The organism is Lentzea sp. NEAU-D7, from assembly GCF_026242055.1.
Classification (GTDB): Bacteria; Actinomycetota; Actinomycetes; order Mycobacteriales; family Pseudonocardiaceae; genus Lentzea.
The window spans coordinates 113,563-171,233 of record NZ_JAPJDL010000018.1; the positions used below are offsets into that span (position 1 = coordinate 113,563).

Sequence of the window (57,671 nt, forward strand, 5' to 3'; positions counted from 1 at the left end):
TTCTAACGAACCCGACAAGAGAAATCTAGTTGACACATAAATTAGTGTTTCCAGGTCAGGGAAGACGGCGCCAAGAAAATAGTAATACCGAGCCTTCGCCTGAGCGAGAGCTGATATGTACGCCGATCCGGTCAAGCGGAACGAGTGTGCCCTGCCGGTTCGCTTTCGGCAATTCCTCCCGCAGCTTCGGCGATCTCCGACAGCAACTCGACAACTTCGTTGGCGTAACTCCAGCAGGCTGTGGCTGAGACCTCGATCTGGCACCCATCTCGGCGAACGTCTCACCTTTACACAAGTGTCCAGCACCATCTACCGTCCTCGATTTAACTTGCGCCAGACCGACCCCCGCCGATTTCGGTAAGCGCGAACCATACCCCGACACGAAGGCAGGAGACTAACGTGACAACGGTTGCACGGCACGGTGGATCAACACATGAAAACCTGGGCGTAAAACAATCTTGGTAGACACTTTTCCTAGCAGGAACTTCGCCGCATCCAGGTTCAGGCCATCTATCACCAGTTGCGATCGGCATGACGCGCGCTAACGCATTTAAATCAGAATTAAAAGGACCATTGCCAGCGCTATTAGGCAGGATTGGTCGAGAACACCGGAATAACGTGAAATTCCTCACCGCACTACCTCTCAGGAGAGAAACATGTCCTGCCCAATCTGCCTTGATACACTCAGTGGAGTAGAATATTCCGCCGAGCAAACTAATGGCGATGTTACCCTGCCATGCAACAGTCAGCACGTTTTCCATGGGGGATGCCTATTCGATTCAGTCAATAGTCTGGCCAACATCCCGACCGATACCGGGTGGACCCTCGGCAACGAAACTATCTGGGTGCTCCTGCCTCCGAGGTGCCCACTATGCCGAGCACGGTTCAGCGCCGGACCGACCTGGCCGAGCCTCGCGGGCGCCGACCATTACCCAGACGACGGGTTCAAGTACACCGATAGCCAAGTACTGGGCGACTGGCACCCACCGCAACAGCAAGATGAGGACGATCATCGAATACCGGACGACGATGATACTTACGGCGATGGTTCTGGCGGCGATGACTCGGTAGATGATTCAAGCAGTGACTCAGACGAGCACCCCTGGGTCATCGGACAGTGGGTGTGCCCCGTGTGCAAAGTTCACGGCGACCACCTCGACTACTCCGCAGACTACTTCATGGATATCACCAAACTCACGAGTCCGCAGTGCTTCATCTGCAATGTCGAAATCCACAGTACTGACGTGGGCCATGTTGTGGTGTGTGACAACGAGACCTGCGGGGCGGTTTCCCACTGGCACGATCGCGACTAACAACAGAGCAACGCACTTTCGTGTCATGGCTTATCAGCGTCGCTGATCGCACGGGCTCCCCACGTTCACGCTCCGCAGGCACGCACACCCGGTGCCCTCCAGCTGGAGACGAGGCGGGGTTCGTGGACTGCGCCACTGGACGCGGTCCGGCTTCCCAGTGATATCGCCGCGGACGTGACCGCCGGCGCAGGTCCGTGACGTGGTGGGTCGGCTGAACGCAGCCGGGTAGTGGTGCCAGGTGGATCCGGAGATCCTGCTGGTCGCTGGCGCCGGCCATGACCGCCGCGCCTGGCGTACGTGCTGACCGGCCTGCCGATCATCGTGTTGGTCCGGATGCGTTCTGATCGGGTCCTGCACCGCCCGGTCCGGCCGCGCGGCCGCCGGGTACGAGCCCCGCACGAGTCCGACGCGGGTTTTGGAACCTGCGTCCACAACTCACCTGTCGAGCCGCTGTCCCCGAGATCCTCACGACCCGACCTGCCATGAGCGTACGTCTGCGCTGCACTTCACGCGCAATCAAGCGCGGGACCTTGAGTCATTCCTTGCTAAAATTGCTAGTGAAATACCAGAATCACCGCTTCAGCGTGGCTCGCATATAATAGCGAGCCACGCCGAATGCCCCCTCAGAACTTACAATTTGCCCATCACGCAGATCCTGTTCCAGTGCCATTACTTCAATCACTGCAAAGCTCAGGGACACACCACGCATTCAAGTGATCGCATCTTCAGGAGATCATCGAAACCCTAGCTCAAGGGTCCATAGTTATAAGTCTCGCTCAAGATGAATGACGATACACTATTGCTGGGAATGGTTTCATTAAGACTACCAGGAAGAGTGGTCACGCTTGCTTTTGAGCCTCCGTAGTTGATATTTTGGTACGTTGACAAAGTTAGCTGATAAAATGAGTACTCTACGCCACCTTCATTGCCGTAAGGCCCCGAAGTCCCTCGGATACCATTGGTCTTCCATGAATACGAACTAACCCTGTCATTCCATGATCCGCCACCTGAGCCGCTGAACGGGTAGCTTCTCAGATCTGGCAACTTCTCCTCCTTTGAGGAGAATCCAATTTCGAATCTGAAAAAGATACCAGAACCTGGCGTTGAGCCGTCATAAAGACAAACGTAGTCGTTGTAGGCGTCATTGCCGCCCGAGCAGGTCCCGCTGCCTTCATAGGAATAATAAGCATTAGCGGCCGGGGTAACGATCAAGCTGGCCAGCAGAAAGAATGCGGAAATGAGAGCAAAAACTCCCCTTTTGCGGGTTTTCCTCACTGCTTTCTCCTCTGGTTACGGAATCGGAAAAATTCCTAGAGATTGCCGGAGTCGTTCTCTACTCTAAGGTGTCGTGTCGTTGGAGTAACGCCTCTTAAGGCAGATCTTTGGGTCTATTTATAGGTGCGCTAGGGCGGGCTTTAGAATATTGGATCACCGGCGACGCCGAGTTCACAGAGGTCGACGACGCTGGCGCCGGAGTACTGCGCAGACAGCATCCCAGCCCTGCGCGTTCCAGCCACGGTGACGATTAGTCGATACCGAGCCATTTCGCTGCTCGATCAACAGCGAAATGAGAAACGTCCTCTCATGGCTCCCCTCTAGGTCAAGAGGCAGGATCTTGACGGCTCGACTGTCGAGGCAGCGTGGATCTTGACGTCGGTGATGAGTCGCTTGTAGACAGTGTTTGAGAGGCGTCGTTTGAGGCAGCGGATGGCTTCGCGTGGTGACTTGCTGTCGGCGAGTTTGCGGCGGTAGTAGGCCCGGCCCGGAGTGTCGTTGTGGAGCTGGACTATCGCCGTGATGTGCAGAACCCGGTTGATGCGCCGGTTGCCCGTACGGGACAGTCGATGGCGTTGGTGCTCACCGCTGGAGGCGTCGATGGGTGCGGTGCCGTTCCAACTGGCGAACCGTCCGCGGTCCGGGAAGCGACCTATGTCGCCGACATCACCCAGGATCCTGGCCGCGCTGGACGGACCGATCCCGTAAAGAGTGCGCAGACCGGTCCCGGTCGTGTCCAGGAGCTCGGTCAGCTGTGTGTCGGCCGCGGTCATCTTGCGATCGATCGTCGCCAGGTCTGTGATCAACTCTGCGGCGAGTCGCCGGCGGGTCCGGCCCACGACATCACGTGGGCGCACTGTGGCGAGCAGGGCGCGTGCCTGGTGGCGGACAGGAATTTCTTGGCACCGCCGGGAATCAGCTCGGTGAGCAGCTTGTGCAGCCGGTTGACGGTGTCGGTGCGGGCCCGACCGAGTTCGTCACATCGGTCGACCAGCAGCCGTAGAGCCACGGTGTGATCGTCAGGACTCACGCGGTGCAGTCCGGTGGTGCGCAACGCGACCAGGGCCACCGAGCGGGCATCAGTGGCGTCGGTCTTGCGACCGTGACCGGTGTCGAACACCCTGGCTCTGGCCGCGAGCTTGGCCGGGACGTCGAGAACCGGTTCACCGTCGGAGACCAAGCGCTGCGCGAGGTGCTTGCCCACGCCGTTACACCCTTCGACCGCCCACACCCGGTCGTATCGGCGACGGCCCTCCTCGAGCATCCGCCGCTAGCCGTTATCGTCAATGCCGAAACGTCGTTGACCGAGAGTGCGTTCCCTACCGTCGACGATTTCGATCGTGGCGGACCGCTTGTGCGGATCGACACCGATCATCACTGGGCTCTTGTCGTCTCCTTGCCAGCCGGGAACGGGAGGCGAGGAGGGCAACGCTACTTTGAGCTGAGCAAACCCCTCTTGAGCCACAACCCCGCCGCGATCTCCGACGAGACGCACACCATGAATGAGCCTGGCCGGGCACGATCGTGCCGCCAGTCAACAAGTAGCCGCTGAGCGGACGTCGCTGAACACGCTGACTTCAGAACTCGACCACTGGCTGCGCGCCGACGACGACACTTCTTGGCTTCTGGTGTGCACGGATCTCCACGACAGACCCGTCATGCAGGGGACTCTGCGCCTGGACCTCGATGATCGCGACATCCGCGGCTGGAGCCCGTCGCTCACACCCTCGCCCGCTCGATCAGGTCCAGCAGTATCTTGCGGGTCGAGCCCATGCCGTAGCGGTCCGCGTCGCTGGACATCTCGGCCACCTCGACGAGGGTGGGGACGATGTCGATGCCTGCGGCACGTGCCCGGTCAGCCAGGTCCCACAACCACAAGAGCACATCACGGGTATAGGTCGCCTGATCTGTGGCCGAGACCTTGACGAGTTGTGACCGGTAGCTCTGCAGCGCGGTCTCGTCGAACGGCAGCGTCGCCGCCCAGCGGAATGACCGTGTAGCGGTCGAAGATCGCGCGCACGGCGGCGCGGGTGGGTTCGTCGCCCCGCTCGTAGGGCCGAGCAGATCCGCCAGGACGGCTTCGGCTTCGTCGCCGACCCCGACCTCCTGGGCCGGTGGCATCCGGTCGGCGAGTTCGGCCGCCCAGTTCGGGTTGTTCAGGTGGACCGGGCGCAGTGCGGTAGGGATGTTCCAGATCCGGGCCGCGTCGGGCTGCATGGGGCAGCGCGAGGCGCAAAAGCCGCGTGAACCTGACAATCGGGCGGACTGCGCAGGTTGACGTGGCTTCCTCCCTGCAACCTGAACTTAACCACAGTCAAAGCAGAACTTTACCGATGAGCCTTCTCAAACTCCTCGATGATGTTCGTTGAGATTCGGCCCCGATCAGAAACTTCGTGACCGTTGGCCCTGGCCCACTCGCGAATGGCCCTAGTCTGCTCTTTAGTACGAGACTCGGCCACGACAGTTCGAGTTGTGCTCGCAGCCCTCTTTACACGACGGGCGCTGGCAACGAAGTCAGCGAGGGAATCACGCAACTTCGCCGCATTCTCCTGTTTGAGGTCGATCTCGCAGGAGACGCCGTCTAGGCCGAAGCTAACGGCTTCTACATCTCCAGCAGCGGTGCCATCGAGATCGTCGATGAGCTGAACGAGCACTTTCTGTGCCATGGGAAGTACTCCATCGGGTAGCGCGGCTCTCACGGTCAAACAGTGACCTTAGCAAGTTCGCTTGTACGGTGCCTGTCATGCGTTTCGGGGCAGCACCGAAGCTCGACAAAACGACGGAGCGATCACTAACCACGGTGCAGACCACGCCGCCGATCCATAGTCGCCAGCTCTGATCTATGGCGGTGTTCTTGCCGACGGCGTGCTCGAGGCCCTCGTGCGGTGCAGGTGACAGGCTGGTGTATGCCCCTCGGGCAGGCACGATCACCATCTCGTTGCCGTTATCGCGCCGACCTTGGCAGGTACGCCATCCCCTCCTTTGGGCAATACTTCTGGTGACCGCACCGGCGCTGTCCGCGGGAGTGCCAGACGCCGCGTCACGGTCCGTATATCGCCGCCGCCGACGACGTCATACATGTCGCACAGCAACCGAACCTTGTGCCGGCGGCTAGGAGCTTTCCTTGAAACTGCAGACATGCCACAGATCCGGTGATGTCGACTCGACCTGCAGGGGTTTTTGCGAGCCAACCCTGCGACTTGAGCACTCTATGCCACATCTCCTCCCAGCACCGTCTGCACTGGATCCGCGTCGGATGACGCCAGCGTCCGACGGTTACCCGCGTAGTCAACTCCAAGATCCACAGATACAGGACATCATGCGGGCCGGACGCTACCGAGCGATGTCATTTCGTCCTGCAGGCCCAGGCGTTCGCCGGTAGCAGGTTGGGAGTTAGCGTCCCACGTACTGCGCCGGATGATTTCGATAGGCCAGCTGCAGCGCATCGCGACGGTCTTGAGCACGGCACGGAAGTAGTCAGCGTTGCTGTTATTACGTCACCTCGAACGGATATTCCATTGCTCGCGGACATCCCACATAACCAGAAGAGTCCGCTCGACGAGGCTGGCATCCGCACCATTCCTGGCATCCGTATCACTTTCTTATAGCCTGGCGACTTACTCGGTTATGGATAGGCGTCCGCGCCGCGGTTCGAGCCCGCCAAACGACACACGACGGACTCCAACTTGCTGCGCCGTGCCGCTCGACCTGCATGCGAAAGAATTGCTTGGCCACGCCGGACAGACTCGCCATAGTCACTTTGCGATGCCGGCACCACCTCCATTTCGGACGGCTGCTGCCGCGTACGAACGGCTGCGCGACGACCACCCCGCCAGACCACAGCGCTACGACCATGCGCGACCGCCCACCGGGTCGACGCCGCATTTTTCTCTTCGATGAGAGGCAACATATGATACTTTTCTCAATAAATTGACTTATCGGGCAACTAGCAGCACATACCGACATGGCAGCCTATACCACCGAAGAGACATATGCTGCGCAGGTTACCGGAAGGTGTACCTCTTGAGGAAATTTTGAAGCCCCAAAAGAGAAAGATTTTCAACTTGCCTTGACAAGCCTTCGAGCAAGAGCAAAGAATCTGGCTGAAGAAATTAAGTCACTCAAGCAAACAGGAGTGGGCCACATCATGCTTAAGCTTGCCAGCAAAATTGGGGCACTATTCACCGTTGTCGCATTCGCTGCGATCAACGGTATCTTCACGACAGAAGCAAGTGCCGAATCATGCGCCGAAAATAAGCTCTGCCTATACGAGAACGAATATTCGGCCGGAAGATCACTTGGAGTCGACCAGGATATTTCCGACCTTCGCTTCAGTCTATACAGCTTCAACGACAAAGCTTCTTCGGCATCAAACGCCGACATCTACAATTGTTACAAACTTTATCAGCACATATCATACCAAGGAACCTGGGTTGTATTGCGACCCAGAGGTCAAGCCTATTCGCGCATTTCAAGACTTGACCGATTTAACCTAAACGATCAAGTTTCCTCGATCAAGAAGATTCCAGCGCTCCTGCCGGGCGGAATTAAGAATCCCGACTGTTACGCATCTCTTACAAGCCTTCCCCACTGGGTGGCCATTAACGAGATTTTTCCTTAAGCGACTTAGGTTTAGTTGGATGAGCGATAGCGACATCATCTACAAGGAGATGGAGCTGGTCGACTGCGACGCCGGGTATCACCAATGGAGAGGCCAGCAGAGTTCATTAGCGGTGCACTGCCTAATCTGGGAACCGCGCCTGCACCTTGGCGCGCCACGGGGTTGAGCTTCAGCACGTACTTCCCCCTTGACGTTGAGCACCTGCCTGGCTTCGGATAGGGCTTCGCGCGGTTCCCGGACCACGTCGGGTACCGACTTCGAAGGTTCGCCCGGCCATAGGGCGTTGGAGACCCGGTCGTTCGGCGCTTCCTGGCCGGGCGAGAGCAACGCGATCACGAGCACGACCCTGCGCTGATGCCTGATGACGACCATTGTTTCGTCCCGGCGCACTGCGAACTGCCCGAGCAAATCGATCCGCACTACCTCTCCTACGGTTAAGAACTGTTGTGCCGACAGGCACGATCAAATTCTGCTGCCGCGCCCGAAGCCTCAACCCATACTTCACCCATGCTCGCCGTCGGCTCGGACAGCCGTAGATGTGCCAAGCTCCGCTCCGAATCGGCCGGAAGATGCGGTCCAATCCCGTACCGGTCGGTGAATTTCCAGGAATCTCCAGGAGAAGAACCATGACGAACACCAGGGCGACCTGCTCCAACAGCAAGCGCCTCAAGCGGTCGTGGCCCCCGCGCGGCCTGCCAAGAAGGGGTTCCCGCAGGCCAGAGGTCACTCCGGCCAACCCCGACCGGCAGACGAACACCGTGGTAATCCGCCGATGTACGTCGCTGCGGCGCCGCCAGAGGAGGTAGACCGCATCCTTTAACAGCGCTATGCGGCTGTTCTGGAAGCAACACTCCATCTCGCAAATCCTTCATTCGATCGAGTGATATCTGCTGACATTTCACAGAGGTCGAAGTGCGAGCGATGCCTGATCAGGTGAGTTGATCGCTCTTCTCACACCGAAGGCCCGTTGGCCACACGGACAACGGGCCTTCGGCACGCCTGTACCTGAGTGCGAAACAGCTCCGAACGACCATGAGCCGCCCAAATCGAAACAGAATAATTCGATGTCACATCGAATTTTGCACGCTCGGCCAGTAACGTCTTCTGCCCTGCTGACGCTACTGCGGCGGTGCTGTGGGGTCGTCCCTGTAGTCCGCGTGCTGGTGGTGATCGTGGTGCTCGTCGACGTGATCGCCTTGGTGTCGAGCGACGTCTCGTCCCAGCGAGTCGTCGAACTCATCACGATCGGCGACGTGCTCGTCGCCTACTTCACCTCGAGCCTCGGCCGCCGCCGCGAAAGCGGCGGCAGACGTTAGCAGCTCGGCCAAGCACATCGCTGCCGCTGCCCAGCCCGTGGTCACCTGGAGCTTCGCCCCACACGGAGCTCATCTCCCTCGGCAACAATCGCGTCCGCATCGGCTTGGACGAACTTCGGTTCAGTTGGATGTCGCCTACCTGGTGGCGAGCGCCGATTAGCCCTGGGAGCATCGAGTGGGAGCAGATTGGGAGCAAGTTCGTTCGTTGAACGTGCTGGAACGGTCCTCAATGGACCTGAACGGACCCACGCCGAGCTGCGGAACTCTTGTTTCCGCAGCTCGGCGCGTTCTCGGCACTATAGTTCACACCGAAGAGGTCACTGGTTCGATCCCAGTATCGCCCACAGTGTGTTTTACCAGGTCAAAGGGTCTGCCAACGATCTTCGTTGGCAGACCCTTTGCGCTGCGCGGGAGCAATCGGGAGCAGAAGTCCTCCCCAACTCCCGAGATCTGCACGAAGCGTCACCGAGATTCGCGAATTCGCAGGTCAGCGTATCGCCGCTCAATTGGCTGCCGGTGACCTCTTCGCCTCACCTAGAAGATCATCAGGAGCCAGGGTCTCCTAACTCCGCATCTCCCTCTAGAGCACTGCATCAAGTCGATCGGGAACTGTCTCGGCAACGCTCATCCCACACCTCTTGCTCGGGCGACCCCTTGCCCGATCACGCAGTTCGATCGGTGACGGGTTCACGTTGCATTCGGTGAGCGTCAGGCTGGTTCTTGTCAACTCGTAAGAGTGGGTCAGGGGCACGTCGAGTTGAGGATCTCGTTGCTGACGCGCTTGGTGAAGCGTTGGGTCCTGGCCAGTTCCCGGGCGGCCACACCTTCGGCCTGTTCTGTGTCTATCGCGCGTTGCAGAGGCGTCAGCAGGTTCAGGACCAACCGTTCTGCAGCTGACTTGTCCCACATCACGTCGAGGATCCGCTTGCACTCGCGCTCAGCCGTGCGGGAGGTGTGCTGGATCGGAGCCCGGCCCAGCACCCGGAGCTTGATCGCGTTGATGATGTGAAAGCGGTAGGGAGCATAGGATTTCGGGATTCGGCCGTTGCGCAGCAACCAGTCCAGGCGGTAAAAGGCGGCGGCCGCCGTGTAGTAGACGACCGGCTGGTGGCCTTCGGCGAACAGGTGCCCGCTGCCGGAGGAGATCAGCGACCGGTACTGGCCGCGGCGGGTGGGCTCGCCCAGGAACATCGCCGTGTACGAGCGGATCAGCTGGGCACGGGTGATGATGCGGGTCTTCTCGACCCTGTGGTGTTCGTACTGCTTGGTCCTGCGTTCGTAGAAAAGCCTCCGCTCAGGATCGCGGCTGTGCGTGAAGTAGTCCTCCAGCAACCGGTGGAAGCTCTCGCGGATCGTCAGATCTTCCTCGCTGATGGTGGTCTGCCGGTTCGTGGCGCCAACGATGCCGTTGATGACGTCCTCGTCGTGCGAATGCACGATCCTGACGCTGACGTGCACGTTGTCGGTGAGCTCGTTCCGGTGTTCGAAGAGCACGTGGCAGGTTTGGCAGCCGTTCACAATTTCGAAGTCGTCCAAGTAGATGTCGTCACCCACCACGTGCAGACCATGCGTGACTATCGTGATGCCGTTGTTCAGCACGGCGAACCGCTCACGTCGTGATGGATCACGCAGGGTGTTCGCGATCTCCCGGTTCACGGGGTTGTCGTCACCGAGGTAGTCGCGGACGTTGCCGTGGAACAACGTTTTGCGCAGCCTGCCGGACTCGTCGGAGAGGATGTGCGACACCAGGTCCCTGGCGGACAACAGCCCGAGCAGCGCCTGCTGGACGTCCGGCACTTTCGGCATCGACACCTTGCGCGGCATCGGGAACTGGACCGCCACCTTCGTCGTCGCCCGACGATACAGCTGCCGGAGTTCGTCGCGGGTCACGCAGCGGAACTCGACTCGGTCGAAACGACCGAGGCTCCGCAGGCGCTCGCCGGCGGAGACCGCCTTGCTCGCCACCATGTCCGCGACTCGATCCCCGGTCGTGACGTAGTGGACGTGGAGCTCCGGCAGCGCGCCCGACAGCTTCGCGATGTTGCCGTACACCGCCTCCAGGCACTCGCGGAAGTTGGCGATGTCCCCGGACGCCGCGTAGGGCACGCTGCCGGTGCCGGTGATGTGGCTGAGGTTGTCGGCGAGGTCGGAGATCACCCGGCTGTCGAATGCTGCCGTGGTCTTCGCCTGGATCACGACGATCTGCACGTCCACGCGGCGAGACCTCTGGATGTGGGCCCGGACATCTGCCGCGTCCCTGAACAGGATGCTGTCGACGAGCACTCCGATCGCGTCGATGCCCAGATCGTTGCCGCCGCCCGTGCGGAACTCGTCCGGGTTGAACTCCTCCTCGTAGTAGGCGCTCAGCACGCAGTACGCGGCGAACGCCTCGAAAGCCTCGCTCTGGGTCAAGTCCGCGAGGGCGTAGTTCGTCTGGAACTCGTCGACCAGCTTGGCGATGATCGGGTCCATTGCGGTGACCTCTTCTCACGGAGCTCAGTCGGTGCGTGCCCGGACCAGGACTTCCTCGGGGGTGAGCGCACTCGACGGGTGGTGGCTCAGGCACATGGGCGACTTGACCTTCTGGAAAGGCTTGCCTTCGGCGACCGCGTAGAACTCGCCCGCGCTCAGCCGCGAGATGTCCGGCACGGTGCTGGACTTGGCGGAGGCCATCTCCTTGGCCGCCGCCACCTGCACCGGGCTGTTGATGAACCCGAAGTACTGCGTGGCGGCGTTGCCGACGATCTGGTTGTGTATCCCTTTCGGAGCCTGAGTGGCGAACACCAGTCCCAGGCCGTACTTCCGCGCCTGCGAGGCCAACGCGAGCGTGCTCGTCGTACAGGCGGTCATCACCCCGGACGGGGCGAGCGTCTGTGCTTCGTCCATGACGAACAACCCGCCGAGCGGGCGGTCGCCGGCCGGGTTCGCCTTGATCCAGGCGAACATGGCCATCTGGAGCTGGTTGACGAAGCCGCGGCGCTGGTCGTCGTTCTGCAATCCGATCATGCTGATCACCGAGATCCGGGCGCGCTTGCCTGGCGCCGGTGTGAGCAGCACACCGGGATCCAGCGGAGCGCCCGATCCTCCGAAGAGCGGATCGTTGATCATCGCGGCGAGCAGCGTCTGCGCCACGTCACCAGCGATCGCGGTGGCGTTCGCGAGCTGGGTCACCTCCTCCGGTAGGTCGGACAGGTAGTTCAGGAACGATTTCAGGCCCGAACCGCCGGCTCGAGCGAACGACGTCAACGCCTCGCGCAGCACAGCCTTCGTGCGCTCCGCCTTGGCCGTCGAACCGTCAGCCCGGGCACGCGGCGCGAGGGCCGCGACGGCGATGTCCAGCGCGAGGGCGAACTCGTCTGGGTCACCGAGGACGTCCGCGAAGTCCGGCAGCGGTTGGAAGCTGATGGGCCTACCCATCTCCCGGCGAGGTGTCCAGACCACGACGTCGGTGTTCGCGAGGTAATCGACTGCCTTTCCTGGATCCTCCGGCGCCCACCCGCTGGGCGGCTGAGGCCACGCGTCGCCCAGACGCGCCAGGTCGCTGTTGGGGTCGAGCACGATCGCCGACACACCCAGGAGGGCACACTCCTCGATGATGCGGCGGATGAGCACCGTCTTGCCCGAACCGGAGCCCGCGAAGATGACAGTGTGCTTGCGCAACGACTCCAGCGACACGTACACCGGCTCTCCGGTCTCCACACGGTCGCCGAGGGAGATCGACGCCGGCAGAGCGGGTGGGTGCTGTCGCGACAAGTCGGGGTCATCAGTCGGCCACTCGCCATGTGCCTGCGCGGCCACGTCGTCCGGTTCCGGTGCAGGCTGACCAGGGGAAGGCCGCGTCGGCTCGCCGGGAGTCCCGAACACCAGGCGGAACAGCGCCGTTCCGCTCGCCGGCTTCCGCAGGTGCAGCCACTCGTGCAGCTCGGCGCCTGGACGTTCGAGCATGAGCTCCAGCGCCGCGAACGTCCGCAGATCCTCCACGTCGACGCTCTCCACCAGCACACCACCGGCGGCGCGGAACTCCGCGAGCGCCCCCTTGGTGCTGGGAGATTCCATGGACCACGTGCCGGTGCGCAGGAGGTACGCGCGGCGCTTGCCCGTGTGGGGGTCGACCTCTGAGATCACCCGCAGTCGTTCGATCCGGTTCTTCGCCGCGCGGGTGTTGTCCGTCGAGATCCCGCGGAACGACCAGTGGACCGCGTCCTCGGTCGTGTCGTCGAGCACCAGTTTCAGCCTCGAGTGCAGAGCGGGGTTGCGCCCACCCCACACCTCGTCCACCTCGTAGTCGCGTCCCTGTTCCCCCAGCTCGTGCCGGTACGCGGTCAACGCCGCGCTGAGGAGCGCGGTCATCCGCTTGTCCTCGGTGTCCTTGTGGACGGCCGGGCCCGGATCGACTTCGGCGCGCAGCTTGGCGAACGACTCGTCAAGCGGGACGAGTCGTTCCTCACCGAGCCGGGAGGACTGCACGGCGGGAACCCCGTTCCGCCGCGCTGCCACGACCTGGTCGAGCGACAGCAGCTCCACCACCTGGTCTTTGTCCAAACAGGACGCGATGTGCTCGTTGATGCGCTTGAACAGCTCACGCGGGGTGTACTGGGTCGCGTCCGCGAACGCCTCCGGGCGGACGGGCCAGGTGGGGTGCGGCGGGGTGAATCCGCAGTCCTTGAACCGCGGCGCGAACCGCGCCGCGACCAGCGCCCGGCCCACCTCCGCCGTCGAGATGGTCCGAAGACGCAGCTCCTCGCGGAAGCGGTCGACCGCGGCACGGTGCGCGAACTTGCGGATGGCCTCCCAGGCCGGGAACTGGCACGCGACGATCAACAACGACCGGCGCGCCGCCTCGCGCAGCTCCATCAGGCCGGTGCCGATCTCGTCGAACAGTTCGTTGCGCGGCAGGACGAACGGCGACTCGTGCGTCGACTGCGTCGTGATGCCGGCCTGCGCGATGAGAGCGTCGATCTGGTCGATCGCGAGCAGGCTCGCTCCCGTCATGCCGAGCAGACTGGAAATCTCGCGGACCATCTCGTGCGGGTGCTTCGGATCGGGATGGATGCCCCACGCCGCGCGTTCACCGGGTACCAGCTCACTGCCCGATGTCAGGTACGCCTCGCCGATCTCCTGCACAACAGGGTCGACCGCCGCAAGCAGGATCAGCGCCCGCGCAGTGTGCCGCGACTGCCGGCCTTCCGCCGGATTCGCCTCGCGCAACGCGACCACGACCCGGTCAAGGGCCTCCTTCGTCACCGGCTTTTCGCCTATCACCTGACGACGCACCTCGTCGGGTAGCGCGAGAACGTCCGAGAAGCGGTGCAGGAACGTGGACAGCTGCGATTCCCCGGCGGCGTCCGGCTGGTACAGGCCGCTGCGGAACGAGTGGACGATGTTCTGCCAGAAGTTGTTCCCGTGCACGAGGCTGATCAGGAAGAAGTAGCCGCCACGGCGCTGGACCTCGACGCGCACGGCGCCCAGCAGGTGGGTCTTGCCGGCCCCCTGCTGCCCCGTCACCGCGATGCCGAGCGGGTTCGTCGTCGGGTCCACGTCGGCGTCGGTGAAGGCGCCGAGCACCGTGTTCACCACATCGGCGTTCAGTTGTTCCACGTGTGCCGGCGGCGGGGCCCACACAGCGGTGGGTGTCGGCGCCCAGTCGAACCTCAGGTTGTTCAGCGCACGCCGTTCGACGTCGTCCACGGCGGCCTCAGGAGGCCTTGACGGACAACAGGTGCTTCGCTTCTCCACCGAGCCGGACCGCCGCCGCGCGATCAGCCTCGGTCAGGGATTTCTGGTTCATCTCCGGGGTGAGGAACACCGACGGCAACTCGGCGACGCGGTGCACGGCCGCGTCGAACTCAGAAGTCTCCACGTCGGGCAGTGCACCGCGCAGCTCGGCGAGGCCCACCCAAGCTCCGGGATCGCTGACCAGACGGTGGTAGGCGGAGAGGATGCGTTCATCCACAGTGGACTCGGCCTCCGGCTCGGGCTCGGGTTCCTGCTCCGTGTACGTGTCGGCGAGTTCCAGCCCGTTTTTGACGAGGACCCGGTCCATCCACTGAAGGACGCCGTACAGCAGGCGGTCCTTTCGCTGCACCCCAGAAGGAGAAGCGTCCGCGAACTGCTCACGACAGCGTTTCCAGCCGACTTCGGTCAGGTCGTGAAGCCACCCGTTTCTGTGTGCTTTGGACTGCTCGGCCTCGATCAGTTTCTGGTCCACGAGGCTTTCTCGGACCGCCTTCTCGATGGTGAAGCCGTACAAATCCTGTATCTCGCGATTAGACGCACTCCGTCCGATCATCAACAGCGCTAGCAAAGCGGATTTTTCCGGAATGCTGAGCGGTGCTTTCGCCATCTGCGTGCCCCCCGGTGTCCGATGATGATCGCCAGTCGACCCTAGCGGCGTTGCCACGTCGGCGCACACATGTCGCCCGGCTGGACCAACCTCTTCGCAAGAGTTGAAACATTCTGGACACGATTCCAACCCACATCAAAATCGCTCAATTGTTCGAATTCCAGGTCACCTTTCCCGATTTTCTCCGATCACGTACTCATCAGCTCGTTTCGCGAGATGCAGCGCGAGCGGCACAGCGAGCGGTACGTAGTCGTCGACATACCTGAGCTGGTGTACCAGCGCAGCCCAGGTCCGCGGCTCCTCGGGCTCGCCCGTGGTCGTCATCCGGCTCGCGAGCACCGTGAGCTCGCGGATCTCCGGGTTCCAGCCGGCGACGGTGACACCGCTGGACGCCGCGCCATCGCGGTACTTCATCGCTTGGTTGGGTCTGGCGCCCTGGACCGGGACCTCCGTGATGCTGTGGAACACGCGGTTGCCCGCCCCGGCGTCGAAGGGATGCCAGACGCCACTCGCGTGGCCCGCGAACCTGGCGTCGTCGCGCGGCGCGTACCACTGCGGGACCTCGTCCCGCCCTCCGTTGTCGCGGATCACGACCACCCGCAGATCGGGACCGAACAACGCGGCGCGCTGGGCCGGCCAAGAGCCGAACCCGAGAGAGTCGGGCACCATCGAGCTGTTGAGGAGCCACGGCCACGAGTGACGCATGTTCCCCGCCTGCATCAGCAGCAGCGTCGGCGTCCCGCGAATCTGGAAGAGCAACGACCTGATCCGGCGCTCCGCGGCCGCCCGCTGTTCCGCCAGCGACAACCACGTGCCCCCGCCCTGCTCCGAATCGATGTCCCCGTGCAGGCTCAGCAGCAGCTCGCGGTACGACACCCAGCTCTTCCGGTGCTCGTCCCAGCCTTCGACCCGCTGCCCGTGTTCGGCCGGACGAATGCGCACCGCCACCAGGGCGCGCCGCGCGGTGCGAGCCGTGGTGTGGTTCTTCCGGATCATCCAAAGGCCCACGTACTGGAGGTCCGACGGGATCGCCGCGCCGAGGGTGTGGTCCGGTGGCAGCACCGCGCCGAGCTGGCGAAGACCGTCGAGGACCGAGGAGCGCGCCCTGTCCGCGAGCGCTGTCGTCTCTGTTGTGACGAACTGGCTGACCCGGCGTGCGTCCGCGCAGCCGAGGCGGATCGCACTCTTCGGGTCGCGGCCGGGACCGAACTTGTCCGCGTCGCGCAGCTCTACGAGAACGAGGCGGACCAGTGCGTCCGGGGACGGCGCGCCGAAGTGCCGGATGATCATCTCGCGGCGGTCGCGGGTCGCCGCCGAGACCGCGCGTGCGTGTGCCTTGCCCCACGAGCGGGACACCGGCAGATCCGCGACGATCTCCTCCCACGTGGCCACGTCCAGTCGCACCTCCAGTTCGGGGGTGCGCCAATGAGGCGCGGATGCCGGGTCGAGGTCTAGAACGTCGCACAGCGCAGCGACGAGGGCGTCACGGGTCCGATCGTTCTCGTAGCGGATGTCGATGCTCAACGGACCCCCGCCGAGCGCGGCCGCGCAGGCCTGCCGTCGTGCGCGGCCCTTCACCACCTTGCTCACCGCCTTCGCCTCGTCGTTCTTGTCGCGGCGCCACAGTTGTGGTTTGGCGAGCAGCGTCACCTTGGTCAGGTCCGTGGCACGGCGAAGGAGTCCGGTGAGCGATTCCTCGACCCATTCGTCGAAGTGGCGTCGCTCGACGGGCATGAGTCCCGACTTCGCGGCGTGCGCCCCCATCGAGGTCGAGTGGGCCACCCACACCGAGACACCGTTGCGGCCGAGTGCCCACTCGGTGGGGTTGTCGATCAGCTCCTCAGCGGTGGGCAGCGTGAACGCGGAGCTGTACTCCGGGAGCAGCGTCATCAGGCCGTCGCCACGCCACGCCGGTGCGCCGAGCCGGGGGTCGTGATGGACGCCGTTGGCGATCAGCCTCGGCACTCCGCCGTCGCGGATCGTCCACGGCAGGGGAACCTGCAAGCAGGCGGTCACCCCGCGCCGGGGGTCCAGCTTCACCGGTTCGCCGGTCACCCAGCGGCGGACGCCGTAGGTGACGTGCACCCTGGGCAGGTCCGAGAACGGCACGGTGTGCAGAGAGACCCGGATCAGCAGCGAATGCCGCCAGTCCCGGCCGCGGCTGACGTGCGACTGAGGCGGCCACGACACCAACTCGGTGCCCCGGGCCGAGGACACCACCCGGAACGACAGCTCTATCCCCTCGTGGTGGTAGGTGCGCGCGGCCAGCCGCGCCGCGACTGCTTCGGGCACCAGGTGGTACAGCCGGCGATGGGGGTTCGCCGTACCGCCCCTGGTCAGCGTGGCCTCGGTCAGGTCGACGGAGGTGGACGTCCAAGCCGGCACGGCGTCTTCGAGAGCGTCGAGCAGGGCATCCACCTCGTCGCCGTCAGCATCGCCGCGGCGAGACAGGATGCGGGTCAGCCAAGCGTTCGTGAGACGAATCATCGCGTCGTGCGGCACGTCGTCGGCCGCGTAGAGCCACGGCATCTGATCGTCGGTTGCCGCGCCCGGAGCGGCGAGCACGTCCGGCACCGCGGCCTGGAGCAGCGAGTTGAACTGTTTGATCGGTGCGGTCCACCGCGGATCCGTGCGGGTGAACTGCTTCGCATACCGCTGAATCACCTTCGCGCGCCACTCGCGAGCAAACGCAATGATTTTGAAGTCGTGCGACCACGGATCGCGGCCGAGGTCGTAGGCGGTGAGCCGAACCGTCGGCGTCATGTGCTGTGCAGACCTTCCGTCGCGTTCGCCAGGCATCTCCCGAGCGCCGTCCACAGCGGTCCGTAGAGCTCGCGCACGAGTTGCCGTTCGTGTGCGGGGATCGCCGGATCGGCCTTCGGGGAGCAGTAGCGGTCCAGCACCGAGTGCATGGAGACCAGCAGGCTCGTCTCCGCGGTGTCTTCTCGCCCGTGCGCCAGCTCCGGGGCGAATGCCGCGTCCACAAACACGACCCGCGCGGGTACCCCACCTCGCACCAGGCGGCCGATCACCTGCCAGATCACGACCAGCAGGTCCCAGGTGACCGACTCGCGGTCGTCGCCCAGGTCCCGCCACGTCATGCTGCGGGCCACCACCCGGCGCCACTGCGCGCGAGCCGCCGACCGGAACACCCTGCCCGCCTCGTCGAGCGAGCCGGCCGAAGCGGTCATGGCCCGGAAACGGCCGTCCCGGCGAACCCTGGACGCCCAGTCGTTCACCGCGTGGACGGCGAGTGTCAGGTCGTCGGGCCGCGGACTGGGGCGGACGAGGAAGAACACGGATCCGATCGCCGCGACCCTGTGCTCGTTGAGGATGTTGTGCCCGCGTTCGACCGCCAGCAGAGGAGCGACCAGGAGGTCCGCGCGCGTCATCGCGAGCGTGTCCACGTCGCCGCGCCGCAGCACCGGTGCCTGGTGTTCACCGGGCTCGGTGATCTCGTCGTCGTCCGCGACGAGCCGGAACACCTTCTCCCGCCACCGCTTCATGCCGTGCAGCAGGTCGGCGACCAACTCCGCCTCCTCGTAGCTGCCAACCAGCAGCAGGATGCGGCGGCGGTAGTCGTCGGCGATGTCCGCGAGCTCGTCCTCGAGGACGCTGGCATGCCCGTCCGGTGACTTGGCGAGCCGCGTGACGATGCCGCTCAACGCGCGTGGCCGGTCGTCGAGAGGTGTGCCCGAGACGCGCATGTGCGTTTTGCCGTTGCGCACGGGCGCGAAGCGGAAGTCGCTGTCCGAGGCGATCCGTTCGATCTCCGCCCTCTCCGGCGCGAGCAGTGCCCGCACCGGCACGTCCAGGTGGTACCGGCTCGACGACCCCGCCCAGCTGCTGCCGGACAGCAGCACGACGTGCGGCCCAGGCCGGTTGTCTGCCTCCGGCAGGTCCACCATGGCCTTGAGCAGGTCGCGGCCGACACCGATGCAGTGGAAGAACCGCAGCTCGCCGCTCACTACGCCGCCGTCGTCCCTGCCCTCGGGCAAGAACTGGAAGCCGATGACGTCACCCATCGGCGGTTCCGGGATCATCGGCCCGTAGTCGTCCGGTACCCGGAAGCCCAGTGCGGTGTCCAGGTTGAGAGCGGCCTCGACGCGCGGCCACATGACGGTCATCAGCGCCAGCTTCGGTTCGAGCGCCGAGAGCAGCAGGGTGAACTCGAACCGGATGGCCCACCGGTCCAGCCACTCGCGACTGGCGACGTCCCCGTTGACGCGGGTCAGCTCGGCAAGCGCGTCCCGCAGTTCCAGGCGGGTGCGCCGCAATGAAGTCGCGTGCAGCAGTTCGCTGGTCAACCGCACGAGGGACGGGTTCGCCGGCGGAAAGCTGCGACGTTCGCCGAACGGGTTGTCGCGAAAGCGGTCGAGTTCGCCGAGCAGCGCGTCACGGGCCGCCTCGAGCGTGTCTGGCCCGGGACCCACCGTGTGGGGATGGCGATCGGCCACGAGTCTGCGGTACAGGAGCCAAGCGCTGAAGTGGCCTTCTCGCAGCCACTGCCTCAGGTCGTGGTGACGCACCAGCAGGGCGTAGATCCGGTCCGTCGCCGCGCAGGCGGTGTTCACCGCCGCCGACCACGCCTGGACGTCGTTGTCCGACAGCGGGATGCGCGCGCGGTCGACGAGCTGGCCGATCTTGTGCGCGTGGACCTTGTCGAGCCACGACACGGCGCCACGTCCGACCAGCGTGTTCACCGGCGCGAACTGGGAGTCGAGCGTGATCTGCACCCGGTCGACCTCGTCCACGACGACAATATCGCTGCGCCGGCACGCCAGCTCCAGGAACCGGATGCGCTCGGCGTTCTGCGGCCAGGGCACGGCCGTGCTCACCAGGCTTTGCGGTGTCGCCACCCACACGTCCGCCGCGACGAGCTCGTGAGCCGAGTGGTGACGCGGGCACGTTGACCAGAACGGGCAGGCACGGCGGGCGTCGGCACCGGCCTTCACGCCCCTCGGGCGGAGCCTGGTGCAAGGGGCGTGGCGGTAGGCCGGCGGTGGCCGGTCGTCGCCGCAGAGAGCGGCGAGGGCGCACGACGTGCCCAGATGGTCGAAGCCGGCGTCAACGTGCCCGAGGACGCCGGGCACGCCACGCCCGGCGAGTCTGCGGTGCAGCCGCTCGGCGTGCCGAACCCGTGTCCCCGCACCGATGACCGGGGCGGCCCTGACACCATGGGTGCCGAACAGTTCGATCAACTTCAGTGCTTCCGCGACGTCACCTACGACGAGAGTGACGCGCAGCCCCAGTTCGGTGACCGCGTGGACGGTCAGAACGTCCCGCAAGGTGCTCTTACCCGCACCCACGATCCCGAGCAGGTGAGTGAGGCCGTCGAGGTCGATCGTCTCGCTCTCCGCAAAGCGGTTCCCCGTCAGCGGCAGGAGGGAGACCCGGCCGAGGCGTCCTTCCCAATCGGCGTAGGCGGTCGAGTCCATGTCACGTGCCGTCGCCAGAAGCGCCGACTTGTCGATCTTGACGGGTTTGCCCTCCCCTCGTAGCGGATCGTCCAGGCGATGCCCGACCGGTGGCGGCAGGTCGAGTGCCGGCAGGGTCACGGCTCTCAGTTCCTCTCCGGCGACGAACGTGTGCGGACCGGGTTCGGCGACTCGCAAGCCGCTGCCGGCGAACGGCGCAGCTTCGCGGAGCAGCCGCTCGTAGACGGACCAGCGTTCCGGTGCGGTGGACACCGGACGGCGGGCGGGCGGCCGGTTCAGGTCGATCTCTTGGTAGCCGCGCAGCTCCTCGTCCAGCTCGCCGTAGTCGGCCAGCGCGGACTGCCAGGCAGCGGGACTCCGCATGGTCCACAGTTCGTACCGCGCGGTCCGCAGTACGTCGTCGAAACCGCTGATCCCGCGCTCCCGCGCGAACGGGAAACCGCTGAACAGCGCCCACGCCTCGGTGACCGGCGCGCCCGGCAGCACCATCTGGGCGACGAACAGCCCGAACTCCGTGGTGAACATCTTCTGCACGACGTCGCCAGGAATGCGGTAGGTGTCCGCCAGCGGCGCGGACATGGTGTGGAACAGCTGTCTCGAGCTCCGCATCACGCCTCGTTCCGCTTTGCCGAACCACCGGCCAGGTCCACCAGTTCCGAGTCGGCCACGAGCGTCGGCGCACCGGACAGGAGCCCGTCGAACACCGTCCGGTAGTCGGATCTCGCCCACAGGCGTTCCCCCGGTATGACCACGAGAGGGTTCTGGTCGCGCCATGCCGACCTGTCCACAGCGCGGGCAAGCAGTGCCGGGTCACCGTGGTCGAACGTCAGCACGAGGCGGTGGCCGCCTTCAGGCCAGTCGATCCGCAGCCCCTCGGCTCCGCACGTCACCGCCGCGTCGTGGCTCCGGGCCAGCTCGACCACGGCCCGCTCCACCCGGCCGACACCACCGATCGTCCGTCGCGCCGCCTCGGCGAGCACCAAGCTTCCCGTCGCGGGCAGCAGCTCCGGTGGCTGTTCCGCCGCGGCGCACGTCTCCCGTTCACAAACCCAGCCACCACCGACGAGCGGCACGGACGGCGCGTGGCAGGCCGTGCACCGGGCCACCTCGCCACGCCGGACGAGCGCCCTGGGAACGGGCCCGTAGAGACCGCGCACCAGGCGCCACGTGCGGCGGGCGACGCGGTCACCGGCGAAGGCGGTCACCACCTCGTCCGGCACGACCTGGTGCTCGGCCAGGAACAGTCGGCACTCCAGGTGGCGGTCCGGTGCGACGGTTGCGTCGAGGTGGTCTCGGATTGGATCGGATCGCACGGCGCTGCCGTCCTGCGCCCACTCCCGGCACAGCCCCGTCGGACGGGACCGCCGGACGTCCACCAGCAACCCGTCGCCGCCCAGGACCTCGTCGGGCAACCGCAACGGCCAGTCGGCCAGCGGCCGGGACCCGCACCACCCGACCAGGCCCGGCAGGCTGCGAGGTGGCCGCACACCGCGCGACAGGCACGTCAGGGTGAGCTGGTCCAGTGCGGACTGCGCGCGTTCCGGATAGGGCGTCGCGAAACCGGTTGCCGGGTCCGCTTCGTCGAGGTCCAGCACGGCCAGGGCAACCGCGTGCACCAGCGCGGCGTCGTCCGCCATCACTTCACGACCTCCGCCCGGCCGGCCGGGCACCACCGCACCACTTCGCAGGTGCGGCAACCGGGGCCGGGCCGTGCAGGGAACTCGTCGTCACCGTGCCACGGCGCGGCCAGCGACGTGATCACAGCCTCCGCCTCGGCGCGGGTAGCGGCATCTCGCACGTCGTAGATCCGCAGGTCGTTGCCCTCCGGGTGGAGCAGTTCGAGCTCGACTCTGGGATGTGGACCGGTGTCGCGGATCGCGCCTCGACCGAGCAGCACGATGGCCAGGGCGAGCTGCGGAATCTCCGACAGCGTTTGAAACACCCGGTCCGGGTCCACACGAGTGGTCTTGAGCTCTCGCCAGACCAGGGAGTCGCCGTCCCGGTAGAGCAGGTCGGGTTTCGCGATCACGACGACGTCGGCGGCGGTGTCGTCGAATGTGAGAACAGGTTCGATGCGGAGTTCCGCCGGCTCCAGCGAGAGCGGGCACACCTCCGCGTGGTGCCGCAGCATCGCCGTGCCGGCCGCGATCTCGCGGGCGGGCAGCTCACGGTCCGGCCACGTGTCCGGCACGTCGGGAACGCAGACAGCACCAGACCGGTGACGGTGCTCGACGTAAGCGTGCACGGCCCGGCCCCGTTCGGCGGCAGGACCGCGCTCGAACGCCGGCGCCTTCGGAAGTCGCAGCCGCCCCAGGTGGTCTCGTGCCGGGCACTCGCGGTACTTGCGGGCGTTGGTGACGGACCACGTGCGGCGCGGCCGGCTTCGGTCCGCGATGCCGAGCACGCCAGGGGTCTCGATCCGTTCCGGGCAGATCGCCCGGAACCGGCACGCCACGCACGGCTCACCCGGCCGATACTCATCACCGTCCACGGCGTTCCTGAGCGCATCCCGGCCGTGCTCGCGGTAGTGGTCGAGCGCCTCCGCGCGCGTCCGGTCGTACAGCAGGGCGGCCTCGCCGGCCAGACAGGAGAACTCCCTGATCCGCACTCGTTCGGGCGCGGGCTCGCCGCTCGCTGCCACGAACGCCGCGACGGCAAGCTCCCCCGCGCCGCGCTTCCCGTTGCGAAAGCCGATCATCCTCAGCTCGTTGACACCATCGGCGGTCCGGAACCTCCTGCCCCAGGCGTTGATCTCGTAGTGCCGGACGCCCCGCTGGTCAGGCTCAGCCAACCTGACGACCTGCTGCCACGGCGTGCGGACGGGCATGGCCTCGTCACCGTCGAACGCGTCGAGGTAGCCCGCGACCGCGTGTCTGGTCCACTCCGCGATCCCGTCGTGGTTGCGCCGGCCCCACGTAGGAGCGAGCGCTCTGTGCACGGCCTCGGCAGAGTGAACACCGTCGAATTCGACGAGGTCGAGCGCTGCCATGAACGGACCGAGCGGAAAATCGTTGAGCGTGGAGTGCTTCGGCCTTTCGTCGGTGGTACGCAGCCCGCGGCGGGCTTTCAGCGCTTCCGACATGGGGCAGCGGAATTCGGTGGAGCCGGCACTCGCGACCGAAACCACGATTTTCTGCGGACTACCCGAAATCCCCTCCGGCAGGTGCCAGCGTCCCACGCGCTCTCCTCTCCCCCGTCGGCCGGGATCATGTCAGAGACGCGCTACTCCGCTGGGGTGAACCTTGTAACAGGACAGGCTTTTGCTCCACTATCGGACACAGGTGGGCTTTGACGCGAGGGGTGATTCGTGAAGGTCGGCACCGTGCTTGGTGATCGTTTCCACTTGACCGGGCCGCTGGGCGCTGGTGGCATGGGGCGCCTATTCCGTGCTATCGACCTCGAATGCGATGTCGAGGTCGCGGTGAAGGTGTTACCGCCCAGGTTTTTCCATTCCGAAACCTGGTATGCCGAGAACGGCCAGAAGCTGGCGGCCGAGGGAGACATCGGCCGGCAACTGCACGACGTGGACGGGACACCCGTCGTGCATCTGATCGGCGCACACGGTGAACTGTCCTATGTGGTCATGGAGATCATCGAAGGCGTATCGCTCACCGAACTGATCGACCGCAACAGGTCGATCAAGCGGCGCGCGGCGGTGGCGATCGCCTGTCAGTTGGGTGAGATCCTGGACGCGGTGCACCACCGCGGTTTCGTGCACCGGGACGTCAAGAACGACAACGTCAAGGTCGATCCACGTGGTCGCGTGTACCTGCTCGACTTCGGGATCGCAAAGCACATCGACGCAGAGAACAAGTTCGGGGGGACGCACGGCTACGCGCCGTACGAACAGGTGAGACACAAGAAATTGACATTCCAGAGTGACATCTACGCCCTGGGATGCCTGGTGTGCCAGATGGTCGCGAACCGCCTGCCGTTCCTCGAAGAGGACGACTGGAACGTCGGTGAGGTGCCCGTAGAGGTGCCGGCTCGGGTACTTCACCGCCTGGGGCCTGATCTCGCGGCGGTGGTGCTGCGCATGATCGACCGGGACCTCACCCGGAGGTTCGCCACGATGGCAGAAGCGGTGCGGCACTTGAGCAGACTTCTACCACCGCCTGGCTCCCCACCGGATCCCCAGGCCCTTGATCCCGATCCCGAAGCGTGGCTTCGCGCCAACCCGTTGCGCATTCCGCTGACCGGTGGCTAAGGAGTCGTGAGCTGACGCAGCCTGTCGAGAAGGTCCTTGTCGTCGGGTGACGACTTCACGAACTCCTCCAGCAGTCCCTCCAACAGGTCTTGTGCCCGTTGCCAGGCCTTCCGCGCTCCGGCCGGATCACCGGCCCCGTCGAGTGCGTGGCCGAGCACTTCGCGGACTCGGGCCTCGTTCAGCAAGGCGCCGGTGCGGCGATACTCGTCGGCGGCCTGTTCCGCCGGGGTCACGGCCTCGGCGGGGTGGCCGAGTTCGAGGTGGCAACTCGCAACCGTTCGCCTCGCCGCGGCCAGCCCGTACCCGTCACTGGCGGTCTGCACCGCGCGCTGTGCGAAGGAAAGCGCCTGTTCGGGATACCCGGTCTCCAGGAGCACACCGGCCATACCCGATGCCGCGTAAGCGATGCCTCGGTGATCACCAACGGCCTCGTAGGTCCGGAGTGCGACGCTGTAGTGCTCAGTCGCGGCACCCATGTCCTTGCGGCTTTCGTGGATTGCACCGAGGATCTGGTGACTGTGCGCCTCGCCGACGACGTTGCCGGCTTTCCGCTCCAGCGCGATCGACTCGCGCACGACGGCCATCGCACGGTTCAGGTCGTTCAACTTGCGGCGGGTCGCACCGAGCTGCCGGTGCACCGCCGCCCGGTAGCGGGGCTCGGTGGTGCCGGCAGCCGTCTCCGTCGCGTCGGACAGGAACTTCTCCGACTCCTTCCAATGGCCGCGCTGGCGCTGGTACAGGACGAGCACAAGTGCGAGTTTCCATTGGTAGGACTGGTAGTTCCGATAGGCGGGGTGTCTCAGCACCGACGTGAAGACGCCGTATTCAGCGTCGAACCACGCCATGGCCTTTTCCTTGGAGAACGCCGGCACCTCGAGAGCCGGAGGTGGTGCCGTGTCGGGGAACTCGCGTTCCGATTCGAGCGCCAGATCAGCAGCTCTCCCGACCCAGAAGAGGTGATCGAGGACCCGCGTCCGCGCGGTGCCCAGAGCCGTGCCGGTCAATTCCGACTCGGCCTGGCGCGCGGCGAAGAGACGCAGCTCGTCGTGCAGTGCGAACCGGTCCTCCTCGACCTCGTCGACGAGGTGGCTTTCCGTCAGCTCGTCCATCCACGTTCTGAGCTCGACCGGCGGTAGACCGGTCAGGAAACTCAGCGCGGCCGCGCCGATGACCGGCCCGGGGTGCACGCCGAGCAGGTGGAAGACATCGGTCGCGACCGGCGACAGAGCCCGATACGACCACGTGATCACCGTCTCCAGCCTGATCGACCGGTTCTTCGGCACGGGTGCGTCGAGCAGTGCAGACGTGTCGTGGAGTTCCTTCAGGATCGTGTTCAGGCGGTGCTTCTTGCGCTGCTGAGCGCGGGCCGCGACGATCGAGATCGACAAGGGCAGCCCACCGCACACGGCGACGAGTTCCTCAGCCGCCTGCCACTCGTCGTTGACTCGCCTGTCGTCGATCAGGTCACGCAACATCGCGAGCCCTGCTCGTACCGTCAACCGCTCCACGGAGACCTCCTTGCCGCTTCCGGCGGAGCCGATCCCCGGCATCCGCCGCCGGCTGGTGACGACGGCGGCGCACCGCGGTCCGGCGGGCAACAGCGGTTCGACCTGGCCGTGGTCGAACGCGTTGTCCAGGACGATGAGGACAGCCCGGTCCGCCAGCAGGCTTCGGTACTGACCGACGAGGTCGTCGGCCGGCGTGGCGCCGAGCGCCCGGACGAACGACCTGAGCAGGCGATCGGTCGGCACGGGGTCGTGCTCGTCGAACCCGCGCAGGTCGCCGTGGAGCACACCGTCCGGAAAGGCGCCGAGTGAGCGGTGCGCCCACCACAGGGCCAGTTGGGTCTTCCCGACGCCCGCCGGGCCGACGACCGCGACGACATGCGCCCTACCGGCGAGCAGCCAGTCCAATTGTGCCAGCTCGTGCTCCCGTCCGTGCAGAACCTCGACGGCCCGAGGCAACTGGTTCGGCCTGAGTGGACCGGGCACGTCAACCTCGGGCGCGGCGCGGGCGTCCGCGACGGCTTTCCTCACCAGACAAGCGAAATTCGCCGGTATCGTCTCCGCAGCCTTGCGTCGGCGCAGGGCGAACTCGGCTGCGACCCGCTCGACTTCGCCATCGTTGCCCAGGTGCACGAGTGCTCGTATCAATGCCTCGAAGACCTCGACGTCACGCGGCCACCGGCTCATCGCCTCGCGTGCGACTGTCAGGGCCTCATCTGCCAGGACGCAGTCCAGGTTCGCTGCGATGAGGTCCAAACAGGCTCTGCGGTGCCGGTTCCTCAGGTCCACGGCCAGGTCCTCGAGGTGCGCCTGCCCGACGTTGGCCAGTGGTTCGCCCGGTCGCCACAGGTCCACGGCTTCACGCAGCGCACGTCGTCGTTCTTCACCTCCGGATGCCTGTGCTCGCGCGAACAGCTTCCTGAACCGCCAGTAGTCGACACGCTCGCGGTCGAGGACCAGGCGCACCGGGCCGCGTTCCTCCGGCAGCACTTGGTCTCCGACGAGCTTCCGCAGGTCGCGGACGTAGTTCCGGATCGTCGCCGGTGCCAGCGAGACCGGAGATCCGCCGAGCAGTTCGGTCAGCCGCTGCCGACCCACAGTGCGCTGGGAAGCGAGCGCGAGCGCCGCCAGCAAGGCACGGGTGCGGTCCGTCAGCGGCTGTTCGACACCGCCTTTGAACAGTGCCACCGGCCCTAGAACCTGTACGTGGATACCGTTGTCCTCCATCACCGCCAGTGAAGCAGAACCGAACTTCGAAGCCGCTTTTCCACACGACTTCCACACGATCGACACACGTTCGCCGGAGACGCTTTCGCCGTCCTGGTCGAACGGAGAACGGGAGGTCGGATGGCGACGAGGAACTGGACACGAGCACCCGTCGAACAGACATGCGCAGTGCGGCGGGTGGTCCTCGCGGTCGTGCACACGGTGGCCTCGGGCCGACGGGTGCTGGACGCACTCTCGGTCATCGAGAGCGAGCCGGAGGTGCAGGTGGTCTTCACGAGTCCGCCGGACGCCGTCGGCAGCGGGGTCGAGGAGTTCCTGGACAAGGAGGCCGCGCTGACCATCCCGTGGCGCGACGCGGCCGACGGGCGGTTCGACCTCGTGGTGGCGGCGTCGAGCCGAGCAGTCGGCGACCTCGGTGGCGGTCCGGTCCTGCTGCTGCCGGACGTGGCGCCGCGCGGGGCATTTCCCGACGTGCCGGGGTACGACGGGCTCGGCGGCATCATGCAGGCCTTAAGGCGCCCTTGCGGCACCGCGCACCCTTTGTCCGTGGTCGCGCTTGCCCATCGCGAGCAGCACCGGTTGTTGTGCGATCTGTGTCCGGGCGCCTCCCGGCACACCGTTGTGGCGGGAGACATGGGCTTCGACCGGCTGGTGGCGAGTCTGCCCCACCGCACGCACTACCGGACCGCACTCGGCGCCGGCGCGGCCGGGCGAGTGGTGCTGGTGAGCTCAGGACGCGGGCCGCAGTCGCTGTTCGGGCGGTCTCCGGAGTTGCTCGACCGACTCGTCACGGAGCTCCCCGGTCACCTCGTGGTCTGCCACCTGCACCCGGACGTGTGGGACGTGCACGGCCACCGCCAAATCCTGTCCTGGACGTCGGCCGTTCGGCGGGCCGGCCTCGTGATGATTCCGCCCGACGTCGACTGGCGAATTCCCCTTGTGGCCGCCGACCTGGTGATCGGCGACCACGGCCCTGTGACGACCTACGCGGCGGCGGTTGGCAAACCGGTCGCCCTTGCCCTGCCCACACCGTTGGTGACCACAGCGATTCCGGTGCTGAACCCGTCACAACCACTGCGCGACCAGATCGACGAGCTCGCCCCACCGGTGACCGCGCAGGCTGCCATCGACCGTGTCACCTCAATGCCGCACCGCGCTGCCACTGTTCTTCGCACGACTTACAGCCGTGCGATGCGCCTGCCTGACCTGGGCGCACCCCCGGTCTGCCGACCAGTCCCGGTAGACAGGTTCATCACCTCGTGGTCCGTGTGACCACGACTTCCAGAAAGAGAGAGACATGTCGAACACGAAGCTGTCCTCCGTCCGCCTCGGCCGGGGCGGGGGCACTGGCGACAGTCGCGGCCGCTGAGTTCCTGCTCGCGGGAGGTTCGACCGCGAACCTCCCGCAGTTTCACACCCGGCACACCTGGCGTCAGGCGTGCCGGGTGGGTCTCGAGCGGGTCGAGAACATCCGGGCATCGTGCGTTCCAGCCGTCGTCGACACCTGCTGGCTCGCCCGCAGTCTCGGTTGATACACCTTGAAAGCACGGTGTGGGAGCAGATTGGGAGCAACTCCGTGCATCGAGCGCGCCAGAACGGTCCTCAATGGACTCAAATAGGACAGCGCCGACCTGCAGGGCTCTTGTTGCGCAGTTCAGCGCGGTATCGGCGCCATAGTTCACACCGAAGAGGTCGCTGATCAGATCCCGGTGTCGCCCATATCGATCAGAAGGCCCCTGACCTGCAGAGGTCAGGGGCCTTCCGGTTCTTCGCACACGCTTACCACTCGAAAACCGCACTGCGGGATCCTGCCTGGACAGGATGAGGCCACCGATGCTCCTCACCGCTTCCGCACAGAGGTCGGGGATGTCCTCGACACAGGTGACGAGGGTGTACGCAACGGTGGCACGACCAACCGACTGCTCACGATCTTCGGGTGGTGCACGCCGGACCCCAGCGAGATCACGGTGGCGGACGTTGCGCACTGCGGCCCCTACCTCAACGACCCCACCGGCTGGTCCCCGGCGAACTGACGGCGCGGACCGCTTGGGCATCCGCAGGAGCACGGCCCGCGGGCAGCTCTAATCCTGGCCTCAGGTTGCTCGGGGACGATGAGCGCCAAAAGCATCGACGGGAGGGGGCGGGCCGGCGTGCGGATCATGATCGCGGATGACGAGGCGGCCATCCGTGAGTCGCTGGAGCGGGTGCTGCAGGTCGAGGGTTACGACACCTGCACCGTCGCCAACGGGCTCGCCGTGCTCGACGGGGTCGAGGGCGACGAGCCGGATCTGTTGATCCTCGACGTGATGATGCCTCGCCTTGGCGGGGTGGAGACCTGCCGGCGGTTGCGGGCGGCGGGCCGGGATCTGCCGGTGCTGATGCTGACCGCCCGGGATCAGGTGTCCGACCGGGTCGCGGGGCTGGACGCCGGTGCCGACGACTACCTGCCCAAGCCGTTCGCCACCGAGGAGTTGCTGGCGCGGGTGCGGGCGCTGTTGCGCCGCCGGGCGCCGGGTGACGACGAGTCGCAGATCCTGACGTTCGCCGACGTCCGGGTCGATCCCGACAGGTTCGAGGCGTGGCGGGGCGGGCGGCCGCTGCGCCTGACCCGGACCGAGTTCTTCCTGCTGGAGGTCCTCGTGCGCAACGCGACCAGGGTGTTGACCCGAGGCGAGCTGTTCGGGGCGATCTGGGGCTTCGACATGAGCGTCACGTCGAACAACCTCCAGGTTTACGTGAGCTACCTGCGTCGCAAGATGGAGGCCGGGGGTGAGCCTCGGCTGATCTACACGCGGCGCGGACTGGGGTACACGTTGCGGGAGACTCCTCCGTGAGCAGGCCCGCCGGCCGGCTGACGCGCTGGTGGCGTTGGCGGTCCCTGCGGACCAGGCTGACGGTGATCGCGGCGACGGCCATCGCGGCCAGTGTGTTCCTGGCGTTCCAGGTGGCCAGCGAGCTGCTGGACTGGGAGCTGCGAGCCACCGCGGAGGACCAGCTGCGCGCCGACTCCCGCGTCCTGGCGGCGAACGCGGAGCTCGCCGGGCTGGCGCAGCTCCGGCTACCGCCCTATCCCGGATCCGGCCGGCTGGTGCGGGTCGTCCTGTCCGACGGTTCGATCCGGACGCCGGTCGGGCAGCCCGCGCTGCCTCCGGTCAGCGAGGGTGCCGGGCGCGTGGCGCAGGGCGCGTCGGCCGATCTGATGGAGTCGGGCGACAGCGACGACGACGGCTACTTCGTCTACACGCTGCGGGTGGGCGGTGGCGCGGTCCAGGTGGCTCGCGCCGCGGACGACAGCCCGATCAACCGGTTCGGGTTGGGCATGCTGCTGATCGGGCTGCTCTGCGTGGTCTGCGGCGCTCTTGTCGGGCGGGCCGTGGCGCGGACCGGGCTGGCGCCGATCGACCGGTTGACGGCCGCCGCGGTGCGTGTCGCGCGCACCCGCGATCTCGACGCCGACATCCCGGACGAGGGCGGCGGGGAGATCCGGCAGCTGATCCAGTCGATCAACGACATGCTCGCCGCGCTCCGGGACTCCCGGCAGGCCCAGCGGCTGCTCGCCGAGGACGCCGCCCACGAGCTCAAGACCCCGCTGACGAGCCTGCGCCTCAACATCGAGCTGCTGATCCGGCTCGATCGGCGCGGCACCCTGGACAGCGCGCTGCCCTCGGAGAGCCGGACCCGGCTGCTCAACGATCTCGGCGCGCAGGTGGTCGAGTTGAGCACCCTCGCCGCCGAGCTGACCGACCTGGCGCGCGGTGACGTCAGCGACGAGAGCACCGAACTGCTCGACCTCGCCGACGTGGTGGGGGCCGCGGCGACCCAGGCGTGTTCCCGCGTGCCCGACGTCGAGGTCGCGCTCGACGTGACCTCCGTGTGGGTGCGCGGGCGTCCCGCCGCGCTTCAACGGGCGGTGCTCAACCTCATCGACAACGCCGGCAAGTGGTCCCCCGCGGACCAGCCGGTCCAGGTGCGGCTCCGCGCCCAGGGCGCGTCAGCGGTGCTCGAGGTCGACGACGCCGGGCCGGGCATCGACGCCGCCGACGTACCGCGGGTGTTCGACCGGTTCTACCGCGCCGACAGCGCCAGGGCGTTGCCGGGATCCGGTCTGGGGCTGTCGATCGTGCAGCGGGTCGTCGACGCCCACGGTGGCCGGGTCACCGTGGGCCGCTCCCCACGCGGTGGCGCGCTGCTCCGGGTCGACCTCCCGGCCGTCCCGATCGCGCGGCTCACCGCCGGGGACGGCACCGCGGTGCGCTGACCCTCCCCGCGAAAAGATCCGGGACGGGGCCCCGTCCCGGATCTCGTCCGTGCCGCCGCGCTCACCGCCGCAGCGCGGGCTCCTCGTCGCCGGCGAGCGGCCGTTGACCGTCCGGCTGCTCCACCGGCCGGGACAGCCGGCTCGGCCACCACATCCGCCGGCCGATCAGCAGGGTGAGGGCGGGCACCAGGACCGACCGCACCAGCAGGGCGTCGAGCAGCACGCCGAAGGCGACCAGGAACCCGAGCTCGATCAGCATCACCAGCGGAAGCGTGGTGAGGACCGCGAACGTGGCCGCCAGGACCAGGCCTGCCGAGGTGATGACGCCACCGGTGGCGGAGAGGGCTTTGAGCATGCCCTCCCCGGTGCCCAGGCGCACGGTCTCCTCCCTGGCACGGCTGGCCAGGAAGATGTTGTAGTCGACGCCGAGCGCCACCAGGAACAGGAACGCCAGCAGCGGCACCGAGTAGTCGACGCCCTTGAACCCGAGGATCGTGTCGAAGACGAACACGCTGCCGCCGAAGGCCGCCGCGAACGAGACGATCACGGTGGCCATGAGGACCAGCGGGGCCACGACCGCCCGGAGCAGCAGCCCGAGGACGATCAGGACGACGACGAGCACCAGCGGGATCACCAGCTTCTCGTCGCGGCCGGCGGTCGCCTCGGTGTCGAGGTTCTCCGCGCTCGGCCCGCCGACGATCGCCTCCGCCCCGCTCACCGCGTGCACGGCGGTGCGCACCCGCTTGATCGTGTCGTACTCCGCGGCGGTGTCCGGCGCGTCCGTCGGGAACACGGAGATGTCGGCCCAGCCACCGCTGGTCTGGCCCGGCATGGCCGCTGCCACACCGGGAGTGCTCTTGACGACGGCGAGGACCCGCTCCTGGTGCGCCGGCCGCGTGAAGATCGTCATCGGCTGGCCGCCGAGCTCCGGGAAGTGCTGGCGCAGAACGGTGAAGCCGGTGACCGACTCCGGCGCGGACACGAACTGGTCCTGCTCCCGCAGGGCGCCGGTGTTGCCCGTGAGGCCGATGGTGAGCACGCCCAGGACTCCGAGCGAGCCGAGCGCAGCCACCCACCGGCGGCGGCCGATGGCGGCGCCGAGCCGCACCCACAGCCCCGGCTTCTCCTCCACGGCCGTGCTGAACCGCGGGATGGCCGGCCAGAAGATCCGCCTGCCGAGGACCACCAGCATCGCCGGGAACAGCGTCAGCATGGCCACCAGCGCGCACAGGATGCCGGCCGCGCCGATCGGGCCCAGTCCGCTGGTGCTGTTCAGGTCCGCGACGAGCAGGCAGAGCAGGCCGGCGATCACGGTGGCTGCGGACGCGACGATGGCCGGCGCCGCGCCGCGCAGCGCGTGGACCATCGCGACCCGGACGTTCTCGTGGTGGTGCAGTGCTTCCCGATATCGGGCGATGAGCAACAGCGCGTAGTCCGTGCCGACACCGAACACCAGGATCGTCAGCAGTGCCGAGTTCTGGTCGTTGACCACGATGCCGAAGCCCTTGACGAGCAGGTAGACGGTCGCCATCGAGGTCAGTGCGGCCGCACCCACGGCCACGAGCGGGATGAGCCACAACACGGGGCTGCGGTAGGTGATGATGAGCAGGAGCGTGACGACGACGATGGTGGTGAGCAGGACCTGCAGGTCGATGCCGTCGAAGACGGCGTCCATGTCGCCGTCGACCGCGGCCGGGCCGGTCACGTCGAGTTCCAGGCCGGCGGGGCGGTCCTTCGCGGCGTCGCGCAACGGACCGACGAGGGCCTCCGGTTCGCCGTGGTTCTTGCCCACGTCGAGGATGAACATCATCGCCTTGCCGTCGGCGGAGGGTGTCGTCCGCAGGCCCTCGTCTCCTTCGCCGGCCGGGGCCTCCACCTTCGGCGGGTACTGCTTGGCAAGGGTGTTGAAGTGGCGCTCGACCGTCGCGCGGTCGGCGTCGGTGATGCCGCCGGTGCGGTGGTACACGAAGACGAACGTGTTGTCGTCCCCGCCGGGGAGACTGTCCTCCAGCACCGCGACCTTGGTGGACTCGGCGCTGGCCGGCAGGGTGTCCGCGGCGCTGTCGGTGGTGACCGAACTCAGCTTTCCGCTCAACGGCCCCATGAACACCGTCAGCGCCAGCCACAGGCCGATCACCGACCACGGCACCCACCGGCCTGCCCACCGACCGGCCGGCGCTTCCCCGGACGGTGCTGCGTTGACTGCCATTCGCTGGCCTCCTGCGTACGTGTTGCTTCGCTTGTCGGACGCCGACTTCCTATCGAGCGAATCTGAGATGACCGTTAGAACGGGCAGCGGCAGTCCTCTGAGGACGGCGCCGAGCCTCCCGGGAGGTAGTACCGTCGTACCGCCTCCCTCCCGGAGATGACGACCGCGGTAGGACGAAACGGGACGGGATCAGGCCTAGCGTTCAGGCATGAGGAAACCTGTTGGTCCACTGTGGAGGCTCGGGGTGGCCACCACGGCGCTGACGTTCGCCGTCGCCGCCTGCGGGTCGGACGCCGGCCGCGGTGCGGCGCCCACCGCGGCCGGCTCGTACAACGCGCACGCGGGCAAGTCGCCGGCCGCACCGCAGCCGCTGCGCGCCGGCGAGCGGTTCGTCGACCTGAAGATGGCCGAGGCCTACACGCCCGCGCCGCCGGAGGGCGGCGGCACGGACGAGTACCGGTGCCAGGTGATCGATCCGGGTCTGACCAAGACCGCGTTCATCACCGGGACCCAGGTCACGCCGGAGAACGCCGCCATCGCGCACCACGCCATCGTGTACGCCGTGCCGCCGGGCGGCGCCGCCGCGGTGCGCGAACAGGACGCGAGGACCCCCGGCCTCGGCTGGCAGTGCTTCGGCGGGACCGGCGTGGCCGGCGCCGAGGTGGAGGAGGGAGAGGCGGCGTGGGTGGACACCTGGGCGCCGGGTGCCGCGGAGACGCTGTTCACCGAGGACGCCGGCTTCAAGCTCGAACCGGGCAGCCTGATCGTCCTGCAGCTCCACTACAACCTGCTCGCGACCGACGGCAAGCCGGCCGGGTCCGACCGCTCGGCGGTGCGGCTGCGGCTGACGGACGGCACGCCGCGGACCCGGGAGTTCGTCACGTGGCCGCTCGACGCGCCGACCGACCTGCCCTGCACCCCCGACGAGTCGGGTCCGCTCTGCGACCGGGCGGCCTCGATCGCGGACGTGACGAAGAGGTTCGGGGCGGAGGTCGGTGCCACGGCGGACGAGCAGCTGGAGGAGTGCGGCCAGAGCGCGCCGAAGCCCGGTGACACCCAGACCTGCGACCACGCTGTGCCGGAGCCGGTGACGCTGTTCGCCGGGTTCGGCCACATGCACCTGCTCGGGCGGGCCATCAAGGTCGAGCTCAACCCGGGCAGGCCGAACGCCAGGATCGTGCTGGACGTGCCGCAGTTCGACTTCGACGACCAGCGGCTGGTGAAGCTGCCGGAGCCGGTGGAGATCGGTCCTGGGGACACGTTGCGGGTGACGTGCACGCACGACGCGGGGCTGCGCAAACGGCTGCCGCAGCTGAGCAAGCTGCCGCCGCGCTACGTGGTGTGGGGCGACGGCACCAGCGACGAGATGTGCGCGGGCATCATGACGGTCTCCCCCCGCGAGTCGTGACGAAGGGCCGAACACGGGTGAACCCGTTCTGGGGCAACGGCTCCAGCGGCGAGAGGCGTGCAGGCCGGATCGTGATCCTGTGCACGGCCTCGGAGCGGCCGGGAGTCGGAGAAGCGCTAGACCGGCCGGGTGAGTCTCAGGTCGTAGGCGAGGATGACGGCCTGGATCCGGTCCCGTGCACCGATCTTGGCGAGGACCCGCCCGACGTGGGTCTTCACCGTCGACTCCGACAGCGTGAACCGCCGCGCGATCTCGCCGTTGGTGAGGCCGTGGCCGATGGCGACGAGGACCTCGCGTTCGCGGCCGGTCAGGGAGCTCAGCCGGGGATCGTCCCGCACGGCCCCGCAGAGGTCGTCGTCGAGCCGGTCGGCGGCCGCGTCGAGCAGCCGGCGAGTCAGCGCCGGCGCGATCACCGCGTCCCCGGCGGCGACGGCCCGGATGCCGGCGAGCAGCTCCTCCGGGCGGGTGTCCTCGAGCAGGCACCCGCTCGCCCCGGCCCTCAGCACGGCGAACGCGTACCTGTCCACGTCGAACGTCGTCAGCACGAGGATCCGCGAACGCCCACCGGCGGTGGCGATGCGCCGGGTGGCCTCGATCCCGTCGGCGCCCGGCGTGCGGATGTCCATCAGCACCACGTCGGGATGCAGCTCGGTGGTGCGCCGAACGGCCTCGGCGCCGTTCTCGGCCTCGCCGACGACCTCGGTGTCGGGCGTGCTCTCCAGCAGCATGCGGAACCCGAGGCGCTGCAGCGGCTGGGCGTCCACCACGAGCACGGAGATCATGAACGGCCGCCTTCCAGGTCCGCGTCGCCCGGTGATGCCTACTTCCTACCGAGCGGACCTGAGACGACCGTTAGAACCGGCGCTCGGGCCGGTTCTCCACCGGCGGTTTCGCACAGTGCACGGTGACCGAGCCGTCCGGAGGCGGATCGAACTCGGCGACTACCGCCAGCCGCCGTCTGCGGCGACCTTCGCGGTGATCGCGACCACCGTCAGCGCGAGCGCGCCGGCCGTCACCCGCAGCACGACTCGGCCCGCGCGTGACCGCGGCGAGCAGAAGGTCAGCCAGGACACGGCGGTGAGCGCGGCGGTGAAACTGCCGGGCAGGTCGGCCGGTGCGCGGAGCAGTCCGGTGACGGTGGCGGCGGCCACGAGCCAGGGCGCGACCACCGTCACGGGGACGAGCAGATGCGGTGCTCGCCACCAGACGACGAACGGCACGATGCCGGCGACGAGCAGGAGGACGGTCGCCTGCGGTGGCAGCCCGAACGCGGGAACGAGCAGCATGGCCACCAGGAACGCCGTGGTGGACGCCCCGGTCACCAGCAGCGCGTCCGCCCGGCGCGGCGGTGGCGTGGTGATCCGCATCAGCGCGAAGCCCGCCACCGCCGGCACCGAGAAGTAGAGCATCAGGTAGAGCAGCACCGGCCCGACGAGCACGGGCACCGCCGAGCCGTGGTCGTGCACCTCAGGCCGCGCAGGTGCAGCGCATCTCGGCGCGGTCCTCCCGCGAGGGACGCAGGTGGAGGTAGACGGCGACCACCATCGGGACGAACACGACCAGGTTGTAGAACAGGTGCAGCTCGACGCGCGGCAGCACCAGCTGCAGGATGCTCATCGGTTGCGGATACCCGAGCAGGTTGCGGCCGGTGATCGCCTGCAGGAGCAGGAGGAAGTGCTCGAAGTGGTGCCAGAACTGGATCCACAACGCGGTTTTCCACCACTTCTTCGCACGTCCGGTGAAACCGGGCGCCAGTGCGAAGAAGCCCACGAGCATGATGACGGCGTAGCCGTAGTGCATCCATTCCGACGTCACCAGCCACGGGATCCACAGGCCGAGCACACCGCCCGCCTGCGGGCGCGGCCAGCCGAGCACGAACACCTGCACCGCCTGCACGATGTGTTCTGCCCAGTGCGCGAGCACCACGACCATGAAGAGGTTGAGGGCGAGCCGGTGCCAGCGCTCGTTGAGCGAGCCATGGGCCGGCCACGCCCCGGTATGAGTAATCATGTGTCAGCTCCGTCCGGGAAGCCAAGATCAGGTCGGACGTTACCGACGGGGCGGTACGGGCCCCTTCTCCCAGATTGCGCGGATCAGTTCAGCCCGAGCAGGAGAACGCAGCGGCGCACCGACTCGGTTCTGCCTTTGATGCGCACGTCTCCGGTCGCGATCGCTTCGAACGGCGACAGCATCCGCGCGCCGACCCTGACGAACGTGTCGGCGTCGCATTCGACCGTCAGGTCGGGTCGCTCGGCACGACCGCGGCTGAAGGCGACGGCGCCGCCCCTCACCTCGATCACGAACGGTTCCTCGCCGACCTGGAACTCGTAGACCTCGTCGACGTCCGGGATCGCGGACTCGACGATCATCGACTGGACGGCCAGGAAACCCCACTCCGCCCGGACCTCACCGGCACGGTCCTCCTCGCGGAGAAACCCCAGTCCCCAGTTCGCCATCGCCAGCACCGGCCCGCGAAGCTCCTCGCCGAGGTCCGTCAGGTGGTACTGCCGCGCCCGCCCGTCGCCTTCCACGGACGACTGCTCGACCACGCCGTGCTCCACCAGCGTGCGCAGGCGGTCCGACAGGAGGTTCGGCCCGGCTCCGGGGAGGTTGTCGGCCAACTCGGTGAAGCGCGCCGGGCCGATCAGGAGCTCGCGCACCACGAGCAGCGTCCAGCGCTCGCCGATGACGTTCAGCGCGGCGGCAAGTCCGCAGAACTGGCCGTAGTCACGTTTCACCGAGGCTGTCCCACCGTTCAACTCGCTATCGATTCTAACACCGAGTTGAACGGTCCACAGCGGACCGGCCGTTCAGGTCATCATGCCGCGCAGGACGAACGGAAGCGCCTCCGTCTGGAAGTCGACGTCCGCGCACACCTCCCGCAACGTGCCCTCCAGCACCACGAGCGACAGGATCGGGAACACGAACGCCGGATCCGCGGCGAGCCCGTGCTCGCGCTGGAGCGCGAAGAGCCGGACGGTGAACGGCACCAGGTCGAAGTCCGCGACCGAGTCGCGCGTCGCGGACTCGACGAGCCGGATCATCCCGGTGCGGAACCCCTCGGGGTCCGACCGCGCGGTGGCGGTGGCCGTGGCCAGCACGACGTCCGCGCAGGCGGCACCGTCGCCCCGGGTCATCCGGTAGAAGAAGCCGGCGAACGCCCGCCTGCCCGATTCGGTCATCCTGCGGCAGAAGCCCGCGTCGACGATCACCGCCGAGCCGTCCGGCATCGCGTACAGGTTGCCGGGATGCAGGTCGCAGTGGACGAGTCCGTCCAGGAAGATCATCTGGTAGACGGCGCGCAGTGCGGTGATCGTCGCGGCGCGCTTCGCCTCCGCGGACACAGCCCCGTCGCGCAACCCCGGCAGGTGCTCCATGACGAGCACGTCCGGCCCGCAGTACTCGTCGATCACGTCAGGCACCCGGACACCGGCCACCGCAACGAGGTTCGCGCCCAGTTCCCGCAGTGCCGCGGCCTCGGCGCCGAAGTCGAGCTGCTGGCGCACCGCGTCCCCGACCTCGCCGACGACGTCCACCACCGGCATCCCGCCCAGCACGCGCAGGGACTCCGCGAGCCGCGCCACCGAGCCGAGCACCGCGAGATCGCGCGCGACGACCCGGTCGATGCCCGGCCGGCGGACCTTGATCGCGACGTGGCGGCCGTCCCGCAGTTCGCCCCGGTAGACGCACGCGATGCTCCCGGCCGCGGCAGGCACCACTCCCACGAGGTCGGCGCGCAACCGAGCAGGAAACCGCTGCTCCGCCTCGGAAACCGGTACCGCGGGCAGGTCGTCGTACACACGGGCGAGCGCACGGCACACCTCGAGCGGCACGACGTCCACCCGTGTGCCGAGCAGCTGGGCCACCTTGAGGAACGTCGGCCCGAGCCGCACGACGACGTCCGCCAGCAGGTCCGCTCGCCTGCGCGAGAACAGCGCCCGGACACCCGCGAACGTCAGCACCACCAGGATCTCGAAAGCCCTCAGGACGACTGCCGCGCGCACCTGTCAGTCCGTCGGCACGTCGATCTCGTGCGTGACGTGGCTGCCGCACACGCTCGTCGACGCCAGCGCGAGTCGTGGCTTCGCCGAGCCGGCCGCGGTGGCGTACAGGCCGCCCTCCAGTTCCGCCACGTCGTAGAACGTCGTCGGCGTGCGGGACAGGAAGGTGGTGCCGACGGGCGGGAACGTGGTGATCGCCTTGGCCTCCATGACCAGCGGGTCGAGGTTCAGGTACAGGCGTCCACGCAGGCTGATGATCAGGTACTGCTCGAAGACGACGTCCGCCGGCAGCAGCGCCTCCGCCCCTCCCGGCCGCAGCCCGGTGAGGACCCCGAGGTTGGGGCGGGCGGGGTTCTGCTGGATGAGCAGCCCTGTCTCGTTGGAGTGGAAGTGCGTCATCAGGCGGGTGACGGCGATCCGCGGCCGTCCGTCGGGCAGGGTGGTGATCTCCTGTGCGCTGCGCACCGCGCTCAGACCCTTGACGTCCGCGCAGTCCAGCGTCTCGCCGTCGGAGAAGAGCACGGTGAGCTGGCCGCGGATGCTGAGTCCCACGTGGTGCTGGCTGTTCGGCACGACCAGCGGATCGGAGCGGTCGGGCGCTGCGTCGACGGTCATGGCTCTCTCCCGGGGTTCTGGGCCGTGAAGGCGATCGGAAGCGTCAGCACGCCGCGGAACATCGTGCTGCGCTGGTACTGGAGTTCGTCGGGGTTCTTCTTCAGGACCCAGCCGGGCAACCGCACAAGGGCGCGGAACACCGCGGCGAGCTCGAGCCGGGCGAGCATCGCGCCGACGCAGTGCCGCATCCCGCTGCCGAACGACAGCGGACGGACCCCGCTCCTGGTGACGTCGAACCGGTCCGGATCCGCGAACCGCTCCGGATCCCGGTTCCCGGCGCCCATGAGCGCGACCACGAGCTCGCCGCGCCGCAACGTCCTCCCCCGCAGTTCGAGGTCGTCCACGAGCTGCCGGCTGTTGGACTGGACGGACGAGTCGAAGCGCAGCATCTCCTCCACCGCGTCCGGTATCAGGTCCGGCAGTGCGCGCAACAGGCTGAGCTGGGAGGGGTGCCGCGCCAGCGCCAGCACACCGTTGCCGATCTGGTTGGTCACGGTCTCGTGGCCCGCGAAGATCAGCGTGACCACCATGGCGACGACCTCCTCGCGACTGGCGGAGCCGTCCGCGCACAGGGTTCCGAGCAGATCGCCGGAACTCCCGCGCACCCGCAACAGGTCCGTGAGGTAGTCGGTCAGCTCGGCCATCGCCACCTGGCCGTCGGCGATCTCGTCCGGCCCGGCCGCGAGGTCGAGGGTCGGCCCGATGCGCAACGACCACGCACGGATCAGGTTCGCGTCTTTCGCGGGAAGGCCGAGCACGGTCGAGATCACGCCCAGTGCCAGCGGATACGCGACGTCGTTGATGACGTCGAGCTCCCCCGCCGACGGGTCGACCAGCTCGTCGACGAGCTGGTCGATCTTCGGCACGAGCGACCGGAGCGCTCGGGGCGCGAACGCGGGCGTGATGAGCGCCCGCAACCGGCTGTGGTCCGGTTCGTCCTGGAACAGCACCGTCCTGCTGAGGATGCCGCTCAGCGGACCGGGGCCGACGAGCTGCGACCAGAAGTCCCGGATGCCTTGGCGCACAAGGCGGTCCTCACCGAGAACAGCTCGCACGTCGTCGTAGCGCGACACGAACCAGATCCCGTTCACACCGCGGTGGACGGGGTCGTTCCGCAGCAGCCAGTGGTAGTAGGGGTACGGATCGCGCTGGACCTCGGGAGCCGAGGGGTCGAAGCACGCGACCGGGGTCGGGTGTCCGGCGAGCTGGGTCATCGCGAACTCCTCTGTCCGGAGGAGACAAGATTACTTATTTTTCATATACTGAGTCAACCAGAAAAGTTCTTGCAGCTAGCTTTTCTTCTCTTTCGCTTGAGTTTGCGATAGTGACATTGAGCAACGGAGGACCCGATGTCCCTGCACCGCGGCGCGCTGGCCTGGTTCGAGATCCACGTTCGCGACGTCACCAGAGCGGCGGAGTTCTACGGCACGGTGTTCGGGTGGACGTTCGACCCGATCGGCGACGCCGACGAGAGCCTCGACGGCTACCTCATCATCAAGACCGCCAACGGCGAGAGCGGCAACGGCGGCATCGCCCGCACGACCACGCCGGACGAGACCGTTGGCCGCGAGTCGAGCGTGGTGTACCTGTACGTGGACGACATCCCGGAGACCGTCGAGCTGGCGCTGGCGGCGGGCGGCACGCTGCACCGCCCGCTCATGAACATCGGTGGCGCCCACGGGCTGTGCGCCGTCATCCGCGATCCGGACGGCAACCACGTGGGTCTCTGGTCTTCGTGACGCGCGGCAGAACGAGGGGTTCCCCGCCGGGTGACCACACCGGCGGAGAACCCCTTCTGGCACGGCGGTCGCGGCCAGGCCCTGGATGAGGGGGAACGAGAACCCAGGGCCGGCGTCAGCCGCCGGTGGTGTTGAGCAGCACCGAGACCGTGTCCGCGAGCGAGTCCGCCGTCGCGAAGTCGGCCTTGCCGTCGCCGTTGAAGTCGGTGACCACGATCGCGGGGGCACCGGCGCCGACCTTGATGCTGACCGGGGCGGCGAACCCTCCGTTGCCGTCGCCGTGCAGCAGGCTCACGTCGTCGGAGTCGAAGTTGGGCGCGACGATGTCCGCGAACCCGTCGCCGTTGAAGTCGCCGACACCCGTGTCGGACGGGTGCTCACCCGAGCCGAGCACGACCGGGCCGCCGAAGCCCCCCTTGCCGTCACCGAACAGAACGGCGATCTGGTCCACCTCGTAGAGGGCGCTGACGACGTCGAGCGCACCGTCGCTGTTGAAGTCGGCGAGCGCGGCGCCGGCCGAGGTGTCGCCCGCCCTGAAGGCCGTGGGCGGACCGAACCGGCCGCCACCGTCGCCCTTGAGCACGGTGACGTCGCCGGAGTTGTAGTTCGACACCGCGAGGTCGAGCTTCCCGTCGCCGTCGAGGTCCGCGACCGACAGCCTCAGCGCGCCGTCACCCGCCGGGTGGTGGGCAGGTGCGGCGAACGCGCCCTTGCCGTCCCCGAGCATCACCGTCACGTCGTCGCCGTTGAGGTTGGGGGTCACCAGGTCGAGGAAACCGTCGCCGTTGAAGTCCCGTGCCACGGCGCGGGCCGGTCCGTCGCCCGCCGGGAAGGTGCTCGGCTCGCCGAACTTCCCGGTGCCGTCGCCGAGGTACAGCGACATGTCGTCGGACCCGAGGTTCGCGGCGACGAGGTCCGCATGTCCGTCGGAGTTGAAGTCGCCGGACGCCAGACCGTTCGGGGTGCGGCCCGCCGGCAGGACGAGTGGCGGCGCGTAGCCGCCCTTGCCGTCGGCGATCAGCACGGCCACGTCGTTGGAGTTGTAGTTGGGCGTCGCCAGGTCCAGGGCGCCGTCGTCGTTCAGGTCTGCCGCCAGGATGTCCGCCGAGGCGTCACCCGCCTTGAACGCCGCGGCCGCCGCGAACGACGCCTGCGGGACCGGCAGCGGTACCGGCGCCGGGGTCCCGGCGGAGGGCACGGTCGCCGTCGGCCGGGCGTCGGACGACGTGCCCGGCGGGGAGTTCGGTTCGGACCTCGTGGTGCAGCCGGCGACCAGCAGCAGCGCCACCAGAGATCCGGCCACTTTTCGGGTAACGCGCATCGCGGCGCCCATGTGCTTCTCCTCGCACTCGATCAGCTGCGTTTTCCAGTGTCAGCCGCAGGGCGGCCACCAGGCTTTTCATCGCTTGCCCAAAAGCGGAGAACGCGGAGTGCACATTCAGCACGCCAGAAGAAGAAAGGCTCGGCGACGCACCGTAGAACGGGTCGTACACCTGCCTGGAAACGGGGAGAGATGAGCGACATCGAATCATTCGGACGAAAGCTCGGCGATTTTGCGCACGGCCTGCTCGCGGGCCGGGACGGAGAAGGCGGCGTGACGAACGAACTCCGCAACGAAGAGACGCTGCGCGCGCTCTACCAGAAGTTCAACGACAACGACCTCGACGGGGCGAGCGCGCTGCTCACCGAGGACTACGAGGGCATCGACGTGCCCTCGGGCGAAGTGGTGCGCGGACCCGCGGGCTGGAAGCAGCGGCAGGCGGCGAACAGGATCCCGCTGCCCGACGCGCGGACGACGATCCAGTCCCTGGTGGTGAAGGGTGACTTCGCGGTCGCGGAGGTGGTCAACGAGGGCACGCACACGGCGCCGTTCCCGTTGCCCGGTGGTGGAGAACACCCGCCGACGGGCAACCGGGTCCGCGGACTGAGCTGCGAGCTCTACGAGTTCCGCGACGGCAGGATTTCCAAGGGGACGCTCTACTACGACTTCCTGACCGTGGCGAACCAGCTCGGCCTCAAGTTCTGAGCACAGCCCTCCGCGGGCCCCGGACCAGTGCGGGGGCGCGGGGGGGGGGTACCGGCAGCGGGCGCCGGCGCGAACACGCTGGTCATAATGTTCTGCGCACCGCGCCCCGCGCGAAGGAACGGAGTCCGTGCGCGCGGAGGGCTGGAACCGTCAGCGGGCGACGGCCTTGCGGTAACGGCTGGTCGCGAACGGCATGAACACCACGAGCATCACCACGATCCACAGGAACGACGCCAGGATCGGGTTCTGCAACGGCCACGCCTCACCGGGCGGGAAGTCAGGATTGGTGTTGCCGAACAGCTGCCGCACCGCCTGGGTCACCGCGGACACCGGGTTCCACTCGGCGATCACCCGCAGCACCGCCGGGAAACCCTCCGGGCTGACGTAGGTGTTGGCGATGAAGCACAACGGCATGATGATCATGAAGCTGGCGTTCGTCACCACCTCCGGCGCCCGCACCGACAGCCCCACCACGGCCAGGATCCACGACAGCGCGTACGCGAACAACAGCAGCAGCAGGAAACCCACCGCCGCCTCGCCCGGTGAGCTGTCGATGCGCCAGCCGACGAGCAAGCCCGTCACGACCATGACGACGATCGACAGCACGTTGTTCGCGAGATCGCTGATCGTCCGTCCGATGAGGACGGAGTACGGCGAGATCGGCAGCGACCGGAAGCGGTCGACGATGCCCTTCTGGATGTCCTCGGCCAGCCCCGAGCCGGTGATCACCGAGTTGAACACCACGGTCTGCACGAACACACCGACGAGCAGGAACTCGGTGTACGACACGCCCGGCACCTGGATGGCGCTGCCGAAGATGTAGGCGAACAGCAGCGTCGACATGATCGGCATGATCAGCGACGACATCATCAGGTCCGGCACGCGCAGCGTCCTGGTGAGGTTGCGCTTCGCCAGCACCACGCCGTCACCGACGGCGAGTCCCACCGCACTCATCGAACAGACTCCTCGTTCTTCGTCTCCCCGGCCTTCACGCCTTCGCCGTTCTGCCCGGCCTTGTCCGCCCGGTGCCCCGTGAGGGCGAGGAAGACGTCGTCCAGCGTGGGCCTGCGCACCGAGGCGTCGACCACCTCGACGCCGGCCATGTCGAGCCTGCGCACACCGTCGACCAGCACTCCCCCGGCGGCCGCGATCGGCACGACCACCCGGCGGTCCTCCTGCGAGGCAACGGGTTCGCCGTGCCCGATCGGGGCCAGCACGGCGCGGGCGTGGTCGAGGTCGGCCGCATCGCTCAGCGTCACCTCGAGCCGGTGGCCACCGACCTGGTCCTTGAGCTCGTCGGCCGTGCCGTTCGCGATCAGCCTGCCGTGGTCGATCACCGCGATGCGGTGGGCCAGCCGGTCGGCCTCCTCCAGGTACTGCGTCGTGAGCAGCAGCGTGCTGCCCGACGCGACGAGCTCACCGATGGCGTCCCACGTGGCCTCACGGCTGCGGATGTCGAGGCCCGTCGTCGGTTCGTCGAGGATGAGCACCTTCGGCCTGCGCACCAGCGCGCCCGCGAGGTCGAGACGCCGGCGCATGCCGCCGGAGTACTCCTTGAGCCGCCTGCCCGCCGCCTCGGTCAGGTCGAACTGCTCGAGCAGCTCCTCGGCGCGCGCCTTCGCACCCTTCTTGCCCAGGTGGTAGAGCCGGCCGATCAGCTCCAGGTTCTCGTACCCCGTCAGCAGCTCGTCGACCGCGGCGTACTGGCCCGACAGGCCGATCACCTCACGCACCGCGCGCGGGTTGGCCACCACGTCGATCCCGGCGACCTCGACGTGGCCGCTGTCCGGCTGGATGAGGGTGGCGAAGACCCTGACCGCCGTGGTCTTGCCGGCTCCGTTCGGACCGAGGAGGCCCATCACCGTTCCCTCGGCGACCTCCAGGTCGAAGCCGTCCAGCGCCGTCACGGACGCGTACTTCTTCACGACTTCCCGAGCCACGATCGCTGCGGTCATCATCGCCTCTCCGCCGGGCTCGTATGCCGGCTCACCCCTCCGGAACCACACGCCTCGCTGGGCGGCATATGACTAAACATCATACAATCGGTATGACTGTTTGTCACACAGACTGCACCTTTCGGACACGACGGACAACGACTGGAGACGACATGGACCTCGTCCAGGGCATCGGCGGTGTCTTCTTCCGCGCGAAGGACCCGCGTGCCCAGGCCCGGTGGTACCACGAGAACCTCGGCATCCCGATCAGCCCCGGAGACGGCGACCAGACCGGCGAGGAGCGGATGTGGGAGCAGCAGGCCGGTCCGACGGTGTGGGGCCCGTTTCCGGAGGACACCGAGTACTTCCACAACCCCGCGCAGCAGGTGATGATCAACTTTCGCGTCGCCGACCTCGACGCCGTGCTCGCCCGGCTGCGGTACACCGGCACGCCCGTCAGGGACGAGATCGAGGAGTACGACTACGGGCGGTTCGCCTGGGCGTGCGACCCGGAGGGGAACTGGTTCGAGCTGTGGGAACCCCGGAACTAGGGCATGGGCCGAAGTCCGCGTTCGCGACAGCCCGGTCCTGGGCCGTGTCCCGGAGGTACGCCCGGTGGCAGGCGCGGGCGAGAGGCCCGGAAACGGCGCCGCCGCGATGCCCTCGAACCGGGCCGTCGCGGCGGTGTCGTCTCCGGGGCCCTCGGCCGCTGCCGCCGCCCGGCGGGACTTCCGGGACACGGGCTAGCTCCCGGTGGCGTTGCGGAGCACCACGACGTTGTCGGCGTGGGAGTTCGCCGTGGCCAGGTCCGGCTTGCCGTCGCCGTCCAGGTCGGCCGCCACGATCTTGATCGTGCCGTCCGCGGCGGGCACCGTCAGCGCGGCGGAGAACCCCCCGCGGCCGTCGCCCGCGAAGACCGAGACGTTGTCGGACTCGAAGTTCGCGGACGCCACGTCGGCGTCGCCGTCACCGTCGAGGTCGGCGGCCGTGATCCCGGTCGGACCGTCGCCGGCCGGCATCACGAGCGGAGCCGCGAACCCGCCCTTGCCGTCGCCGAGGAGCACGGACACCGTGTCGCCCTCGTAGTCGGGGGTGGCGAGATCGGCGTTCCCGTCGGCGTTGAAGTCGGCCGTGACGATCCCGTGTGGACCGTTGCCCGCCTTGGCGGAGACCACGGGGGCGAACGTGCCGTCGCCGTTGCCGAGGAGGACTCCGGCGTCGTCCGAGTGGTGGTTGCCGGACACCAGGTCCGTTCGCCCGTCGCCGTTGAAGTCGGCGGCGACGATGTCGGCGGGACCGTTGCCCGCGGGCAGGTGCACCGGTGCGGCGAACCCGCCGCTGCCGTCGGCGAGCATGACGCTCACGTTGTCGCCGTCGTAGTTGGCGGTCGCGAGGTCCAGGCTCCCGTTGCCGTCGAGGTCGGCGGCGGCCACTCCGGACGGACCGTCTCCCGCGGCGTGGACGGTCGGCGCGGTGAACCCGCCCTTGCCGTCACCGCGCTGCACGGTGACGGTCTCGTCGCTGACGTTGATCGTGACCACGTCGGCGTTGCCGTCCGCGTCGACGTCCGCGGTCACGTTGCGCAGGGCCGCCGGACCGGCCGGGATCGTCACGACCTCGCGGACACCCGCCCTGCCGTCACCGAAGAGCACGGAGGCGTCGCCCGGTCCGAGGTTCGCCGTGACGAGGTCGAGGGCGCCGTCGCGGTCGAAGTCCGCGGCCGAGATCGCCCGCGGGTTGTCGCCGACCGGGCTGCTCGCCGAGGTCGTGAACGACAGCGCGGGTCCTGCCGGGGCCGTGGGCGAGGGCGGGGTGCCGGGAGGCGGCTGGCCCGATTTGTCGCTTCCGCCCGTGCAGGAAACGATGAGAGCCGCCGTGAACACGATCACGGCCGCGGAGCTGCTCCTGGCGTGCCGGGCCGTGGTGGGATGTGCCATCGGGATTCTCCTTGCGGTGGCGTGCCTTTTCGCTCTACTCGATTGATAGCCCGCGCCCCGCCGGAGTCGCTTATCCCGTCTTGCCAAACCCTCGCGGCACCGCGGGTCCGCTTAGGACGAACGGCGGGATGGCAGACTGTCGTGGAACCGCTCACCGCACGTCAGGACGCAGGAGACACCGTGGCGCAGGAAGAAGTGCCCAGCCAGGACCCGGCGCTGCCCGCGACGGCGTACGCAGTGCTCGGCCTGCTGTCGTTCGGTCAGGAGGTGACCGGGTACGACCTGCGCAAGTGGGCGATGAACATGCGCTACTTCTACTGGAGCCCCGCGCAGAGCCAGATCTACCTGGAGCTGCGCCGGCTGCTGGAGCACGGGCTCGTCGAGGTGCACCTGGAAGAGCAGAAGAGCCGCCCGGACAAGCGGTTGTACCGGATCACCGACGCCGGTCTGAAGGTCTTCCGCGAATGGCTGAACCACGCCCCCGTCGGGCCTCCGCTGCTCAAGCACTCCGTCGCGCTGCGCCTGTTCTTCGGTCACCAGACCAACCACGACAGGCTGCGCGAGGTCCTCACCGAGTACCGCGACTGGGCCGTGGAGCAGACGAACGGGCTCACCCTGCTCAGGACCGAGCTGGACCAGACGCTGCCGTACCCGGCGCTGGTCGCCACCTGGGGCTCCGCCTACTTCGCCGCCGAGATCACCGCGATCGACACCGTGCTGGCCGACCTCGACCGCATGGAGACCGGGCCGCGGGAGCAGGACTGACCGGCGGGCGGGCACTGATCCGCCCTCGAACTGCGACCGGTGGTGCTGCCCGGCGGAACGTGCGGGCAAGCGCCGCCAGGCCGCGTCCCGGAAGTGCGTCCGGTGACAGGCGCCCGGCGGGACTTCCGGGACACGGCCTAGCGTTTCTGCTCGATGCGCCGGGGCTCGTCGCGGTCGCCGATCCGTTCGGCGAACTGGGCGCGCAGCTGACTGACGATGACGGCCGACTCGCGACGCACCCGGTCCACCTCCCAGCGCGCCTGCTGACGCACCCGTTCGATCTCGACGCGGTGGTCCTCGACGAGGCGCCGGCGCTCCTCGTGGGCCTCGTCGAGGGTCTGCTGCCAGCGGCCCAGCAACTGGTCCCGCTCGGCCGCCACCGCCGCTCTCGCCTGGTCCACCAGGTTGTCGGCGGCCCGCTGCCGGACCAGCTCCTCCGCGCGTTGCTGTTCGGCGTGCCGCAGCTCTTCCTTGGCTCTTTCGTGCCTGATCATCCGCCGTGCACCGACGAAGCTCAGAAACGCGGTGATGACCGCCGCTATGGGCCCACCCAGTTGCAGAAACTCCATTGCACGCCATTCTCCGGCCGGTGAGGAAACATCGCTGTTCCTCAGTATCGTGATTCGGCGGAGAAGCGTCTCTTCCCGGTTGCGAGATCGGCGGGTGAGCCCCAGCGGCCGGAGAACACGATGTCGGACAACGACATTCGCGCGGCCGGACGGACGTGGCCGGGCCGCGCCCACCTCAGCCCGACCACCGTGACGAGGTCGTGCGTGTCCGGTACGGCGAGCGCGTCGCGGACCGCCGCGCGGTCGAACCCTCCGTACTGCCGCACCTGCAGGCCCTCGGCGCGCGCCCTGGCCGTCAGGCCTCCGACCGCCAGGCCGAGCTCGTACTCGGTGCCGCGCATCCGCTTGCCCGTCTCGTCGGTGGTGCGGACGGCCGCCAGGACCAACGCGACGGCGGTGTGCGCCCTGAGGCGGTTGTCCTCGGCGAGTGCCGAGAACAACGTCTGGAAGGTCGGGTCCGCACACCTGCCCAGGACGAACCGCCACGGTTGCCGGTTCCAGGCGGACTCCGACGAACGGGCCGCGTCGAACAGCCGCACACACGTCTCGGCCGGAATGCCCGGACCGGATGCGGCTGTCATCAGGTCGCCTCGGCGCGCGCCGCCTCGCGGTGCGACACCAGGCACCCGAGGAGGGCGACGAGCGCGAAGCCGTGGTGCACCCACCCGGATTCCGCCAGCCACGGCAACACCAGGCCGAGCAGCCCTCGCGCATACGCCTCGGGCAGGTGGAGCAGGTAGGTCTGCCCGAGTCTCATCAGGAGCTCGGCCCAGTACACGAGCACGACCGCGGTGACGACCGTCAGCACCGGGCGGGTGTTCAGCCGCGTCGACATCCGGCCCTCACCACCCCACGGCCGGGTACCAGATGAGCCCGGCCCGGCCGAGGGACCGCAGGTCCCAGTACAGCAGGGTGAACGTGCCGAACACGAGGAACGCGACGGCGGTGATCCGCTCGGTGCGTCCGGGCCTGGCCGCCAGCCAGCGCTGCACGCGGCCGCCGGTGCCGTGTGCCAGCACCAGGAACACCACGGCGGCGATCACCAGGTTCCCCAGCGACTGCAGGACGAACGCGGACATCCCGTAGAGCACGTTCCCGCTCTCGGCCGCGTGCCGGAACATGATCCGGAACAACGGGAACGGCCGCCCGATCAGCAGGGCACCGACCAGCACCCCCATCACGACGAGCGGCACCGCGGGGTGGCGCAGCCGGACGCGGGCGAACGGGTCGGGCACGAGGCGCAGCGCGGCGAGGCCGAGGTAGATGAACGCGACGCCGATGAGACCGAACACGATCATCGACTGGACCTGGCGCGGGCTGAGCACACCGGCCACGCTCGCCGTGGTCGCGAACTGCGGCATGGAGGTGCCCACGATCGCGACCAGCGCACCGTAGACGGCGGAGATGCCCACCGCTCCCAGGCAGATCCACCCCAGCGCGCGCAGCGAGTCGCGCCAGCGCGGCCTGGCCGCGCCCCGGTCGCCGACGAGTGGCGTCACGACGCCGAACACCGCGATGTTGCACGCGGTGAAGGAGCCGGCCAGTCCGGTGACGAACGCGAAGGCGATGCCCGCCAGCACTCCGTCCAGGGGTGTGGCCTTGGCGTCGTGGCCGAGCACGGAGTTCGCGACGCTGTCGCCGATGACCCGGTCGACGAACGGCGCCGACCAGATCACCGTGAGCACGAACCCGGCGAGCGCGCTGAGCGCCACCAGCCGTCCGCGTTTCGGGATCGACGGCGGGGACGCGTGGAGGAAGGTCGGGTGCATGGTGCCTCCTGTGGGGCGGGACAGGCCGTCAGGCCCGCTCCCGTGAACCGGTCTTGAGCAGGCCGGACATGACCGCCTTGGTGAGCACGGGGATCGACTCGGCCTGGAAGTCGACCTCTTCGTCGAGCTCGTTGATCCGGCCCTCCAGCACGAGCAGGGCCAGCAACGGGAAGATGAACTCGGGTGCCGCGAACAGTCCGTTGACGCGCTGCAGGTCGAACAGGCGCGTGGCGAACCGGACCAGGCTGAAGTCACGGGCCGCGCGGCCGCTCGACTCCTCGATCAGCGCGATCGTCCCCCGGCGGAACGCGGCGACGTCGGCCCACTCGGCGACGCCCTCCGCGCTGTCCCGGAGGATCTCCGCGCAGTGCGGGCCGTCGCCGCGCGCCATGTGCATAAAGAACTCGGCGAAGAGCCTGCGCACCCTCGGCTCCAGCCGGACCACGAACCCCGCGTCGAGCAGCACTATCCGGCCGTCGCGCCCCAGGTAGAGGTTGCCGGGGTGCATGTCGCAGTGGACCAGGCCGTCGAGGAACAGCATGCGGTAGACGCAGAACAGCACCCGGCGGGCGAGCTCGGCGCGTCGCGCGGGGGCCGTGCTCGCGGTGACGAGCGGGGCGAGTCCGTCGACGAACTCCATCACCAGCACGCCCTGCGCGCTGTGCTCGGGCAGGGGGCGCGGGATGTGGAGGTAGTCCACGTCGGCGAGCGACGCGCGCAGCTCGGCGAGTGCGCCGGCCTCCGCGTCGAAGTCCGCCTGCGCCGCGACCGCGGCACCGATCTGGCGCAGCACCGCGACCGCGGGCAGGCCGCGAAACCACGGCAGTCGCTGCATCACCGCCGCCCCCGCGCGCATGATCGCGAAATCTTGCTCGATCAGCCTGCGCACACGGGGTCTGCGCACCTTGAGCGCCACGGCTCGCCCGTCCAGCTCGCCCCGGTAGACGCAGGCGATGCTGCCGCTGCGCACGCTGTCCCAGTCGACGGCGACGGGCGGATCACCACCGTAGGCCGAGCGCAGCACCCTCCTGGCCACGCGGACCGGCATGGGCGGCACCCGGTCGTGCAGGTCCACCAGCGCTTCGCACCAGGCGGCGGGCAGCACGTCCCGCCGGGAGCTCAGCAACTGCGCGCCCTTCACGAACGCGGGCCCCAGCGCGACCACCAGCCGGCGGGCACGGCGGCGCACCACGACTCCCGCCTCCGCACGGCTCACGCAGGCGCGTGCCACGACCGCGGGAACGGCGATCACCGTGTGCCACAGGGAGATCGAGACCACGGAGATCAAGCGCGGGACCACCTGAAGGCTCTGGAACATGCCTACGGTTATAGGACGCCAGGACAGGACAACACTTGTCCCAGCTTGCGCTGATCCCCTTTGCGTTAGCCTGCAAGGAGATTCATCGACCGGAGGTGCGCCCCGTGGACGTGACCACCCTCGCCATGACCGTCGAGCTCGAAGTCGACGCCCCCGCCACCGAGGTGTTCGACGCGGTGGCCGACCCGACCCGCGTGCCCGAGTGGAGTCCCGAGTGCGTCCACGTCGCGTGGCTCGACGGCGCACGCGGTGCCGAACCGGGCGCGCGGTTCCACGCGCGCAACCGCGCCGGCGAGTGGGAGTGGGAGGTGACCTGCCAGGTGGTCGAGGTGAGCCGGCCGGAGAGCTTCTCGTGGATCGTCATCGGTTTCGCGGGAGATCCGTCGCTGCCCTCCTCCACCTGGCGCTACCGGCTCACCGGACGTCCGGGTGGCGGAACCCTGATCACGCAGACGTTCCGCCACGGACCGGGCGGCAGCCACCTCGTGAACGCGATGCGGGCGCGGCCGGACCACGCGGACGCGCTCTACGAGTTCCGGCGCACCGTGTTGCTGCACAACGCGACCACCACGTTGAGGGCGATGGCCACCGCGCTCGGCTGGCGTCCCGCCGGCTGAGCGTCAGCGGTGCCGCCACTGCGGCGCCTGCCAGCGTTCGCCGATCTCCACCATGCGCTGCAGGTTGATCAGCAGGTTCTGCCAGCCGAGCTGGTAGCCGTCGGACGGGCGTCCGTCGACGAAACCGCTGTGGCGCAGGTTGATCCTCGTCCCCTCCCCCGGCTCCTCGTCCACCTCCCAGCTCACGAGGGTGTCCGGCCAGCCCTCGTTGTGCCAGGTGTAGGCGAGCCGGTGCGGCGCGTCGAGGTCGACCACCGCCACCGGGCCGTGGTCCCAGCCGAAGTCGTAACGCCCGCCCTCCCACGGCTCCACGACCGAGGCCGAGGGCAGCCACCTGTCGATCATGGCCGGGTCGAGGAGCACGGAGAACACGTCCTCGGGGCTCGTGTCGACCACGATCGTCGCGAAAGCGGTCTCCTCGCAGGCGACCGTGTAGTCGGGACGCGGTGCGAGGTTCCGCCCCTCGGTGAAGTTGGCGAGGTTGCCGACCGCGATGCCCCAGAAGTCGTTCATGCTCGCCCGGTCGAACCCCCAGAACGGCACCGGCTCGTGCCGGACCGACACGGTCGTGTCGCCGCTGACGGTCCCGCGCACCGACATCTCGACCGCCGTGGTCGTGCCCTCCATCTCCCAGTCGAAGCACAGCTTCCCGCCCGGCTCCACCGACACGTTCGTCTGCCGCGGCACGTCTCCGAACGGCGTGTGCCTTCCCCAGAAGTCGAACCTGCCGTCCTCCAGCCGGACGTCGACGTGCTCGGCGAACCACGTGCACAGGGACAGCTCGGTCGTCATCGCCCGGTACACCGCGGGCGCGGGGGCGAACACCATCGCCTTCACGAACACCTTGTCTGCCATCGCTGGCACCTCCCGTCGTCAGCTCCATGCTGCGTCGGCCGGCGGCGCCTTCTCGACCACCGGGGAAGATGCGGCAACCTGCGAGAAGGACGGTGCGCGCCGCGGCGGTAGACCAGGAGGTGAACGCAGTGCGGCAGACGGGAACCCCGCCATGACAACACCTCAGGCCAACGCGCACGTCGCGCGGACGATGTACCGGCGCTTCACCAAGAACGACGTGGAGGGCGTGGTCGAGCTCCTCGCCGAGGACTACGAGCTCGCCGACATGGCGACCGGCGAGTCGATCCGCGGGCACGACGGGTTCCGCGAGTGGATGCGCCGCAGCCGTTCCGGGCTGCCGGACGCCGTGGCGGAGGTGATGGCGCTGCACCAGGACGGCGACGTGGTCGTCGCGGAGATCCGCAACCACGGCACGCACACGGGCACGCTCACCATGCCGGACGGCACGGTGTACCCCGCCACCGGACGCCGCCTCGACGTCCGCGGCTGCGAGGTGCTGCGGTTCCGCGCCGGGCGGATCGCCAGCTGCACGGTGTACTACGACGCGCTGAGCATGGCGGACCAGCTCGGCTTCTGACAGAAGCCCTGTGCGCCAACGGTTCTGATGGGACAAATAATTTTGTATTGACAGTCATAGTTGCTCGTGTCACCTTGGAGGCAGACCCGGACACCGCCCCAGGGGGAGCGCCATGAGCATCGCGATCACCACAGGTCCTTTACGCGTCACCACCCGCGCCACCGATGTCGCCTCCCGCTGGCTCACCCGCCACAGCGTGGGGCTGCTGCGCCTGAGCCTCGGCCTCGTGTTCCTGGGCTTCGGCGCGCTGAAGTTCTTCCCCGGCATGAGCCCGGCGGAGCACATCGCCGGCACGACGGTGGAGATGCTGACGTTCGGCCTGGTGCCCGGTCGTGGCGCGGTGGTGCTCGTGGCGCTGGTGGAGACGTTCATCGGCCTGTCGCTGATCACCGGAAAGCTGCGCAGGACCGGGCTCGCCGTGCTCGGCGTGGCGCTGACGGGCATCCTCTCGCCCCTGGTCCTGATGCCCGGGCTCCTCTTCGAGCCCGACACGTTCACCCCCACGCTGACCGGTCAGTACGTGTTGAAGGACATCGTGCTGGTGGCAGCCGCCCTCGTCGTGGCCGGCAAGGCGCTCACCCCTCACAGCGCCGGCTGAGCCCGACAGCGGGGAGCCGTCGTCATCCCCCGGCGGCGGCTTCCCGTGTTTCCACACCCAGGTTCGTATATAAAGGCGAAGTTGTCCGATCATCCGGTGGGGAGCCGCACGTGAACGAGATCGAAGTCATCCGCGACGCGAGCACGGCACGCATCGCCCTCGACCCGATCCGCCTGCGGCTGCTGGCCGAGCTGGCCACCCCGGAGTCGGCCACCACCCTCGAGCCCCTGCTCGGCATCCCGCGCCAGAAGATCAACTACCACCTGCGGACGCTCGAGGAGCACGGCCTGATCCAGCTGGTCTCCGAACGCCGGGTCCGCAACACCACCGAGCGCTTCCTGCAGGCGTCCAGCTCGTACGTGATCTCCCCCGACGTCTTCGAGCAGGTCCAGCCCGACCCCCGGCACAGCCAGGACCACCGTTCGCTCGGCTGGCTGCTGGCCGTGACCGCCCAGCTGATGCGCGACCTGGGCGAGCTGCTGATCGGCTCGCGCCGGGCCGGCAGGAAGGTGGCGACGTTCGCCCTGGACGGCGAGATCCGCTTCGCCTCCGCCGCCGCGCGCACGCAGTTCGCCACCGAGCTCTCGGCGGCCGTGACGACGCTGGCGGCCAAGTACCACGACGAGAACGCACCCGGCGGCCGGCCGCACCGCATGGTCGTGGCCGTGCACCCGAGCGTCCGTCCGGGACGACGCCGCACCCTCCCGTCGGACTGACCGCCCCGGGTCAGGCGAACCGGTCGTCCAGCCACCGCTGCCAGCACGCGGAGACGTCCTCGCGCAGCGGCGGACTCCCGTACCGGTACTGGTACACGCTGACACCGCACAGCTCGACGCCCTCGGCGCTGAACCGGTGCAACCCGCGGTCCGACCGGACGCCGAGGTGCCGGCCGGGGTTGAGGAAGTCGACCACGCCCTCGACCGGCTCGCCCCGCGGCGCGGCGACCACGACCCGGTCTCCCACGGCCACACCCGCGGGCACGCGCAACGCCGCGAGCAGCCGGTCCCACTCACCGCCGGACGCCGACCGCGCCATGGCCATCGCGACCGACGCGGGCAGGCGCGCGAAACACCGCTGGGACACGACCAGGTTGTGCAGGAAGAGGTCCCAGCCCGCGTCCAGCGCGTCGTACTCCTGGTCCCAGACCTCGTCGTCGAGAAAGCCGTTCTGCACCAACCGGAACGCGGTGTGGCCACCTCCGGCGGCGGCGAGCAGGAACTCGTAGCAGTACACCGGGTCCTCCGGCTCGCCGAACCCCCCGTACACGAGCCGCTGGGGCGGTTCGGCGTCCAGCACGACGCCCTCCCGCACCCCGGCGGGCCCGAAGTCCGTGCGCACCAGGCCACCCGGTGTCGGGTCGATCGCGTGCGGCACGTACCAGGTGGCGAAGCCCGGACCGCTCGAGATCGCCTGCCACACCTGCTCCAACGGCGCCTCGACCTCCACCTCCTTGACGATCCGACGAGCCATGCGGCCTCCCCGCTAGTATGACTAATAGTCATACTAGCCTGAGTAGGCGGCCAGGGCGGACGCCAGCTCGGCGGGCACCTCGACGGGTGCCACGCCGTCCTCCGTCCGCCGCATGCACGCGACGGTCTGCCCGCCCCGCGCGACCACCGCCCCGCCGCGGCGGAACTCGAAGTCCATCACGATCCTGCTGCCCGCGGCGCCGGACAGGGACATCAGGACCTCGATCTCCTCCAGCGCGAAGCACTCCGCGAAGTAGTCCATCCGGCAGGACACGGTGACCATCGCCAGCTCCCCCGCGGTCAGGCGCCGCAGCACGCCGGGCGCGTGGTCGGCCAGGAAGTGCTCGCGGCAATGTCCCTGCCAGCGCAGGTAGTGCGCGAAGTAGACGTTGCCCACGAGGTTCGTCTCGTCCAGCGTCACCACGTGCCGGTGGACGTAGTGCTCAGGCATGGTCAGGCTCCTCACCGAACGCCAGCGCCACCGTCACGGGCCCGATGCCGGTCACCCGCCTGGCGACGACGACCCGGATCCCGCGGACGACCCCGGACATCAGGCCGTCCTCGGTGATCTCGTCGAACACCACGGGACCGGACGCGCCCAGCCGGGCGAGCGCGTGGCCCGCCGCGGTTCCGGGGTCCTCGTCCCCCGCCGACCAGTGCAGGCCGGCCGAGCGGTCGGCGACGAGCCCGTCGCCGTCGCTCCACAGCTCGATCCGGTGCGCCCAGCCGCACTCGACCATCCGGCGGCTGAGCCAGGGCCCGGTCTGGTCCCACGACAGCGGACCGGTGAGGTCGTTCTCCCCCACCGCCTTCAGCCGCAACCCGGTCCACCGCGCGACCGGCAGGCCGTCCGGTTGCACGAGGTCGACGTCGAACAGGAACTCGTCCACCGAATGCCACGTCTCGGTCGCGTGCACCAGGAGCATGCCCTTCGGCCTGCGCCAGACGTTGAACTCCTCCACCTCCACCGGCAGCGCCCGCTTGTGCGGCACGCACGGCAGCAACGCGTGGATGGTGGCGTCGTGCGCGCCCGGATCGCCCAGCAACAGCCGGGAGCCGTGGTACTCGGCAAACCAGGTGTCCTCACGCGCTTGCACCCAGGCCGTGACGGTGAACGCGGAGAGCAGGTCGTACCGCACCACCCGCCGGAACCGTCCACTGTGGAACAGCACTGATCCGTAGGCGTGGTGGGCAGGACCGGCGGGCACGGCGCCGACCGCTGCCCGGCGGGCGGGCGGTGGCGCCGACGGCACGAGGCTCGCGCTGAGGTGGTCGGTGCCGAAGCCGTCGCCGTCCTGGCGCACGACCAGGTCGACCTGGCGGTCGTGCCGTGCCAGCGCCGCCACGCGGATGACCCGGTCGGACCGCTCGCCCACGGTCACCGGCCGGTGCAGCCGGAGGTCCTGGAACGTCCACGACCCGCGCGGCCCGGTCGTGAGCGCGGTGGCCTGGGCCATCGCCTCGGCCCCGATCACCGCGGGCAGCACCAGCACCCCGGACACCCGGTGGTCGGAGAGATAGGGGTCGGTTCCCGTGTTGAGCGTCGCCTCGGCGATCGTCTCCACCCCGGGCACCCAGCTCCGCAGCTCCTCGGCGAACCGCAGCCCCGCGGGCGACGGCTGGTGTTCCGGTTCGACGCGCAACGTCGGCGACGACGGGAACCGGCCCGCGACGAGCAGCGTGACCGGCGCGCTCGGGTCGGTGAGCGCGTCGAGCATCGCCGTCACGCCCTGCTCCGGTTCGATGAGCGCGAGTCCGAGCC

The 57,671-nt window shown here is 67.9% G+C and carries 50 protein-coding genes (2 of these 50 only partly in view); 15 read left to right on the forward strand and 35 right to left on the reverse strand.

Going from position 1 to position 57,671, the window contains the following annotated elements; translation table 11 throughout:
* The 6 genes from ORI60_RS31200 to ORI60_RS31230 all read right to left on the reverse strand — a co-directional run.
* Window positions 1-135, reverse strand: the beginning of a protein-coding gene (locus ORI60_RS31200; protein WP_266041668.1) for a hypothetical protein. The gene continues 300 nt to the left of window position 1, outside the view; only the first 135 of its 435 coding nucleotides appear in the window; the start codon lies at window positions 133-135; its stop codon lies off the left edge, out of view.
* A 1,922-nt stretch (window positions 136-2,057) separates the two neighbouring features.
* Window positions 2,058-2,588: a hypothetical protein gene (locus ORI60_RS31210; protein WP_266041582.1), complete on the reverse strand. Its 531-nt coding sequence runs from the start codon at window positions 2,586-2,588 to the stop codon at window positions 2,058-2,060.
* 320 nt (window positions 2,589-2,908) lie between these two features.
* The gene (locus tag ORI60_RS31215) at window positions 2,909-3,427 is read right to left on the reverse strand and encodes a transposase (RefSeq protein WP_266041583.1); all 519 of its coding nucleotides are present in this window, start codon (window positions 3,425-3,427) and stop codon (window positions 2,909-2,911) included.
* Complete coding sequence (locus tag ORI60_RS31220) at window positions 3,391-3,792, reverse strand: IS110 family transposase (protein WP_266041584.1); 402 nt, start codon at window positions 3,790-3,792, stop codon at window positions 3,391-3,393. The genes ORI60_RS31215 and ORI60_RS31220 overlap by 37 nt, the downstream gene beginning before the upstream one ends.
* Before the next feature lie 515 nt (window positions 3,793-4,307).
* Window positions 4,308-4,805, reverse strand: a complete 498-nt coding sequence (locus tag ORI60_RS31225) for a hypothetical protein (RefSeq protein ID WP_266041585.1) — start codon at window positions 4,803-4,805, stop codon at window positions 4,308-4,310.
* Between the two features lie 110 nt (window positions 4,806-4,915).
* Window positions 4,916-5,254 carry a histone-like nucleoid-structuring protein Lsr2 gene (locus ORI60_RS31230; protein ID WP_266041586.1) on the reverse strand — a complete coding sequence of 113 codons (339 nt, stop codon included), beginning with the start codon at window positions 5,252-5,254 and terminating at the stop codon, window positions 4,916-4,918.
* 1,469 nt (window positions 5,255-6,723) lie between these two features.
* Here ORI60_RS31230 and ORI60_RS31235 point away from each other — a divergent pair.
* Both ORI60_RS31235 and ORI60_RS31240 read left to right on the forward strand, forming a co-directional pair.
* Complete coding sequence (locus tag ORI60_RS31235; protein WP_266041587.1) at window positions 6,724-7,209, forward strand: peptidase inhibitor family I36 protein; 486 nt, start codon at window positions 6,724-6,726, stop codon at window positions 7,207-7,209.
* Window positions 7,210-8,366: 1,157 nt separating this feature from the next.
* Entirely contained in the window at window positions 8,367-8,525 is a 159-nt protein-coding gene (locus ORI60_RS31240; RefSeq protein WP_266041588.1) for a hypothetical protein, read from the forward strand.
* Between the two features lie 741 nt (window positions 8,526-9,266).
* On the opposite strand, the gene ORI60_RS31245 is transcribed toward ORI60_RS31240, so the two are convergent.
* The 7 genes from ORI60_RS31245 to ORI60_RS31275 form a co-directional block, all read right to left on the reverse strand.
* Window positions 9,267-10,997 (reverse strand): AIPR family protein, encoded by a 1,731-nt coding sequence (locus ORI60_RS31245; protein ID WP_266041589.1) that lies wholly within the window; start codon window positions 10,995-10,997, stop codon window positions 9,267-9,269.
* A 24-nt stretch (window positions 10,998-11,021) separates the two neighbouring features.
* Window positions 11,022-14,213, reverse strand: a complete 3,192-nt coding sequence (locus ORI60_RS31250; RefSeq protein ID WP_266041590.1) for a helicase HerA domain-containing protein — start codon at window positions 14,211-14,213, stop codon at window positions 11,022-11,024.
* A gap of 7 nt (window positions 14,214-14,220) precedes the next feature.
* Window positions 14,221-14,868: a hypothetical protein gene (locus ORI60_RS31255; RefSeq protein WP_266041591.1), complete on the reverse strand. Its 648-nt coding sequence runs from the start codon at window positions 14,866-14,868 to the stop codon at window positions 14,221-14,223.
* Window positions 14,869-15,033: 165 nt separating this feature from the next.
* Complete coding sequence (locus ORI60_RS31260; RefSeq protein WP_266041592.1) at window positions 15,034-17,631, reverse strand: pPIWI_RE module domain-containing protein; 2,598 nt, start codon at window positions 17,629-17,631, stop codon at window positions 15,034-15,036.
* Entirely contained in the window at window positions 17,628-20,915 is a 3,288-nt protein-coding gene (locus ORI60_RS31265) for a hypothetical protein (RefSeq protein WP_266041593.1), read from the reverse strand. The genes ORI60_RS31260 and ORI60_RS31265 overlap by 4 nt, the downstream gene beginning before the upstream one ends.
* On the reverse strand, window positions 20,915-21,943 hold the full coding sequence (locus ORI60_RS31270; protein ID WP_266041594.1) for a hypothetical protein: 1,029 nt from the start codon (window positions 21,941-21,943) through the stop codon (window positions 20,915-20,917). The genes ORI60_RS31265 and ORI60_RS31270 overlap by 1 nt, the downstream gene beginning before the upstream one ends.
* Entirely contained in the window at window positions 21,943-23,295 is a 1,353-nt protein-coding gene (locus ORI60_RS31275) for a PD-(D/E)XK nuclease family protein (RefSeq protein ID WP_266041595.1), read from the reverse strand. The genes ORI60_RS31270 and ORI60_RS31275 overlap by 1 nt, the downstream gene beginning before the upstream one ends.
* A gap of 318 nt (window positions 23,296-23,613) precedes the next feature.
* Between ORI60_RS31275 and ORI60_RS31280 the strand changes: the two genes are divergently transcribed.
* On the forward strand, window positions 23,614-24,513 hold the full coding sequence (locus tag ORI60_RS31280) for a serine/threonine-protein kinase (protein ID WP_266041596.1): 900 nt from the start codon (window positions 23,614-23,616) through the stop codon (window positions 24,511-24,513).
* Here the strand turns inward: ORI60_RS31280 and ORI60_RS31285 are convergent.
* Window positions 24,510-27,206 carry an NB-ARC domain-containing protein gene (locus ORI60_RS31285; protein ID WP_266041597.1) on the reverse strand — a complete coding sequence of 899 codons (2,697 nt, stop codon included), beginning with the start codon at window positions 27,204-27,206 and terminating at the stop codon, window positions 24,510-24,512. The two genes, ORI60_RS31280 and ORI60_RS31285, sit on opposite strands and share 4 nt — an antisense overlap.
* A gap of 207 nt (window positions 27,207-27,413) precedes the next feature.
* On the opposite strand from ORI60_RS31285, the gene ORI60_RS31290 reads away from it, so the two are divergent.
* The 3 genes from ORI60_RS31290 to ORI60_RS31300 all read left to right on the forward strand — a co-directional run bounded on the left by ORI60_RS31290 (window position 27,414) and on the right by ORI60_RS31300 (window position 31,503).
* Window positions 27,414-28,517, forward strand: a complete 1,104-nt coding sequence (locus tag ORI60_RS31290) for a hypothetical protein (RefSeq protein WP_266041598.1) — start codon at window positions 27,414-27,416, stop codon at window positions 28,515-28,517.
* Between the two features lie 878 nt (window positions 28,518-29,395).
* Complete coding sequence (locus tag ORI60_RS31295) at window positions 29,396-30,079, forward strand: response regulator transcription factor (protein ID WP_323055961.1); 684 nt, start codon at window positions 29,396-29,398, stop codon at window positions 30,077-30,079.
* Complete coding sequence (locus ORI60_RS31300) at window positions 30,076-31,503, forward strand: sensor histidine kinase (RefSeq protein ID WP_266041600.1); 1,428 nt, start codon at window positions 30,076-30,078, stop codon at window positions 31,501-31,503. Before ORI60_RS31295 ends, ORI60_RS31300 begins: the two co-directional genes overlap by 4 nt.
* Window positions 31,504-31,564: 61 nt before the next feature.
* Here ORI60_RS31300 and ORI60_RS31305 read toward each other — a convergent pair whose 3' ends face one another.
* A complete protein-coding gene (locus ORI60_RS31305) occupies window positions 31,565-33,712 on the reverse strand; it encodes an MMPL family transporter (RefSeq protein WP_266041601.1) in 2,148 nt (715 codons plus the stop codon).
* A gap of 208 nt (window positions 33,713-33,920) precedes the next feature.
* On the opposite strand from ORI60_RS31305, the gene ORI60_RS31310 reads away from it, so the two are divergent.
* The gene (locus ORI60_RS31310) at window positions 33,921-35,120 is read left to right on the forward strand and encodes a hypothetical protein (RefSeq protein WP_266041602.1); all 1,200 of its coding nucleotides are present in this window, start codon (window positions 33,921-33,923) and stop codon (window positions 35,118-35,120) included.
* Window positions 35,121-35,236: 116 nt separating this feature from the next.
* On the opposite strand, the gene ORI60_RS31315 is transcribed toward ORI60_RS31310, so the two are convergent.
* The 7 genes from ORI60_RS31315 to ORI60_RS31345 form a co-directional block, all read right to left on the reverse strand.
* Entirely contained in the window at window positions 35,237-35,902 is a 666-nt protein-coding gene (locus ORI60_RS31315) for a response regulator (protein WP_266041603.1), read from the reverse strand.
* A 159-nt stretch (window positions 35,903-36,061) separates the two neighbouring features.
* On the reverse strand, window positions 36,062-36,586 hold the full coding sequence (locus ORI60_RS31320) for a DUF6239 family natural product biosynthesis protein (RefSeq protein WP_266041604.1): 525 nt from the start codon (window positions 36,584-36,586) through the stop codon (window positions 36,062-36,064).
* A gap of 1 nt (window position 36,587) precedes the next feature.
* Window positions 36,588-37,130 carry a hypothetical protein gene (locus ORI60_RS31325; protein ID WP_266041605.1) on the reverse strand — a complete coding sequence of 181 codons (543 nt, stop codon included), beginning with the start codon at window positions 37,128-37,130 and terminating at the stop codon, window positions 36,588-36,590.
* A gap of 83 nt (window positions 37,131-37,213) precedes the next feature.
* Window positions 37,214-37,858, reverse strand: a complete 645-nt coding sequence (locus ORI60_RS31330; RefSeq protein ID WP_266041606.1) for a winged helix-turn-helix transcriptional regulator — start codon at window positions 37,856-37,858, stop codon at window positions 37,214-37,216.
* 72 nt (window positions 37,859-37,930) lie between these two features.
* Entirely contained in the window at window positions 37,931-39,124 is a 1,194-nt protein-coding gene (locus tag ORI60_RS31335) for an ABC1 kinase family protein (RefSeq protein WP_266041607.1), read from the reverse strand.
* A gap of 3 nt (window positions 39,125-39,127) precedes the next feature.
* Window positions 39,128-39,736, reverse strand: coding sequence for a hypothetical protein (locus ORI60_RS31340; RefSeq protein ID WP_266041608.1), 609 nt, complete (start codon window positions 39,734-39,736; stop codon window positions 39,128-39,130).
* Window positions 39,733-40,950 (reverse strand): cytochrome P450, encoded by a 1,218-nt coding sequence (locus ORI60_RS31345; RefSeq protein ID WP_266041609.1) that lies wholly within the window; start codon window positions 40,948-40,950, stop codon window positions 39,733-39,735. The genes ORI60_RS31340 and ORI60_RS31345 overlap by 4 nt, the downstream gene beginning before the upstream one ends.
* A 135-nt stretch (window positions 40,951-41,085) precedes the next feature.
* On the opposite strand from ORI60_RS31345, the gene ORI60_RS31350 reads away from it, so the two are divergent.
* Window positions 41,086-41,475 (forward strand): VOC family protein, encoded by a 390-nt coding sequence (locus tag ORI60_RS31350; RefSeq protein ID WP_266041610.1) that lies wholly within the window; start codon window positions 41,086-41,088, stop codon window positions 41,473-41,475.
* Window positions 41,476-41,590: 115 nt separating this feature from the next.
* On the opposite strand, the gene ORI60_RS31355 is transcribed toward ORI60_RS31350, so the two are convergent.
* Window positions 41,591-42,808, reverse strand: coding sequence for an FG-GAP repeat domain-containing protein (locus ORI60_RS31355; RefSeq protein ID WP_266041611.1), 1,218 nt, complete (start codon window positions 42,806-42,808; stop codon window positions 41,591-41,593).
* A 261-nt stretch (window positions 42,809-43,069) separates the two neighbouring features.
* Here ORI60_RS31355 and ORI60_RS31360 point away from each other — a divergent pair, with 261 nt between their 5' ends.
* Window positions 43,070-43,501, forward strand: a complete 432-nt coding sequence (locus tag ORI60_RS31360) for an ester cyclase (RefSeq protein ID WP_266041612.1) — start codon at window positions 43,070-43,072, stop codon at window positions 43,499-43,501.
* A 150-nt stretch (window positions 43,502-43,651) separates the two neighbouring features.
* On the opposite strand, the gene ORI60_RS31365 is transcribed toward ORI60_RS31360, so the two are convergent.
* Both ORI60_RS31365 and ORI60_RS31370 read right to left on the reverse strand, forming a co-directional pair.
* On the reverse strand, window positions 43,652-44,455 hold the full coding sequence (locus ORI60_RS31365) for an ABC transporter permease (protein WP_266041613.1): 804 nt from the start codon (window positions 44,453-44,455) through the stop codon (window positions 43,652-43,654).
* Window positions 44,452-45,456: an ATP-binding cassette domain-containing protein gene (locus ORI60_RS31370; protein WP_266041667.1), complete on the reverse strand. Its 1,005-nt coding sequence runs from the start codon at window positions 45,454-45,456 to the stop codon at window positions 44,452-44,454. The genes ORI60_RS31365 and ORI60_RS31370 overlap by 4 nt, the downstream gene beginning before the upstream one ends.
* 152 nt (window positions 45,457-45,608) lie before the next feature.
* Here ORI60_RS31370 and ORI60_RS31375 point away from each other — a divergent pair, with 152 nt between their 5' ends.
* Window positions 45,609-45,986 carry a VOC family protein gene (locus ORI60_RS31375; protein ID WP_266041614.1) on the forward strand — a complete coding sequence of 126 codons (378 nt, stop codon included), beginning with the start codon at window positions 45,609-45,611 and terminating at the stop codon, window positions 45,984-45,986.
* Between the two features lie 192 nt (window positions 45,987-46,178).
* On the opposite strand, the gene ORI60_RS31380 is transcribed toward ORI60_RS31375, so the two are convergent.
* On the reverse strand, window positions 46,179-47,372 hold the full coding sequence (locus ORI60_RS31380) for an FG-GAP repeat domain-containing protein (RefSeq protein ID WP_266041615.1): 1,194 nt from the start codon (window positions 47,370-47,372) through the stop codon (window positions 46,179-46,181).
* Window positions 47,373-47,552: 180 nt separating this feature from the next.
* Here ORI60_RS31380 and ORI60_RS31385 point away from each other — a divergent pair, with 180 nt between their 5' ends.
* Entirely contained in the window at window positions 47,553-48,137 is a 585-nt protein-coding gene (locus ORI60_RS31385; protein WP_266041616.1) for a PadR family transcriptional regulator, read from the forward strand.
* A 137-nt stretch (window positions 48,138-48,274) separates the two neighbouring features.
* On the opposite strand, the gene ORI60_RS31390 is transcribed toward ORI60_RS31385, so the two are convergent.
* The 5 genes from ORI60_RS31390 to ORI60_RS31410 all read right to left on the reverse strand — a co-directional run bounded on the left by ORI60_RS31390 (window position 48,275) and on the right by ORI60_RS31410 (window position 51,793).
* Entirely contained in the window at window positions 48,275-48,631 is a 357-nt protein-coding gene (locus ORI60_RS31390; protein WP_266041617.1) for a hypothetical protein, read from the reverse strand.
* A 116-nt stretch (window positions 48,632-48,747) separates the two neighbouring features.
* Window positions 48,748-49,287, reverse strand: a complete 540-nt coding sequence (locus ORI60_RS31395; protein ID WP_266041618.1) for a nitroreductase family protein — start codon at window positions 49,285-49,287, stop codon at window positions 48,748-48,750.
* Window positions 49,287-49,541, reverse strand: a complete 255-nt coding sequence (locus ORI60_RS31400; RefSeq protein ID WP_266041619.1) for a hypothetical protein — start codon at window positions 49,539-49,541, stop codon at window positions 49,287-49,289. The genes ORI60_RS31395 and ORI60_RS31400 overlap by 1 nt, the downstream gene beginning before the upstream one ends.
* A 7-nt stretch (window positions 49,542-49,548) precedes the next feature.
* A complete protein-coding gene (locus ORI60_RS31405) occupies window positions 49,549-50,475 on the reverse strand; it encodes a hypothetical protein (protein ID WP_266041620.1) in 927 nt (308 codons plus the stop codon).
* A gap of 28 nt (window positions 50,476-50,503) precedes the next feature.
* Complete coding sequence (locus tag ORI60_RS31410) at window positions 50,504-51,793, reverse strand: ABC1 kinase family protein (RefSeq protein ID WP_266041621.1); 1,290 nt, start codon at window positions 51,791-51,793, stop codon at window positions 50,504-50,506.
* A 104-nt stretch (window positions 51,794-51,897) separates the two neighbouring features.
* On the opposite strand from ORI60_RS31410, the gene ORI60_RS31415 reads away from it, so the two are divergent.
* Window positions 51,898-52,410, forward strand: a complete 513-nt coding sequence (locus tag ORI60_RS31415; protein ID WP_266041622.1) for an SRPBCC family protein — start codon at window positions 51,898-51,900, stop codon at window positions 52,408-52,410.
* A gap of 3 nt (window positions 52,411-52,413) precedes the next feature.
* Here ORI60_RS31415 and ORI60_RS31420 read toward each other — a convergent pair whose 3' ends face one another.
* The gene (locus ORI60_RS31420; protein WP_266041623.1) at window positions 52,414-53,265 is read right to left on the reverse strand and encodes an SRPBCC family protein; all 852 of its coding nucleotides are present in this window, start codon (window positions 53,263-53,265) and stop codon (window positions 52,414-52,416) included.
* Window positions 53,266-53,416: 151 nt separating this feature from the next.
* Here ORI60_RS31420 and ORI60_RS31425 point away from each other — a divergent pair, with 151 nt between their 5' ends.
* The 3 genes from ORI60_RS31425 (at window position 53,417) to ORI60_RS31435 (ending at window position 55,156) form a co-directional block, all read left to right on the forward strand.
* Window positions 53,417-53,842 (forward strand): ester cyclase, encoded by a 426-nt coding sequence (locus ORI60_RS31425; protein ID WP_266041624.1) that lies wholly within the window; start codon window positions 53,417-53,419, stop codon window positions 53,840-53,842.
* A 112-nt stretch (window positions 53,843-53,954) separates the two neighbouring features.
* Window positions 53,955-54,440 (forward strand): DoxX family protein, encoded by a 486-nt coding sequence (locus ORI60_RS31430; protein ID WP_266041625.1) that lies wholly within the window; start codon window positions 53,955-53,957, stop codon window positions 54,438-54,440.
* Window positions 54,441-54,550: 110 nt separating this feature from the next.
* The gene (locus ORI60_RS31435) at window positions 54,551-55,156 is read left to right on the forward strand and encodes a winged helix-turn-helix domain-containing protein (RefSeq protein ID WP_266041626.1); all 606 of its coding nucleotides are present in this window, start codon (window positions 54,551-54,553) and stop codon (window positions 55,154-55,156) included.
* A 10-nt stretch (window positions 55,157-55,166) separates the two neighbouring features.
* On the opposite strand, the gene ORI60_RS31440 is transcribed toward ORI60_RS31435, so the two are convergent.
* The 3 genes in view from ORI60_RS31440 to ORI60_RS31450 are tightly spaced (at most 33 nt apart) and all read right to left on the reverse strand, a layout consistent with a single transcriptional unit that may run on beyond the window.
* On the reverse strand, window positions 55,167-55,910 hold the full coding sequence (locus tag ORI60_RS31440) for an SRPBCC family protein (RefSeq protein WP_266041627.1): 744 nt from the start codon (window positions 55,908-55,910) through the stop codon (window positions 55,167-55,169).
* 33 nt (window positions 55,911-55,943) lie between these two features.
* A complete protein-coding gene (locus ORI60_RS31445) occupies window positions 55,944-56,360 on the reverse strand; it encodes an acyl-CoA thioesterase (protein WP_266041628.1) in 417 nt (138 codons plus the stop codon).
* Window positions 56,353-57,671 carry the 3' portion of a type I polyketide synthase gene (locus ORI60_RS31450; protein ID WP_266041629.1) on the reverse strand. The gene runs 4,087 nt beyond the window's last position, so the window shows 1,319 of its 5,406 coding nt (coding positions 4,088-5,406); the start codon falls outside the window, past its right edge; its stop codon occupies window positions 56,353-56,355. Before ORI60_RS31450 ends, ORI60_RS31445 begins: the two co-directional genes overlap by 8 nt.

Excerpts from the sequence above, each read along its gene's own strand:
- ORI60_RS31380 (WP_266041615.1), bottom strand. The coding sequence starts at position 47,372 with ATGGCACATCCCACCACGGCCCGGCACGCCAGGAGCAGCTCCGCGGCC.
- ORI60_RS31275 (WP_266041595.1), bottom strand. The coding sequence starts at position 23,295 with ATGGCAGCGCTCGACCTCGTCGAATTCGACGGTGTTCACTCTGCCGAG.
- ORI60_RS31350 (WP_266041610.1), top strand. The coding sequence starts at position 41,086 with ATGTCCCTGCACCGCGGCGCGCTGGCCTGGTTCGAGATCCACGTTCGC.
- ORI60_RS31410 (WP_266041621.1), bottom strand. The coding sequence starts at position 51,793 with ATGTTCCAGAGCCTTCAGGTGGTCCCGCGCTTGATCTCCGTGGTCTCG.
- ORI60_RS31405 (WP_266041620.1), bottom strand. The coding sequence starts at position 50,475 with ATGCACCCGACCTTCCTCCACGCGTCCCCGCCGTCGATCCCGAAACGC.
- ORI60_RS31270 (WP_266041594.1), bottom strand. The coding sequence starts at position 21,943 with ATGGCGGACGACGCCGCGCTGGTGCACGCGGTTGCCCTGGCCGTGCTG.
- ORI60_RS31425 (WP_266041624.1), top strand. The coding sequence starts at position 53,417 with ATGACAACACCTCAGGCCAACGCGCACGTCGCGCGGACGATGTACCGG.
- ORI60_RS31445 (WP_266041628.1), bottom strand. The coding sequence starts at position 56,360 with ATGCCTGAGCACTACGTCCACCGGCACGTGGTGACGCTGGACGAGACG.
- ORI60_RS31355 (WP_266041611.1), bottom strand. The coding sequence starts at position 42,808 with ATGGGCGCCGCGATGCGCGTTACCCGAAAAGTGGCCGGATCTCTGGTG.
- ORI60_RS31345 (WP_266041609.1), bottom strand. The coding sequence starts at position 40,950 with ATGACCCAGCTCGCCGGACACCCGACCCCGGTCGCGTGCTTCGACCCC.
- ORI60_RS31440 (WP_266041627.1), bottom strand. The coding sequence starts at position 55,910 with ATGGCTCGTCGGATCGTCAAGGAGGTGGAGGTCGAGGCGCCGTTGGAG.
- ORI60_RS31365 (WP_266041613.1), bottom strand. The coding sequence starts at position 44,455 with ATGAGTGCGGTGGGACTCGCCGTCGGTGACGGCGTGGTGCTGGCGAAG.
- ORI60_RS31255 (WP_266041591.1), bottom strand. The coding sequence starts at position 14,868 with ATGGCGAAAGCACCGCTCAGCATTCCGGAAAAATCCGCTTTGCTAGCG.
- ORI60_RS31225 (WP_266041585.1), bottom strand. The coding sequence starts at position 4,805 with ATGCAGCCCGACGCGGCCCGGATCTGGAACATCCCTACCGCACTGCGC.
- ORI60_RS31390 (WP_266041617.1), bottom strand. The coding sequence starts at position 48,631 with ATGATCAGGCACGAAAGAGCCAAGGAAGAGCTGCGGCACGCCGAACAG.
- ORI60_RS31430 (WP_266041625.1), top strand. The coding sequence starts at position 53,955 with ATGAGCATCGCGATCACCACAGGTCCTTTACGCGTCACCACCCGCGCC.
- ORI60_RS31230 (WP_266041586.1), bottom strand. The coding sequence starts at position 5,254 with ATGGCACAGAAAGTGCTCGTTCAGCTCATCGACGATCTCGATGGCACC.
- ORI60_RS31340 (WP_266041608.1), bottom strand. The coding sequence starts at position 39,736 with ATGACCGTCGACGCAGCGCCCGACCGCTCCGATCCGCTGGTCGTGCCG.
- ORI60_RS31375 (WP_266041614.1), top strand. The coding sequence starts at position 45,609 with ATGGACCTCGTCCAGGGCATCGGCGGTGTCTTCTTCCGCGCGAAGGAC.
- ORI60_RS31315 (WP_266041603.1), bottom strand. The coding sequence starts at position 35,902 with ATGATCTCCGTGCTCGTGGTGGACGCCCAGCCGCTGCAGCGCCTCGGG.
- ORI60_RS31395 (WP_266041618.1), bottom strand. The coding sequence starts at position 49,287 with ATGACAGCCGCATCCGGTCCGGGCATTCCGGCCGAGACGTGTGTGCGG.
- ORI60_RS31420 (WP_266041623.1), bottom strand. The coding sequence starts at position 53,265 with ATGGCAGACAAGGTGTTCGTGAAGGCGATGGTGTTCGCCCCCGCGCCC.
- ORI60_RS31310 (WP_266041602.1), top strand. The coding sequence starts at position 33,921 with ATGAGGAAACCTGTTGGTCCACTGTGGAGGCTCGGGGTGGCCACCACG.
- ORI60_RS31265 (WP_266041593.1), bottom strand. The coding sequence starts at position 20,915 with ATGCGGAGCTCGAGACAGCTGTTCCACACCATGTCCGCGCCGCTGGCG.
- ORI60_RS31245 (WP_266041589.1), bottom strand. The coding sequence starts at position 10,997 with ATGGACCCGATCATCGCCAAGCTGGTCGACGAGTTCCAGACGAACTAC.
- ORI60_RS31260 (WP_266041592.1), bottom strand. The coding sequence starts at position 17,631 with ATGACGCCGACGGTTCGGCTCACCGCCTACGACCTCGGCCGCGATCCG.
- ORI60_RS31370 (WP_266041667.1), bottom strand. The coding sequence starts at position 45,456 with ATGACCGCAGCGATCGTGGCTCGGGAAGTCGTGAAGAAGTACGCGTCC.
- ORI60_RS31325 (WP_266041605.1), bottom strand. The coding sequence starts at position 37,130 with ATGATTACTCATACCGGGGCGTGGCCGGCCCATGGCTCGCTCAACGAG.
- ORI60_RS31305 (WP_266041601.1), bottom strand. The coding sequence starts at position 33,712 with ATGGCAGTCAACGCAGCACCGTCCGGGGAAGCGCCGGCCGGTCGGTGG.
- ORI60_RS31400 (WP_266041619.1), bottom strand. The coding sequence starts at position 49,541 with ATGTCGACGCGGCTGAACACCCGCCCGGTGCTGACGGTCGTCACCGCG.